The sequence below is a fragment of the Pontibacter virosus genome, from assembly GCF_003096355.1.
GTDB lineage: Bacteria > Bacteroidota > Bacteroidia > Cytophagales > Hymenobacteraceae > Pontibacter > Pontibacter virosus.
This window is the reverse complement of record NZ_QEKI01000005.1, coordinates 230,687-282,824: the sequence shown is the minus strand read 5'-3', so window position 1 is coordinate 282,824 and position 52,138 is coordinate 230,687. Positions and strand designations below refer to the sequence as shown.

The 52,138-nt window shown below is 51.1% G+C and carries 41 protein-coding genes (1 of these 41 only partly in view); 19 read left to right on the top strand and 22 right to left on the bottom strand.

Annotated elements, in window-relative coordinates; genetic code table 11:
* Positions 1-1,197, top strand: a 1,197-nt coding sequence (locus C8E01_RS21630; RefSeq protein WP_116543253.1) for a PA14 domain-containing protein, incomplete at its 5' end; no start/stop codon positions are given.
* 169 nt (positions 1,198-1,366) lie between these two features.
* On the opposite strand, the gene C8E01_RS10215 is transcribed toward C8E01_RS21630, so the two are convergent.
* Entirely contained in the window at positions 1,367-1,843 is a 477-nt protein-coding gene (locus C8E01_RS10215; protein ID WP_133242752.1) for a hypothetical protein, read from the bottom strand.
* Positions 1,844-2,192: 349 nt separating this feature from the next.
* On the bottom strand, positions 2,193-4,544 hold the full coding sequence (locus tag C8E01_RS10210; RefSeq protein WP_116543251.1) for a LamG-like jellyroll fold domain-containing protein: 2,352 nt from the start codon (positions 4,542-4,544) through the stop codon (positions 2,193-2,195).
* 604 nt (positions 4,545-5,148) lie between these two features.
* Here C8E01_RS10210 and C8E01_RS10205 point away from each other — a divergent pair.
* From C8E01_RS10205 to C8E01_RS10195, 3 genes are all read left to right on the top strand, one after another.
* Positions 5,149-6,627, top strand: a complete 1,479-nt coding sequence (locus C8E01_RS10205) for an MBOAT family O-acyltransferase (protein WP_116543250.1) — start codon at positions 5,149-5,151, stop codon at positions 6,625-6,627.
* Complete coding sequence (locus C8E01_RS10200) at positions 6,628-7,752, top strand: alginate O-acetyltransferase AlgX-related protein (RefSeq protein WP_116543249.1); 1,125 nt, start codon at positions 6,628-6,630, stop codon at positions 7,750-7,752.
* A 61-nt stretch (positions 7,753-7,813) separates the two neighbouring features.
* Positions 7,814-9,061 carry a glycosyltransferase family 61 protein gene (locus C8E01_RS10195; RefSeq protein WP_116543248.1) on the top strand — a complete coding sequence of 416 codons (1,248 nt, stop codon included), beginning with the start codon at positions 7,814-7,816 and terminating at the stop codon, positions 9,059-9,061.
* A 10-nt stretch (positions 9,062-9,071) separates the two neighbouring features.
* Here the strand turns inward: C8E01_RS10195 and C8E01_RS10190 are convergent, their stop codons facing one another.
* From C8E01_RS10190 to C8E01_RS10160, 7 genes are all read right to left on the bottom strand, one after another.
* Positions 9,072-10,286: a glycosyltransferase family 4 protein gene (locus C8E01_RS10190; protein WP_116543247.1), complete on the bottom strand. Its 1,215-nt coding sequence runs from the start codon at positions 10,284-10,286 to the stop codon at positions 9,072-9,074.
* 95 nt (positions 10,287-10,381) lie between these two features.
* Complete coding sequence (locus C8E01_RS10185; RefSeq protein WP_116543246.1) at positions 10,382-11,728, bottom strand: NAD(P)H-dependent oxidoreductase; 1,347 nt, start codon at positions 11,726-11,728, stop codon at positions 10,382-10,384.
* 127 nt (positions 11,729-11,855) lie between these two features.
* A complete protein-coding gene (rfbC, locus tag C8E01_RS10180; RefSeq protein ID WP_116543245.1) occupies positions 11,856-12,407 on the bottom strand; it encodes a dTDP-4-dehydrorhamnose 3,5-epimerase in 552 nt (183 codons plus the stop codon).
* A 62-nt stretch (positions 12,408-12,469) separates the two neighbouring features.
* A complete protein-coding gene (gene rfbG / locus C8E01_RS10175) occupies positions 12,470-13,576 on the bottom strand; it encodes a CDP-glucose 4,6-dehydratase (protein ID WP_116543244.1) in 1,107 nt (368 codons plus the stop codon).
* A gap of 79 nt (positions 13,577-13,655) precedes the next feature.
* Positions 13,656-14,456 (bottom strand): glucose-1-phosphate cytidylyltransferase, encoded by an 801-nt coding sequence (gene rfbF, locus C8E01_RS10170; protein WP_116543243.1) that lies wholly within the window; start codon positions 14,454-14,456, stop codon positions 13,656-13,658.
* Positions 14,457-14,754: 298 nt separating this feature from the next.
* Complete coding sequence (locus C8E01_RS10165; RefSeq protein ID WP_243409521.1) at positions 14,755-15,573, bottom strand: WecB/TagA/CpsF family glycosyltransferase; 819 nt, start codon at positions 15,571-15,573, stop codon at positions 14,755-14,757.
* Between the two features lie 7 nt (positions 15,574-15,580).
* A complete protein-coding gene (locus C8E01_RS10160; protein ID WP_116543241.1) occupies positions 15,581-16,912 on the bottom strand; it encodes an undecaprenyl-phosphate glucose phosphotransferase in 1,332 nt (443 codons plus the stop codon).
* A gap of 1,039 nt (positions 16,913-17,951) precedes the next feature.
* Between C8E01_RS10160 and C8E01_RS10155 the strand changes: the two genes are divergently transcribed.
* The 3 genes from C8E01_RS10155 (at position 17,952) to C8E01_RS10145 (ending at position 26,038) form a co-directional block, all read left to right on the top strand.
* Positions 17,952-24,488, top strand: a complete 6,537-nt coding sequence (locus C8E01_RS10155) for an Ig-like domain-containing protein (RefSeq protein ID WP_116543240.1) — start codon at positions 17,952-17,954, stop codon at positions 24,486-24,488.
* Between the two features lie 6 nt (positions 24,489-24,494).
* Positions 24,495-25,511, top strand: a complete 1,017-nt coding sequence (locus C8E01_RS10150) for a PorP/SprF family type IX secretion system membrane protein (protein ID WP_116543239.1) — start codon at positions 24,495-24,497, stop codon at positions 25,509-25,511.
* A gap of 134 nt (positions 25,512-25,645) precedes the next feature.
* On the top strand, positions 25,646-26,038 hold the full coding sequence (locus C8E01_RS10145; protein ID WP_116543238.1) for a hypothetical protein: 393 nt from the start codon (positions 25,646-25,648) through the stop codon (positions 26,036-26,038).
* A 51-nt stretch (positions 26,039-26,089) separates the two neighbouring features.
* On the opposite strand, the gene C8E01_RS10140 is transcribed toward C8E01_RS10145, so the two are convergent.
* Together C8E01_RS10140 and C8E01_RS10135 are read right to left on the bottom strand one after the other, a co-directional pair.
* Positions 26,090-26,299, bottom strand: coding sequence for a heavy-metal-associated domain-containing protein (locus C8E01_RS10140; RefSeq protein WP_116543237.1), 210 nt, complete (start codon positions 26,297-26,299; stop codon positions 26,090-26,092).
* A 37-nt stretch (positions 26,300-26,336) separates the two neighbouring features.
* Positions 26,337-28,571 (bottom strand): heavy metal translocating P-type ATPase, encoded by a 2,235-nt coding sequence (locus C8E01_RS10135; protein WP_116543236.1) that lies wholly within the window; start codon positions 28,569-28,571, stop codon positions 26,337-26,339.
* Positions 28,572-28,866: 295 nt separating this feature from the next.
* Here C8E01_RS10135 and C8E01_RS10130 point away from each other — a divergent pair, with 295 nt between their 5' ends.
* Both C8E01_RS10130 and C8E01_RS10125 read left to right on the top strand, forming a co-directional pair.
* Positions 28,867-32,214 (top strand): PAS domain S-box protein, encoded by a 3,348-nt coding sequence (locus C8E01_RS10130; RefSeq protein ID WP_116543235.1) that lies wholly within the window; start codon positions 28,867-28,869, stop codon positions 32,212-32,214.
* 2 nt (positions 32,215-32,216) lie between these two features.
* Positions 32,217-32,633, top strand: a complete 417-nt coding sequence (locus C8E01_RS10125) for a response regulator (protein ID WP_116543234.1) — start codon at positions 32,217-32,219, stop codon at positions 32,631-32,633.
* A gap of 98 nt (positions 32,634-32,731) precedes the next feature.
* Here C8E01_RS10125 and C8E01_RS10120 read toward each other — a convergent pair whose 3' ends face one another.
* On the bottom strand, positions 32,732-33,184 hold the full coding sequence (locus tag C8E01_RS10120) for a DUF305 domain-containing protein (RefSeq protein ID WP_243409520.1): 453 nt from the start codon (positions 33,182-33,184) through the stop codon (positions 32,732-32,734).
* 8 nt (positions 33,185-33,192) lie between these two features.
* Entirely contained in the window at positions 33,193-33,771 is a 579-nt protein-coding gene (locus C8E01_RS10115) for a helix-turn-helix domain-containing protein (RefSeq protein ID WP_116543233.1), read from the bottom strand.
* 297 nt (positions 33,772-34,068) lie between these two features.
* Here C8E01_RS10115 and C8E01_RS10110 point away from each other — a divergent pair, with 297 nt between their 5' ends.
* Complete coding sequence (locus C8E01_RS10110) at positions 34,069-35,469, top strand: DEAD/DEAH box helicase (RefSeq protein WP_116543232.1); 1,401 nt, start codon at positions 34,069-34,071, stop codon at positions 35,467-35,469.
* An 81-nt stretch (positions 35,470-35,550) separates the two neighbouring features.
* Here C8E01_RS10110 and C8E01_RS10105 read toward each other — a convergent pair whose 3' ends face one another.
* Positions 35,551-35,922 (bottom strand): hypothetical protein, encoded by a 372-nt coding sequence (locus C8E01_RS10105; RefSeq protein ID WP_116543231.1) that lies wholly within the window; start codon positions 35,920-35,922, stop codon positions 35,551-35,553.
* A gap of 203 nt (positions 35,923-36,125) precedes the next feature.
* Here C8E01_RS10105 and C8E01_RS10100 point away from each other — a divergent pair, with 203 nt between their 5' ends.
* A complete protein-coding gene (locus C8E01_RS10100; RefSeq protein ID WP_116543337.1) occupies positions 36,126-36,353 on the top strand; it encodes a hypothetical protein in 228 nt (75 codons plus the stop codon).
* Between the two features lie 22 nt (positions 36,354-36,375).
* Here C8E01_RS10100 and C8E01_RS10095 read toward each other — a convergent pair whose 3' ends face one another.
* On the bottom strand, positions 36,376-37,371 hold the full coding sequence (locus tag C8E01_RS10095; RefSeq protein ID WP_116543230.1) for an alpha/beta fold hydrolase: 996 nt from the start codon (positions 37,369-37,371) through the stop codon (positions 36,376-36,378).
* A 128-nt stretch (positions 37,372-37,499) separates the two neighbouring features.
* Positions 37,500-38,594 (bottom strand): T9SS type A sorting domain-containing protein, encoded by a 1,095-nt coding sequence (locus C8E01_RS10090; RefSeq protein WP_116543229.1) that lies wholly within the window; start codon positions 38,592-38,594, stop codon positions 37,500-37,502.
* A 141-nt stretch (positions 38,595-38,735) separates the two neighbouring features.
* On the opposite strand from C8E01_RS10090, the gene C8E01_RS10085 reads away from it, so the two are divergent.
* Complete coding sequence (locus C8E01_RS10085; RefSeq protein ID WP_116543228.1) at positions 38,736-40,937, top strand: sensor histidine kinase; 2,202 nt, start codon at positions 38,736-38,738, stop codon at positions 40,935-40,937.
* Between the two features lie 73 nt (positions 40,938-41,010).
* Positions 41,011-41,727 carry a response regulator transcription factor gene (locus tag C8E01_RS10080; RefSeq protein WP_116543227.1) on the top strand — a complete coding sequence of 239 codons (717 nt, stop codon included), beginning with the start codon at positions 41,011-41,013 and terminating at the stop codon, positions 41,725-41,727.
* A gap of 77 nt (positions 41,728-41,804) precedes the next feature.
* On the opposite strand, the gene C8E01_RS10075 is transcribed toward C8E01_RS10080, so the two are convergent.
* Positions 41,805-42,485 (bottom strand): porin family protein, encoded by a 681-nt coding sequence (locus C8E01_RS10075; RefSeq protein ID WP_116543226.1) that lies wholly within the window; start codon positions 42,483-42,485, stop codon positions 41,805-41,807.
* A 286-nt stretch (positions 42,486-42,771) separates the two neighbouring features.
* On the opposite strand from C8E01_RS10075, the gene C8E01_RS10070 reads away from it, so the two are divergent.
* Positions 42,772-43,821 carry a nucleoid-associated protein gene (locus C8E01_RS10070; protein WP_116543225.1) on the top strand — a complete coding sequence of 350 codons (1,050 nt, stop codon included), beginning with the start codon at positions 42,772-42,774 and terminating at the stop codon, positions 43,819-43,821.
* Between the two features lie 129 nt (positions 43,822-43,950).
* Positions 43,951-44,382: a hypothetical protein gene (locus tag C8E01_RS10065; protein ID WP_243409519.1), complete on the top strand. Its 432-nt coding sequence runs from the start codon at positions 43,951-43,953 to the stop codon at positions 44,380-44,382.
* Between the two features lie 52 nt (positions 44,383-44,434).
* Here the strand turns inward: C8E01_RS10065 and C8E01_RS10060 are convergent, their stop codons facing one another.
* Complete coding sequence (locus C8E01_RS10060; RefSeq protein WP_116543223.1) at positions 44,435-45,436, bottom strand: sterol desaturase family protein; 1,002 nt, start codon at positions 45,434-45,436, stop codon at positions 44,435-44,437.
* Positions 45,437-45,632: 196 nt separating this feature from the next.
* Between C8E01_RS10060 and C8E01_RS10055 the strand changes: the two genes are divergently transcribed.
* A complete protein-coding gene (locus C8E01_RS10055) occupies positions 45,633-45,824 on the top strand; it encodes a hypothetical protein (RefSeq protein ID WP_116543222.1) in 192 nt (63 codons plus the stop codon).
* 57 nt (positions 45,825-45,881) lie between these two features.
* Here C8E01_RS10055 and C8E01_RS10050 read toward each other — a convergent pair whose 3' ends face one another.
* From C8E01_RS10050 to C8E01_RS10035, 4 genes are all read right to left on the bottom strand, one after another.
* Positions 45,882-46,445: an HD domain-containing protein gene (locus tag C8E01_RS10050; protein ID WP_116543221.1), complete on the bottom strand. Its 564-nt coding sequence runs from the start codon at positions 46,443-46,445 to the stop codon at positions 45,882-45,884.
* A 64-nt stretch (positions 46,446-46,509) separates the two neighbouring features.
* Positions 46,510-47,022 (bottom strand): RlpA-like double-psi beta-barrel domain-containing protein, encoded by a 513-nt coding sequence (locus C8E01_RS10045; protein ID WP_116543336.1) that lies wholly within the window; start codon positions 47,020-47,022, stop codon positions 46,510-46,512.
* A gap of 399 nt (positions 47,023-47,421) precedes the next feature.
* On the bottom strand, positions 47,422-48,144 hold the full coding sequence (locus tag C8E01_RS10040; protein ID WP_116543220.1) for a TVP38/TMEM64 family protein: 723 nt from the start codon (positions 48,142-48,144) through the stop codon (positions 47,422-47,424).
* A 43-nt stretch (positions 48,145-48,187) separates the two neighbouring features.
* On the bottom strand, positions 48,188-48,970 hold the full coding sequence (locus C8E01_RS10035) for a rhomboid family intramembrane serine protease (RefSeq protein ID WP_116543219.1): 783 nt from the start codon (positions 48,968-48,970) through the stop codon (positions 48,188-48,190).
* A 227-nt stretch (positions 48,971-49,197) separates the two neighbouring features.
* Between C8E01_RS10035 and C8E01_RS10030 the strand changes: the two genes are divergently transcribed.
* The 3 genes from C8E01_RS10030 to msrA all read left to right on the top strand — a co-directional run.
* Positions 49,198-51,090, top strand: a complete 1,893-nt coding sequence (locus tag C8E01_RS10030) for a glycoside hydrolase family 3 protein (protein WP_243409518.1) — start codon at positions 49,198-49,200, stop codon at positions 51,088-51,090.
* An 85-nt stretch (positions 51,091-51,175) separates the two neighbouring features.
* Positions 51,176-51,874, top strand: coding sequence for a hypothetical protein (locus C8E01_RS10025; RefSeq protein ID WP_116543218.1), 699 nt, complete (start codon positions 51,176-51,178; stop codon positions 51,872-51,874).
* A 101-nt stretch (positions 51,875-51,975) separates the two neighbouring features.
* Positions 51,976-52,138, top strand: the start of a protein-coding gene (gene msrA, locus C8E01_RS10020; protein ID WP_116543217.1) for a peptide-methionine (S)-S-oxide reductase MsrA. It continues 380 nt past the right edge of the window; the window shows 163 of its 543 coding nt (coding positions 1-163); its start codon is at positions 51,976-51,978; its stop codon lies off the right edge, out of view.

Sequence of the window (52,138 nt, the reverse complement as noted above, 5' to 3'; positions counted from 1 at the left end):
GGCCAGGGCAACAACTACGGCCAGCGCATCCGCGGCTACGTGACCGCCCCTGCCTCAGGCCAGTACACCTTCTGGATCGCGGCCGACGACGTGGCCGAGCTGTACCTGAGCTCTTCGGAGGACCCTGCCAAGAAGACGCGCATCGCCCTTTCTAGCAGCTGGACCAACCCGCGCGAGTGGACCAAGAACGCCAGCCAGCAGTCTGCCAAGATCACCCTGGAGGCCGGCAAGCGCTACTACATCGAGGCGCTGATGCTGCAGGGCGGCGGCGGCGACAACCTGGCCGTGGGCTGGCAATTGCCGGATGGCTCCATGGAGCGTCCGATCGCTGGAAACAGACTGTCTGAACTAGGAAGCACTGCTCCTGTTGCTACTGCTACTACCACTACTACGACAACTTCAACGCCAGTAGGTAAGATCACACGTGATTTCTGGTCTAACGTACACGGTACAACAGTAAGCGTGATACCTGTGAACACGAAGCCAGCTTCTACTTCTGAACTGAATTCATTTGAAGCACCAACAGGCCAGGGCAACAACTACGGCCAGCGCATCCGCGGCTACGTGACCGCCCCTGCCTCAGGCCAGTACACCTTCTGGATCGCGGCCGACGACGTGGCCGAGCTGTACCTGAGCTCTTCGGAGGACCCTGCCAAGAAGACGCGCATCGCCCTTTCTAGCAGCTGGACCAACCCGCGCGAGTGGACCAAGAACGCCAGCCAGCAGTCTGCCAAGATCACCCTGGAGGCCGGCAAGCGCTACTACATCGAGGCGCTGATGCTGCAGGGCGGCGGCGGCGACAACCTGGCCGTGGGCTGGCAATTGCCGGATGGCTCCATGGAGCGTCCGATCGCTGGAAACAGATTGTCACCTATCGAGTCACTTACTGCTTCTTCTTCGTCAGCACTTACTGCTGAGACAACTGATACTAACATCAGCTTCGAGAAAGTAAGCGCTTATCCTAACCCTTTCAACGACGTGGTAACACTCGACCTGGGTAAAGAAGAGATCAAGCTGCAGGAAGTTGTTATCCTGGACCAGGCTGGTACAGTGGTATACAAAGAAGAGAACCTGAAGGTAGAGAACAACAAGCTGGTGATGAACCTGGCTGCTAGCGGACTTAGAGCGGGACTGTACTTCCTGAAGTACACAGACAACGCCGGTAAGAGCGCTACAATCAAGTTGATCAAAGAGTAAGTGTCAATAAAAGATTTCTCTCCCAGTATTTTAATTGAGGGACAGAAATAATAGGATCCAAGGATTGGCCAACGCCAACCGGATATAAAAAAAGCGGTGCAGGAGTTTCCTGCACCGCTTTTTTGTTTTCTGTCAGCACTGCCGGAGCAGGCTGAGAATGGCGTCTATACTACCTCTTACGAACGAATTTCCAGGTGTACACACCTTTCTGAGAGGTTGTTTTTTCATTATCTGGTGCTTCTTCTGGGAAACCGGCATATTGCTTTTCTTCTACCCAGGTCATATCTGAATCTGAAATTGAACTAACAGTATACTTTCCCCTATCAGCACCCCGCTGCAACTCAATTACAGTAGAATCGTCAGGGTCTGGAAAACTGTAATTCATTACTTCTGGATTACTTCCTGGCGCTGTAACGGTCAACTGTTTGCCGTTAAAGCTAAAGGTTGTCTGATACTGAACTGAGTCTGTGTACATGACTTCATTTTGATCTGAATAGTACACTCTTTTAATCTGTGTGTTTGTCCAGTCGCCACGCATCTTTGCATCAATTTCTGAAACCGGTGGCTCTAGCTTTTCATCTTCGTCATCACCACAAGAAGTGAGAACGAGGGCAAAAAAAAGTGGTAATAGGAGTAACTTTTTCATAAAGAAATAAGATTTAGATAAGTAAAGGCAAATTAATTTAGGTAATCGAATATTAGTATATTGTAGAATTTTTGATGCATTTTCAGACATAGTACGAACTATGTATTGTAGGGTTTATCAAAAATTTCACAAATGCAATACTAGTTTTTGAAGTCACTGTTATTCATTACGTTACGAAAATTTTAAAAGTTTAACCAAGGCTGTATACCTTCTATTATCTTTAAGCGCCTGGACTGCAAGGCAGCGCACCAGTTTTATAATGATCATACAGTATTCATATCTGAGTACTAGAGAAACACCAATGGCCTGGTTCAGGCTATACCTCTTTTGTGCTACCGGATCAATTGAATTAACGGGCAACCACCAGCTTACGGTTGAGTGTTTTGTTACTGCCAGCTACTGTCAGATTATAGATACCGGGTTTTAAAGATACTCCTACTGGCAGGGTCAGGTATAGCTCACCAAACTCATCGGTACGTACCTGCTGGCGAAGCACCTGCCTGCCGGAAGCGTCCGTTACCATAAATGTCACTTCCTCGCTCTCTTTCAAATTGGCAACTTCGATGGTTACCTCATCCCCCCCTGCAGCCGGATTCGGATATACTCTAAAAGAGGATGCGGAAGGAGAGCCGTCTTGTACTAATATGACATTTGAGTAGGTAGCGGTACCATCCAGGCGAACCAACCGAAGTCTATAATAACCCTGTTCCTTGAGTGGTGTATCATCCGTGAAAGTATAGTCGATGGCGGCTGTTGTGGTGCCAGAAGCTTTTACCTGTCCAATGGCTGCGAAATTCTCGCCATCTTCGGATCGCTCTATCTCGAAGAAGTCTGTATCAAGCTCGTAAAGCGTTCTCCAATCTAGAACTACGACTTTCTGGTTGAAGCCTTCCCCGTTTACATAGCGTCCTTTAAAACTCACGATCTCTGTCAGGCTATTGTATACCACGGTGAAGCGCTCTCTAATCTCTTCTGGTGAAAGAGCTCTTCCAAAGAGCTTCACTTCGTCCATGTCACCCTCGTAGTGGTAACTGTTAAGCATGCTCGCATCAAAGTAACCAATGTTGACGGGCGACCTGCTGCTAAACCCAAATTCATGAGCGAAGCTGCCGGATGCAATCTCCACACCATCCACATACAGCCTGGTAGCCCCGGAACCACCGTCCCGCACCGCCACGAGCTGATGCCAGGCTCCGTCGTTAAGCTTAGGTCCGGCGGAACCTACGAAATTGCCCTTAAACTCGATGTCAGGCAGGTAAAAAGCTGCTTTTCGGTCTTTGTCGAGTCCCAGCCACCACTGCGACGGCGAGTCTGTGGCATGGCGCCCTATCAACACCTGGTTCTGAGCCTCGCTGCTGCCATCTTTGGTTTCGGTGCGGAGCCAAAGCTCAATTGTAAACGTCTCTTTCGCTTTCCAATCGAAGTTCGGGCTGCCGATTACGTCAAGACCCGTGTCCCGTCCATTGAATCGTTGTCCTCCTCCTACGGCTCCTTTCACAGAAGCAGGGCGGCTTCTGGCCTCTGCAACGGCATCTATCGGCGTATACACGTCCCGATAATTGGACCCTGAGGTCTCGTTGAGCATCCAGTGATGCAATATGCCTATACCCTCTTCCGTGGCGGCTCTCACATTGACCTGAAAGCGTTGTGGGGCGCTCTCCCCCTGGCTATTGGTTGCTTTTACCTCTACCGCAAAATTTCCGGCAGCCTGCGGCACCCAGGAGATGAGACCCGTACCTGCGTTAATCGTCATGCCCGGAGGACCTGATATCAGAAGGTAACGGGGGGCAGGTTTGCCTGCCGCATTCACATCGTACTTGTATTGTTGGTTGACTGTGCCAAACGTAATAGGTTCTGACACAATCTCAGGCTTGATCTCTTCAGGCCCGCAGTAACTGCCTGCCCCGTGGTTATAACGGTCGCGAGCTTCCTGTTCCGACAAATTGTTGTTGTATACCAGTAATTCGTCAATTGTTCCATCAAAATAATATTTTGAGTCGATGTCAATATACCCGATGGTGACTGGACTGGAAGACTCCATGCTTCCGCGGTATTCCCTTGTTTCAGTCCTCCGGTCGTCTACCCGAAACCCATCCACATACAGTTTGGTGATCTGTGGGCCTCCCTCCCGGACTACCGCCAGGTGGTGCCACTTGCCATCAAACAGGTTGACAGCTTTAAGGTAATCCGTCATGGTGTGTGGATCACCGTAATTATCCTGCATATCAAAGACAGCGTAACCCTCTGGGTTTACGCCAAGCCACCACGCCGTTAAACCGTCACTGGATTTGCGTCCGACAATTACCTGATTAGAAGACTTGCGATTTACCTGCACCCATACCTCGATTGTGAAATTGCTGTTGGGTCCCCACTGGAAGTTTTTTATCTCACCGAATTGCAGCCCAGTGCCTGATCCGGTGAAGCGCTGCGCTCCTCCAAAGCGACTGGCGGTGGGTTCGGGACAGGCTGTACAAGTGGCGCTAGCTCCAGTCACGAAATCGGTATAACTGCCGGCCACTTTTTCGTCTAACCCGAAGTGATGCACCAAGCCGGGAGGGCAGGCAGTCTGGGCTAGTGCCCCTCCCTGGCTCGCTAAGCTAAGTAGTACGCCAAGTGCGGTAACAAAGGCCGCTTTGCGCTTGTGGCCGATTAGGTATATATTGAGGTATCTGGTAATGTACCTGAAGGTGGTTGCTATCATATAAACTCACTAAGTATCTGTATCACGGCATTTGATCAATGCTCGCTACGTTCTATAGGGTTGTATCGTGGTATATATATTAGAGCTGAACAGCTGCTGTCCTAAGCAAAGTGCTAGTTCACAACATCGCCTGTCCTTTACGAAGAGTATAGGGTTACTGTTGTATTAGAGTACAATAATATTACGCCGCAGCGGCTCAGATGTTCGACTTTGTGGCATACTTAAATTGTGCACAAAACCGCTGCCCCGAAAGGAGCTGGCAGAGCGGGATTTAGTGGCCGAGCCATTGCCAGCGCACATCCGGTAACACAACATACCTGTGGCATCATCGGGCGCGCATCTTACAGATAGACCGGACAGGTGCAATTTCTTCAGATTAGAAACAGCCAATTCGGATTAGATACGTATAGAGAGCAGCACAATAATACCGGTGTACCTATACAACTAGAAAAATATATACTGAATTCCTAAACCTTTTGGCCTTACTCTTAATATAATAAAGAAAACGGCTCCCGGTTTTGCCCTGGCGCAGGATGTGACCAGACGAAATTTACCATATGGCATGGGACTCTACGCTTCTCTCGATCAATAACAGCGTCTGCATATGCTTTTCAACTCTACTGAATTTTTCATATTCTTCCCGGTAGTAGTTACGCTCTACTTTTTAACGCCCCCGAACCGCAGATGGCTTATTCTGCTGCTGGCCAGCTATTACTTTTATGCCTCGTGGAAGCCGGCCTATACCTTGATCCTGGTTGGGTCTACACTGGTTGACTATTTCTGCGGCCGTGCCATGGGCAGGTATAGCGACGAGGAAAAACACAAACGCAAGCCTTATCTCTGGCTTTCACTGTTTTCTAACCTGAGCATACTCGGCCTATTCAAGTATTACAATTTCTTTAACGAAAGCGCACGGGATGCAGCATCGGTCCTGAACATGGATTATGCTGTGCCGGCTTTTGAACTGCTGCTACCGATGGGTATTTCCTTCTATACCTTCCAGACTATGAGCTACTCGATTGACGTGTACCATGGACGCATCAGGGCGGAACGGCACCTGGGCGTGTTTGCGCTGTTCGTAACTTTTTTCCCGCAGCTGGTAGCGGGACCGATCGAACGGGCGGGCAACCTGTTGGGGCAGCTCAAGGCCCATCACGAGTTTAGCTACGAGCGCATCGTGGGCGGTTTGCGTCGCATGGGCTGGGGTTTTTTCAAGAAGATCATGATCGCGGATAACCTGGCCCTGATGGTCAACCAGGTATACAACAACCCGACTGACTACGAGGGCATTACGCTGATCATCGCCACCATCTTTTTCGCCTTCCAGATCTACTGCGACTTCTCGGGCTACTCGGATATTGCCATCGGGGCGGCGCAGGTGATGGGCTTCCGGCTGATGGAGAACTTCCGCAGGCCGTATTACTCCAAGAGCATTTCCGAGTTCTGGAGCCGCTGGCATATATCGCTCTCGTCCTGGTTCCGCGACTACCTCTACATTCCGCTGGGCGGCAACCGGGTGGTAAAGTGGCGCTGGTACTACAATTTGTTCATTACGTTTCTGGTGAGCGGCCTGTGGCACGGTGCTAACTGGACGTTTGTGGTATGGGGTGCGCTGCACGGCTTTTACCTGGTGTTTGCAATCGTCACCACCAGGCAGCGCGACGGCATTGCCAAATTGCTTGGCCTCAGCAGCCGTCCGCTGTTGTACAAGTGGGTGCAGGTGCTGAGCGTGTTTGCGCTGGTGCTTTTCTCCTGGGTGTTTTTCAGGGCAAACTCCATCGGGGAGGCTTTTTACATCCTGCAGAGCAGCGTGACAGGTATAGGTAACATCCGGCTGCTACTGGCGGGTATAGACCTGCAGCATATTCTGTTCATGGACCAGGGCTTTAAAGTATTTGCCGTGTCTGTTATCTCGATCCTGATCATGGAGACGGTCCACCTCATACAGCGCCATGGAAGTGTATCGCAGCTAATTAGCCAAAAACCTGCCGTGGTGCGTTGGGGACTGTATTACGCAGCCATTGTTGCGGTACTGCTCTTCGGACAGTTTGGCCACCAGGAGTTCATTTATTTTCAGTTCTAAATGAAACAGAAAACGAAAACCAAAGAGGTGAAAAGGCTCTTCAGGAAACTGACGCTGCTTGTAATGCCCTTTGTGCTTTGGCCCTTTGTTGAAGCCGTTGTGTTACCCATGAACTTCTTTACCTTCAGGATCTGGGAGACCATCTCAGTGAACAGCGTACGTCTGCTGTCGGGGCCCTTTTACCCGAACATGCACCTGCGCATGGAGGAGGAAGGCGAACTGGCTCCCCGTACCCTCTATGCCGAGAAAAAGCAGGTGGAATGGTACACAGATCCCTATGGCTACCGCAACCGTGATACCAAGGCCGAGGTGCTGCTGATTGGAGACTCCAATATTACAGGCGCCAAACTATCGCAGGAAGAAACGCTGGCCGAAGTGCTGGAAAAACAGCTGGGTAAAGAGGTATATTCCTTTGCCCCCGCCACGGTCAACCGTTTTCTGGGCACCAGGCGCTTTGAGGAGCATCCGCCAGAGGTCGTGGTGGTATCTAGTATTGAGCGCCGTATACCTGAACTACCTGCCGTGGGCGCCACAGGTATAGGCAACAAGCTCCGCGACCGGACAGGCGCCATCATCAACTCTTCCAAAATGCTGACCTGGCTGGCCGTGACGGCAGACCGCATTTCGAAATTCGCGTTCTACCACCGTACGCTGGCGAACATCGAACGGAAGTTTGGCAAAAAAGAATACATCAATTACCAAAGTGAATTTTTTATGGAAGGCGAGTATGCCAACCGAACCTTCAGCGACCAAGAAATAGACCAGATAGCCGATGTGTTGGAAGGTTACAAACACGCGTTGGCAGAACGAGGCATCCCCTTTGTGTTCATGCCCATACCTAACAAAGAAAATATTTACCACCAGCTGTTACCCTCGGGACGTAAACCGGACTTTCTACCCCGTCTGCTGGCTGCGCTTGAAAAAAGAGGTGTAAAGGTGGTAGATACGCAGAAAACATTCGAACACTTATACCTTCATGAAAAAAAGAAACTCTATCCTGCCGATGACGGGCACTGGAATAACACGGCGGTAGCTGCCGCTGCCCAACTACTGGCGCAACATTTGCATCAAGTAGAGGATAGCACAGAAAATAACACCCGGCATCTGGTAAAACAGCTGGATTGATGGTGTAACACAGCCAAATTTGAATAACAAACGTATAGCAATTATTACCCACCAGATATATATGAAACCAAAGGTATTTTACGATAAATCTACCAATCGTCTGAAAAAGATACTTGGGCGTATCATCCCCCATAACACCCGTTTCAGACCTAGCGGCGTATGCCACATCAATACCAAAACCAATAACGAAACTGTCTGTGCCCAATCCGAAGTGAGGGTGCACAGCATATACCCAAACCTGACCACCCCGCTTGAGATATCAGAGGACCTCTACATAGCCTGCTCCGATTATTGGAAGCCCATGCGAAGCGTAACCACCGACTATGTGGTGGTAGAGGTGCCAAATGGCCGTGTCTATACCGATAATGAGAGCAGTGTGGCGATCATGTCGCAGCAGAACCGCATCATCGAGAACGTATCGCTTAGCTTAACGGAGGGAAAAGCCACCAGCGCGGACCAGAACAATATTTTTAACCAGAGTTATTTCCAGGCCCCGACCCGCTTCCAGGGCACCGTGTTCAGCATGCTGACCGGTGGTGCAGGACTCAACAACATTGGCCACTGGTTTCTGGATGTGCTGCCCCGCCTTCACCTGCTCCGCGAAAGTGGCCTGTACAACGAAGTAGATTGGTTTCTGGTGCCCAACACACGCTACAGCTATCAAACCGAAACTCTTGAGTTACTGGGTATACCTGCTGAGAAGATCATCACCTCAGTTGAGTACCATCACCTCACCGCCGACCGCATTATCGCCTCCACCGCACCACGCGGCAATCATACCCTGGTACCACGCTGGCTGGGCCAGTATATTCGTAATTCCTTCCTGCCCCTGGTGCAACATGAAGTTTTGCCGGCATCTGAGCGCGTACCCTACTTATACATCAGTCGCAGCGATTCGGCTATGCGCAACGTGCTGAACGAAAAGGAATTGCTGGAGGCCCTGGAAGCTTATAAGTTCAAGTCGATCGTTTCCAGTAAATACAGCATTCTGGAGAAAATCAGGATGTTCTCACAAGCCAAAGTGGTTGTATCAGCCACAGGTGCCGGATTGATCAGCATGCTCTTCTGCAAGCCGGGCACCAAGATCATCGAGATCTTTCACGAAGGATTTGTCATCGAACCATTCTATGATATTGCCACTAAAATTGACCTGGACTACGACTACATCATCTGCAAAGGCGAAAAACCGGTGCACAATGCGGATGAAGGCCAGCGCCAGCACTTATTCGTTGATACCGACCAGGTGGTGGAGATACTTGAGAAAATGCGAAAGAATACTGGAAAAAAGAGTAGCGTGGAAGCAGTTTAGCGCCTGCTTCCTATGAAAGATTTGCCTCTGTGACTTGAGTTGCAGGGGCAATTTTGTTTTTGGACCGGATGGTATCTTCGTAAATGGAAAGCAGCATGCGGTAATTGGCCTCGGGCGTATACCTGACCTCGTAGCTTTGTCGGGCAGCGGTGCCCATTTGGCGGGCCATATGGGGGTGTTGGGTGAGGGTATGTACCCGCTCTGCCAACTCCGCCGCATTGCCGGGACTATAGTGCAGCCCATTTACGCCATCGTCTACAAGCTGTGCTGCCCCACCAATTTTCGCAGCGATTACAGGTGTACCCGTCGAGAAGGCCTCAATGATGGTCATGCCGAATGTTTCCATCCACTCCGAAGGAAATATAAGCGCTTTGGCGGTTTTCAACTCCTGCTCTACCCTGTCCAGCTTTTGGTAACCTAAATATGTTACATTCGGATGTGTTGCGGCATGTCGCTCCACCTCTTCCCGCATAGACCCATCTCCTATTATTTTAAGTTTGAAGGGATAGAGTTCTGTCGCTTTTAAGAGCGTGCTTATACCTTTTTCCGGAGACAGTCTGCCAACAAAAAGAAAGTGATCGCCTCTTTCCGCTTCACCAAGGCCAAGGTCAGTTGTAAAATTCGGCTTCACGACCAACTGCTCTCGCCTGGGTTTGAGCGAAGAGTTAAAAAACAGATCGCTGCCTCCTTGTGTGAGGGTGATGAATCGGTCCACTTTCTGCTGCCAGGTCCCCAATAGCTTGTGCACACCTGTAGCCAACACCACTGATGCCGTCTGGAACATGGAGTTGCGGTAGGCCTTGTCTAAGATGGCGCGTAGCGGGAAAGTCTTGTGCACGTTTTCCATATGCGTGCGGCCATTGTAGTGCAGGTATGCACTTGGGCAGATCAGCCGGTAATTGTGCAGCGTCATCACAGTAGGCACACCCAGTTTGTGGGCGACGTCAAACACAGCAGGCGAGATCAACGGGAAAAAATTGTGCACATGGATGATGTCAGGCTGAAAAGCTTTGATTTTCTCTTCGATCATACGGGCACTTCTGGTATTGTACACTACCCCTAGCGCAGCTCCCAGCTTTTCACTAATTGAGTTTACATCCTCGTTTGACAGCGTGAATTTATCTACTGTATGCCCATGACTTTCGAGTAGCGCTGCCTCTGCATAGAAAACGGTGTCTTCGCCAGCGGATATTTTATAATGATTGTGAACCTGGAGAATGCGCATGTACAAGGGGTCTTAAATCAGCTAAAATCCCACCTGGGCCATATCTGGCCTAGGCGGGACTCTGCCTGATGCTGTATTTTTGAATCAGAATTTTATTATGCGAAGGCGGTTTTACTTGGTGCCTGCTCATTCGCCTCAGCGAAGGCAGCGGCAAAATACTGGCGCTGCTCCTCGCGCAGTTTGTCGATTGTACGGCCTTCCGGTAAAATCACGTCGTCGTAGGTGAGCACCTGGTCTTTCGGGATGTCGCGCTTCAGCACGCAACCTTCGGCCACACCGATCGGCAGAAGGTTCTCCCGCTCGGTCACGTCGGCGTTCTCGCACAGGCCATAAGTCATGTAATGCCCGATACCGTCGATGGTCTCACCGGCTTTCAGGTCTATTTTGGCGGCTGTCACTACTTCCACATACGGACGGTCCAGTGGTGTGAGCGCAGCGTCGTTAAACAGCACAGCTCTGGCAATAGTCAGCGGCACCTCGAGGTGGCATAGGTGGTACGGGGTGTAGAAACAGTACAGCGGTCCCTCTCCCATCTTGTAGTAGTTGAGGTAATGCTGTTGCGTCGGATTGTCCTGTGTAGCCAGCACAAATACGCCACCAGCCGGTTCGGCTATACCTACCACGTAGTCCACAATACCCGGACCGTTCGTGAGTTCTTCCAGCGGGAACAAATTTACGGACTCCCGGATATTGGCTCCCTGTGGTGCGTAAGGCCCCAGCATGCCGCGTTTGGCCACGCGCATACCTGTTCCATTTGCCACAATGGCCTGTTCGAAGGAGATTTTGGTGCCGTCGGCAAAGGAAGTCACCATGGCGGGGTCTTGTCCCCAACGCTTGGCAAAGCCCTCTTGTGTAGTCGGGTTGCGATAAGGATCATGCAGGCCTTTGATGTTGCCGCAGAGCACCGGCTTCATGCCGATGGATTTCACGTAACGGTACAGGTTCATAATCACGCCCGGTTGGTCACCGTCCACGTTCGTGAACACGACGCCCGCTTTGTCGGCGTATACCTTCAGGATCGGACCAACGGTGCCATCCACTTCGGCGTCCATCATGATCGTATGCTTGCCGTTTTGGATAGCCTCCAAGGCCACCTGCGCACCAAATTCCACGGCGCCGGTTACCTCCAGAATGGCATCAATCCCTTCTGCCCGGCACAGCAGCATCGGGTCGTTGGTAATGCTATACCTGCCGTTTCGGATATTTCCCTGCAAAGCTTCAACGGAATCAACCTCCTCTACCTCTGCTATACCTGCTTCGTTGTACGTTTCGCGGGCACGGTTAATGGTTCGGTTTGAAATGGCCACCAGTTCCATACCTGGCACGTGGTTCTTGATTTGCAGCGCCACGCCTTTGGCCATAAATCCGGCTCCCACCATACCTACTCGGACAGGGCGTCCTTCAGCTTCTCTTTTGGCTAATGCGGTATCTATAATGATCATAATTCTTCTTTTAAAATGCGCTTTTGTTAAAACGACTTCATTCGGTTTCGGACAAGATCCAACTCAGCTCGAGGTATAGAATTCTGTCTGTCTTATGTCAAGTGCCCAATCCCTGTAATTCACTCATTTACAAGGTCGATTGCTCAGGTATAGCTTCCAGCAACGGATGGTTCTGGTCTTTCTCCGAGATGATCTGCGGCTCCATTGGCCACTGAATATTGAAAGCCGGGTCGTTCCAGCGGTGGCCGCGCTCCGCTGCCGCCGCATAAAAGGCCGTTACCTGATACATCACGTCGGAGTTGTCCTTCAGCGTCAGGTAGCCGTGCGCGAAGCCTTCCGGCACATAGAGCATGCGGTAGTTATCAGCAGTCAGCTCCACGCCGATCCATTGCTTATACGTCTCCGAGTCAGGACGCAGATCCACGATCACGTCGTAGATGGCCCCACGGGTGCAGCGCACCAGTTTGGTCTCGGCGTGCGGAGCCAGTTGCATGTGCATGCCACGCAGGGTGCCTTTTTTGTAGTTGTAGCTCACATTGGCCTGCACCAGGTTAGTGTTCAGTCCGTACTGTTCGAACTCTTGCTGGCAGTAAGCCCGGCCGAAAAAGCCACGCTCGTCCTCCAGCTTTTTGATGTCGATAATGTAGGCGCCTTTTAGTTTGGTCTCTGTAAAGATCATGTATGTTGATGCATTTAAAAAACACCTGCAAAGGGTTGCCTTGCAGGTGTCTGTCGTTCAGATTAAGAAGGCAGGTATACGGGTTGCTCGTCTTCCAGGTATTCCGAAATCTGCCCCATCGTAAATTCCTTGATGTCGGTTATACCCTCGTGATAGTTTTTGTACCAGCCGATGGTGCGCTCGATCGCCTGTGACGAGTTGTACTTCGGTGTCCAGCCCAGTTCTACCAGCGCTTTGCTGATGTCAAGTTTGAGCAGACCCGCTTCGTGGGGTTGATTCTTGAGCTCAGGTTTATCGTAGCTACCCGATCCCCATACCTGCAGGGCCTTCTGTACCAAATCCTCCACCGGACTGTTGTCGCCGGCCTGCGGACCGAAGTTCCAGGCGCCACCAAAGTTTTTCGGATCTTCTGTCATTTTAGCGCCGAGCAAAAGGTAACCGCCCAGCGGCTCCAGCACATGCTGCCATGGACGCACTGCATTCGGGTTGCGTACTGTTACTGGCTCTCCTACCCTTAGTGCCCGCACAATATCCGGTATAATGCGGTCTTTGGCCCAGTCGCCACCGCCGATTACGTTGCCCGCGCGGGTGCTGGCAATCGCTTTCTGATGCTTGCTGTAGTCCTCCGGATGGAAGAACGAGCGGGTATAAGACGAGATCACGAGCTCCGCACAGGCTTTACTAGCGCTATACGGGTCGTAGCCGCCTAGTTGGTCGCTTTCGCGGTAGGGGTATACCCATTCCTTGTTTTCGTATACCTTGTCTGTCGTGATCAGCACGACGGTACAAGGCTTCTCCAGTTTGCGCACTGCATCCAGCACATGGGCCGTACCTACAGCGTTCACCGCAAAGGTCTCAGAGGGAAACTCGTAAGACAGGCGCACCAAGGGCTGGGCGGCCAGATGGAAGATAAAGTCCGGCTGAAAACGCAACACGGCCTTTTCTACGGCATCTTTATCCCGGATATCCGCTATCACAGAATCGCACAGACTGTCGCCGTCGATCAGGTGATACATGTCCTCTTCGGTTTCAGGGGCAAGGGCGTAGCCCATCACTTCAGCACCAAGGGAGTGCAGCATTTGCAACATCCAGGAGCCTTTGAAACCGGTATGGCCCGTCAGAAATACTTTTTTGTTTTGATAGGTTTGCTGCAGAAATTCTCTCTTCATCAGCTTATGTTTCGCTAAATGGTCAGGTATAGGATATGTTATACGCAAGCCGCAAACATTCTGCTATACCTTGTGCCCTTTAGGCATTTACAGGTTGGTTTTGAATTACTTTATACCACGGCGCCTTGCCCTGCTGGATCAGTTCTTCCAGATAATTCTTATCACGGAGGGTGTCCATTGGCTGCCAGAAACCAGTGTGCTTAAAGGCAGACATCTCGCCTTCGCGGGCCAGACGCTCCATTGGCTCGCGCTCCCAGGTGGTGTGGTCGCCGTCTATGTAATCAATCACCGAGGGCTCCAGCACAAAGAAGCCACCATTAATCCAGGGCTGCTCGCCGCCTTCGGGCTTTTCCTGGAAGTGGCGCACATGGGTGTCTTCACCGGAAAGCGTAAAGACGCCAAAACGGCCAGGCTGCTGTACTGCAGTAAGCGTAGCCTTGGTGCCCTGCTGTCTGTGGAACGCAATCGAGGCGCTAACATCGATGTCACTCACACCGTCGCCATAAGTCAGGCAGAAGGTTTCGTCGCCAATGTAATCGCGAACGCGCTTCAGGCGGCCGCCCGTTAGCGTTCCCTCGCCGGTGTCAACCAGCGTCACTTTCCAGGATTCGGTTTTGTTCCGGTGCACCTCCATGCTGTTGTTGCTCATGTCGAAGGTCACATCGGAGTTATACAGGAAGTAGTTGGCGAAATACTCTTTGATCATGTGGCCTTTGTAACCGCAGCAGATCACAAAATCGTTGATGCCATGGGCTGAGTATATTTTCATGATATGCCAGAGGATTGGCTTTCCGCCGATTTCCACCATGGGTTTCGGCCTGATACCACTTTCCTCACTGATGCGGGTTCCGTATCCGCCTGCCAGTATTACAGCTTTCATTGATTCTAAAGGGTTTGGGGTGAATTTCTATTTAAATCGGTCTTCTATACGACAATTACTATATTTTGATTTTGATAATGCAGATTTTCCAGCGATATAAAAGTATCAACCTGATTATCAATACTTCACGGATCACATTATTCCTCAGCCAGTAACCATCAAGTTCTTATACCTGTGTTGGGCTGATAAGTTGAGCTGTTGCGCTTTATCCGCTGGAAAGTACCGTTATGAAAATCGAAAGATCGGATAAAAAAATGCGCTGCGGGCTTCTAAACCTGCACAGCGCATTTTTTGATGGCTAGCCTACCGTAACAGTGGTGGCTTTGTTATGTTTATCTTTAGGCCAAAACATGTCTTTCAGGGTCAGGTATACGAAAGTGCTATTCGTAACCAAATAGCGCTTCCAGAGTCGCTTCGGCTCCTGGTACAATCGGTAAGTCCACTCGAGCGAAAGATCGCGCGCCCACTTTGGCAAGCGCTTCTCCAAGCCGGCATACGTCATATAGGCCTGGCCAACCCCGAGCATACACGCTTTCACGCGGCCTTTGTGCTCCGCCATCCAACGCTCCTGCTTCGGGCAACCCAAGGCTACAAAAACAAGGTCGGCTCCCGCATCGTTGATCATATCCACAATCGACTGGTCTTCGTCCTCTGTTAGCTGACGGAACGGCGGGGAATAATGACCTGCCACACGCAGTGCAGGATGCTTTGCCTTTGCAGTAGCGACCACGGCTTCCAGTACATCGTCCGTAGAACCGTAGAAGAAAACCGACTTACCTCGGACAGCGGCCTCCTCAATCAGACGTGGCATCAGGTCCATCCCTGGCACGCGATCCTGCTGGTGGCCATACTTCAGCTTCATCAGTTTAGAAAGCGGACCACCGTCCGGCGAAGCCACATCTGCCTCGTTGAGTATCTGGTTAAAGTTCGGGTCCTGGTAGGCTTCCACAAGCATGTGCACATTGGCAAAGCACACATAAGAGGAGTCTCGGTTATCTGTCATCCAGAAGACTTGCTCCACAAATTCGTTGAAACTGCCAGTGGTAATATAGGAATTCAGTAAGCGACGCTTTTGCTGCAGGGGTGCCGCTGTTCTGCGTAGGGTGCTTGGTTCCATTAAATCGTTAGTATGCATTTTTCTCGCCTTTCACCATGTTCCATACTGTCAGGAAGATGATTTTCATGTCCATCATGAAGCTCCAGTTTTCCATGTACTTCACATCGTACTCCACACGCTTCTCCATCAGGTGCACTTCTTTGGTTTCGCCGCGGTAGCCGCTTACCTGTGCATAGCCTGTAATACCCGGTGTTACGAAGTGACGCATCTTGTACTTGTTGATCACTTTAGAGTAATGATCCAGCTGCGACACCAGGTTCGGACGTGGTCCTACTACGGACATATCGCCTAGCAGTACGTTAAAGAACTGTGGCAGTTCGTCCAGGTTCGTCTTGCGCAGGAAAGCACCTACTCTTGTCACACGCGGGTCGTCTTTTGTGGCCTGAAGCTCTGTGTTGTTGTTGACACGCATGGTTCTGAACTTGTAGCACACAAACAGGCGGTTCTTTTTACCAGGACGCAGCTGCTTGAAGAAGATCGGGCCAGGCGAGCTGATTTTGATAGCCAGCGCGATAATCGGCATCACGATCGGGAACAGAAGCAGGATAACGGCAGATGAGAAGGCGATGTCGAATACGCGCTTCGCAACACGGTTGGTCACTTGCTCCAGTGGCTCTTTGCGCACACTGATCATCGGGATGTTCTGGTAGAAGTACATGTTCACTTCGCGCTGCACAATGGCGCTGAAATCAGGCACAATACGGAAGTAGATGAAGTTCTCGTCAGCAAACTCAGTCAGTTCGTCGATGTGCTCTTTGTCGTTTACTGGCAAGGTATAGTATACCTCGTCGATGTTGTTCTGGAGGCAGAACTCCTGCAGGTCAGACACATTGCCTTTCACCATGCTGCTATGCTTGCTCAATTCGTCTGCTTTGTCCGAAAAGAAGCCCATGAACTTGCGGCCTGGTGCTTCGTCGTTGCTGAAGGTCTGGTGCAGGTTGATAGCGGCTGGTCCCATACCTACGATCACGTAGCGGCTGTAGGCCATGTCTGATTTTGAGAAGTAGCGCTGGGCCAGGAAAAGAACCACACGGCTAACACCAATCAGCAGGGCTGTAAACAGATAGGTATAGAGAAGCAACAGACGAGACAGATGCTCCAGGTTGAAGATCACAATACAGCTGGTAAGAATCACGGCGTGTATTGCAAAGGCATTCAACAGGTTGCCAGTCTTTCTACCTACCGGCAGGAAACCGTCGACTCTGAAAACAAAGTTCTTGAACCCTGACACGATCCACCACACGAGCGCAAATAGTACAAAGAAAATACTGTACTGGTGTGTGAGCTCTAAGTCGCCGTATCTGAAAAGGTTTGAAAGCTTAAACGCGAAAGCTATCAACGTAATGTCTAGTATTAATAAGATTATTCTATTAAAACTATTATAGTGTCTGTATTTATGCATAACCTGAAATTGTACTTATTGAATCATAATTCCCTTTTTCCCTAAATTGACCTTCTTGCGACACTCGTCTTCAATCACTTTGTCAATCCCCACGTTGCTCCGGGACCAATGACAACCTTAATGTCTATATTCACCTTTAGTTTTTAATTTTCTTCTATTTTATAACTGTTTGAATTCTCTGCGCAGTTAACAATCAGAATTTAGACTGAAATACGACTGCATTTATATTAAGGTTTATTAATTTATCGATAATTCATTAATAAAATTAAACGCCCAGATATTAACATATTTATATTTTTAAATAGATATTAGTTAAAATTATAACATATACCTTTATTATATAAATATTCATATAATTTATACTTTTTGGCTTGCTATTTCTGGTAAGGTTTCAGTTTGGGGCCAGATTATTTTTTATAAAAAAATTATTGATCCGCCCTAAACCTTTGAAAGGATTGTCGATAATAAATCAGGCAAACTAAAAAGGATTAATTTATTTGAAAGGACACAAGAATATACTTGTCATATATACCCAAACAGGGTTTAATATCATATTGAAATAATTCAAATACTTCTCTTCTTCTGCTTCCTCTCATCTCATAAAGTGACCCATAGGGGTAAAATAGCTGGCTCTGGAGCTAATCTAGGATAGTATCCGGGAATAATGCTCGCTATACTTTGATAATCCTTGAATTCTGATTCATAAAAAATTTACAATTATTTGAACCAAGTAAGTCCAAAAAACATTTTGCACAATACGGACAGACCATGAAAATGTTCAGCCAAAGATGATAAAAGTTTCAAGGCCTCAGAAATCATTTTCCTGACACCTTGCTAACTAACTGAATGACAAAAGGGAGAGTAGATAGAGCTACTTTTCCTTTCAAATTATCCTCTGAAACTGAATTGAATTTTCCGGCCATCGCCATTTTCATAAAAAAGCATTCATCTATAGCAAACTTATACAAAATACCCTATGCAACCGGTACAAAAGAGCCTCACATTTGTAGTGCTCACCTTGCTTTATGTGCTATGTTTTGGTACAAAAACCGCAGCAGAAAGTTGCACTCCTATTATAACTATTTCGGGTCCCTCCTCGCTGTGTACTGAAGACGAAACGATCCTTACTGCCACAGAGGCAGCCAGTTACAAGTGGTCGAACGGCGCTACCACCCAGCGTATTACCGTCAATTCAGCAGCCACCTACACAGTTACCACCACCTCGGAGAGCGGCTGTACGGCTACTTCTGCTCCTGTCTTCATCAGCGATAGGCCTGATGCCACCATTAAAGATCCGCTGTACGACTTTACCTATTGCAGCTACACCGGCAGCGCCAACTCATTTAAGTTAGAGGTAGAGAACGCCTCCAAGACAGCTGCCACTAACACGGGCTATACCATAAATTGGGGCGATGGCAAGAGCAGCACCCTTGGCGCCGAGTTTGAGCGAACGAGCCATACCTACACTGCTCCCGGTCTGTACTCCATTACAGTAACCGCCACCGACGCCAACGGCTGTGAGGGCACTTTTACGGAGAAACTGTTCATAGGAAGCAACCCGGGCCTCGGCATCACCAGCGATGGCAACAACATCGACTGTGCCCCTGTATCCTACGGCTTCCGGATCACAGGTGTGGAAGGCAACTCCCCGCACACCGTCTATACCTTCCAGTTCGACGATGGCACGCCAGCCTATGTTTTCAAGCATAACGAACTGCCCGCCGACCGTATTTTACGTCACGAGTTTCTGGAGTCATCCAAAGACAAGCCAAACGGATTTACCCTGAAAGGCACCGCCACCAACCAGTGTAACGTGTCGATCGCCACCTTTACCGGTATTCGCATCTCCAAAGGTCCTATCGCTGATTTTGCCATTGGCAACGTGTGTTTGAACGAGCCTGTCCGCTTTCAGGACAAAACCAAAAACGGCTATGATGCCTCCGCCAGAACTGACCGCTACCGTGTGCAGTGGGAGATCTTCCCGGCAACAGGCTGGCAATTCACTTCCGGCAACGGCACGACCCTCTCCCCGAATGTAGTCTTCAACGAACTGGGCGAGTACATGGTACGCCTGACCGCCTATCCACTCGACCCGAACTCTACTTGTTTGCCAACGGTGATGGAGCAGATGATTGTGGTGAACGATGTGCCCAAAGCAGCTTTCGACCTGACACCCGACGGTGGTGTTTGCGCCCCTTCCATTTTCAGAGCCCAAAATAAATCGACCGGCGCGGACCTGAAATATACCTGGACTGTTTCTGCCAAAGAAGGCTGGAGCTTTGCTGAGGGCACGGATGCCAACTCAGAAAATCCGGTGTTCAGCTTCGATAAGTCAGGCTCATATACTGTATCCCTGTTGGCCAGCAGCTTCTGTTCTGCGGTGAGCAAGCAGGAAACTGAGATCATCGTCATTCACAAACCGATTACTACGCTGCCAGCGGCGCAGACCTACTGTGGTCCGCAGACCATTGCCTTTTCAGAAATCAATGGCGCGCACAAACCAACGTATGATGCCCAGTCCGGCACGATCAGCGCCTACCGTTGGGAAGTGAGTGGTCCTGCCAGTGTGACTTTTGAAGAAGGAACCCATGCAGGCGCTGCCTATCCTATCGTTCGTTTTGCTGAGCCCGGTACTTACAACGTGAAAGTAACAGCTACCAACGAATGCGGTGACTCAGAGGAAGCCACCCAGCAAATTACCATCGATGCTATACCTGCGCTTGAGTTAAGCGCTCCGAAGGAAGCTGTCTGTTTGAACAGCGGCATCATGCAGCTGCAGGCTTCGCACGAGGGCGGCAGTTGGAGTGGTTCTGAATTTGTAACCGCTGATGGCCGGTTCAACCCGGCTGCTGTTGGCGCCTATACCTTAACTTATACCTATCGCGCCGATGTGTGTGAAGTTTCCGAGGCCATTACAATAACAGTAAACGACCTGCCAGTTGCTCCAACCGTGCAGCCGGTGGCGACACTTTGCCCGGGCAGCAACGTAGTGCTACAAGTGCTGCAGGCCGAAGGCAGCGTGCAGTGGTACGACCAGCCCAGCGGTGGGCAATTGCTGCACGAAGGCAGCAACTTCCAGACAGCCGCTTTAGATAAGACAACAACATTTTATGCCCAAACGACAGTAGAGGGCGGTTGCTCGAGTGTACGCACCCCACTCAAAGTAGAGGTATACCCGGCCACACCGGCTCCAGTGGTAGCTCCTGTTACCCTCTGCGGGGCAGGCAGCAGCGCCACCTTTGTAGCCGAGGGCAATGCCGGCGCTTATGAATGGTTTACTGATGCAGCTGCCACGCAGCTACTAGAGACAGGCAGAAGCTTTACCGCTCATAACCTGCCGGAAGGCACCAGCACGTTTTATGTGCGGGGTGTTACCAATGGCTGCTCCAGCCCTGTTGTTGCGGCAACTGCCACTATTTTACCAGCACTTGACCGCAACACCCTAAATGAAGTAGCGGTGGTCTGTGCAGGCCAGTCACCTGCCCTGCTCACTGGCACTTCCCCGGTTGGCGGCAACGGCAGCTATACCTACCGCTGGGAAGCCAGTGTAACAAACGCTGGCGAAGGTTTTGAAGTGATCAATGGCGCTACTGCCGCCTCTTTCCAGCCGGGCACACTCAACCGCACCACCTGGTTCAGAAGAACAGTATTGTCGGCAGGTTGCTCCCATACCTCTGCTCCTATCGCTGTTACGGTAACTCCTGTAATCGATCAAAACACGATCACAACCAGTGCTCCAATCTGCGAAGGTGCGGAAGCTCCAGCTTTAGTTGGCAGCGAACCGACAGGCGGCACTGGCAGCTATACCTATACCTGGGAATACAGCACAACAGGCACTAACGGCAGCTTTAAAACGGCTAAAGGCAATAACCTGGAGCGGCATTACAATCCGGGTGTGTTGAACGAAACAACCTGGTTCCGCCGCAAGGTCACTTCCGGAGCCTGCCAGGAGCACATCAGCGAAGCCGTGAAGGTGACGGTGGTGAAGCCGATCACGATGAACTTTGTGTCTGTGCAGCAAAATACTATATGTAGTGGCAGCGCACCTTCTGTTATCATTGGCAGTATGCCGCAGGGTGGCACGGGGCAGAAGACCTACCGCTGGGAGATGCGCACCGAAGAAGGGTCGTTTGAGCCAGCGCTCGGCACCAACACCGGTCTGAACTATACGCCGCAGATCAAAGACAAGACCATGTTCTACCGACGTGTGGTGGCAGGTGGCCCTTGCGGTGAGAATTTCAGTAACGAGATCCAAATACTGGTGCAGCCAGCCATCGCAGCAAATACCATCCAGATCGCCGGGCAGCCGGTAATCTGCGAAGGCACTGCTGCAGCCACTCTAACAGGCGCACAGCCTACCGGCGGAAACGGTAGCTATACCTATCGCTGGCTATACAACACAGCCGGACCGCATGCTACGTTTAGCCCAGCTCCAGGCAACAACACCGGCCTGCACTACGCCAGCCCGGCTACCCTTACCCAGACAACCTGGTATATCCGCGAAGTGATTTCTGGCGAGTGTATCAGCAATTCGGATGTGGTGGAGGTGACGGTTGTGGGTTTACCGGCAGCGCCGGAAGTGGCTCCTCTTACGATCTGCGAAGGCAGCTCGGCTACTCTGACCGTGAACAGCCATACCACTAACACCTTCCGCTGGTACGCCAACGCAACAGCGCAGGAATACCTATTCGAGGGCTACAGCTTTGAAACGGAGGTACTGCAGCAAACCACTACTTTCTTTGTAGAGGCGGTGAATGTGAACGGCTGCGGCAGCAGTGAGCGCCTTCCTGTAACGGTAACAGTCAACAAACGCATCGACAGCAACAGCCTGACGGCTCCAAGTGCCTCTATCTGTGCTGGTCAGCGCCCGAGTGTGCTAACAGGCACGACGCCTACAGGTGGAAACGGCAGCTATACCTACCAGTGGGAAAGCAGCGTAACCGGTGCTAATACGGGCTTCGGCCCAATAGCTGGTGCCACAGACGCTACTTACCAGCCAGAGACGCTGGATAAAACGACCTGGTTCAGAAGAGTGGTATTGTCTGGTCCATGCGAGGCGCACATTAGTCCTGCTGTAAAAGTAGATGTACTGCCGGCGATTAGCAACAACACGATTACTGTAGAAAAGAGTACCATCTGCGCAGGCGATGTGCTGCAGCTGCTAAAAGGCGCTGCTCCAACCGGTGGTAATGGCACCTATACCTACCTATGGGAAAGCAGCCGCGATGGTCAGCACTTTACCGCCGCAGCAGGCACCAACAACCAGCCCGACTACCAGGCCCCTGCCCCACTGACCGAGCGCATGTGGTACAGAAGAGTGGTGTTCTCGGGTCCTTGCCAGCAATCGGTGAGTCCAGCACTGCAGATCGTGGTGCAGCCGGTGATTGCGAACAACACCATCACGACACAATCGCATGCGGTGTGTGCGGGCGACACACCAGGCGAACTGAAAGGTACCCGTCCAACTGGTGGCAACGAGCAGCCGGTATACCTATGGGAAAGCCGAACTGAGGGCACTGAATTTGCTCCAGCTGCAGGCAACAACACCGGTATGAACTACCAGCCGGGGCAACTGGCTGAAACAACCTGGTTCCGTCGCAAAGTGGTGGCCGGTGAGTGTTTCAACACATCAGCTGAAGTTCGCATTCTGGTGAATGCCGTGATCGCGAACAACACGATCTCTACGGACCAGGTGATCTGTACAGGCACTGCTCCGGCTAAGTTAACGGGCTCACAGCCAAGTGGTGGTACTGGCAGCTATACCTTCTACTGGGAAGCCGCAGGCAACGATGGCATGTTCCGCAAAGTGAACAGCAGTGCCTCAGCCGACCTGACGGTAGGCATCCTAACGACCACAACCTCTTTCCGCCGTGTGGTGGAGTCGGGCCCGTGCCAGCATGTGTCGAATGTGGTGACTATTACGGTTTCGCCTGTCATCAGCAACAACACCATAGGTCTGAACCAGAGCATTTTCCGGGGCCAGACACCGGCTCCGCTTTCGGGCACCAACCCAAGCGGCGGTGCTGGAGCAGGCACCTATACCTACCTGTGGGAAAGCAGCTTCAGCCAGCAGGGCGGCTACCAGTCAGCCGCAGGTATAAACAACGGCCGCCACTATACCCCGGAGGCACTGCACGAATCGACCTGGTTCCGTCGCCGTGTGCTCTCGGGTGGCTGCGAGACGGTATCCGATCCGGTGCTGATCGAAGTGCACAAGGGCGTCACAAACAACAACATCTACAGCGATCAGGTGATCTGCGCGGGCAATAAACCAGCTGCGCTCAACGGCTCTGTGCCTGTGGGTGGCGACGGACAGTTCCTATACCTGTGGCTGGCCAGTACGAAGGGCGCCAAAACCGGCTTTATGACGGCTACCGGACAGAGTACGGGCAAGGATTACAGCCCGGCAGCGCTCACGCAGTCTACCTGGTTCCGTCGTGTGGTGCTCTCCGGCCCTAAGCCAGATACTAGTGCGGCGGTGTTCATCAACGTGCGTCCGCCAATGGCCAACAACCGCATCAGCACAAGCCAGACTATTTGCTATGGCACCGCGCCATCACTTTTGGTAGGCACCTTGCCAACCGGTGGCAGTGGCAACTATAACTATACCTGGGAAAGCAGCACCAGCGGTCCGGACAATGGCTATACCACGGCAGTTGGGAGCAACAGTGGTAAAGATATCCAGTCGGCAGTCCTTACACAGACCACTTGGTTCAGGAGAATTGTCACTTCTGAATCGTGCGAGCGACTGGTGAGCGAGGCGATAAAAGTAACCGTGACACCACTGCCAGAAATGCCATCCGCAAGTAGTCAGACCATCTGTCACAGCACCAAAACCACGCTGACCGCTACAGGCAAGGGTGGCAGGCTCGAGTGGTACGACCGTGCAACCGGGGGCAATCCGATACAAGTCGGCAATAACTTCACGACACCGGTACTGACAAGCACCACCACATACTATGTACAGGAAGTGGCTTCGTCATGTGCCAGTGAGCGCCGTGCCGTTACGGTAACAGTGCCTGCCCCAAGTGCCAACGCCGGTATGGACCAAACCCTGATGCTGGGCAGAACGGTGCAGTTGCAGGCAAGTGGCGGTACAACCTATAGCTGGTCACCGGCTGAGGGTCTGAGCAACCCGAACATTGCCAACCCATACGCCAAGCCGGAGAAAACCACGACCTATACCGTGACTGTGACCAACGAAGCGGGCTGTGTATCTACGGACGAGGTGACCGTTACGGTGCAGCAATTGGTGTATGTGCCAAACACCTTTACTCCTAACCAAGACGGTGTGAACGATGTGTGGGAGATCCTCAACATTGAGCAGTACCCGAACTGCAAAGTGCAGGTGTTCAACCAGTGGGGCAACACGGTATTCAGTTCAGAGGGCTATAAGTTGCCGTGGGACGGACGCCAGAACGGCAAAGAATTGCCGATCGCCACTTATTATTACCTCATTCAGCTTGACAACCAGGAAAAACCGCTTTCAGGAAGTGTGACAATTGTTAAATAACCGTCTATGAACAAACTTTTAGCTTTAGGATTTGTGCTTCTGCTGGCTACTCAGGCCATGGCGCAGCAGAAGCCGCAGTACAGCCAGTACACGCTCAACAACTACCTGCTGAACCCAGCCATCGCAGGGATAGAGGACTATGCTGACGTGAAGATCGGAACCCGGCAGCAGTGGTCAGGTTTAGAGGGCGCCCCCGTGTCGTACTATGCCACGATTCATGCGCCGATTATGAAAGAGCCAACTCCCGTGACAGCGGCTCAACGTAACAGTTCGCCTGCCAAAGAGGCCACTACCAAAAAGCCGACCTCTTACCGTCGCATCCGGCCGCACCATGGTTTGGGCGCCATGGCTATGACGACGGCTACCGGCCCGCTCAAGCGCAGCAGCTTTAACGTGAGTTATGCTTATCACCAGCCTCTCTCCCGTACCTTGCGCGTGGCTGCCGGTGTCGCTCCTGGCCTGATCCAATACAGCCTGGACCCTACGGCCGTGCGTGTGATCAACCCGAATGACAGGGCTATCAACGACGGGCGGATTAATGAGATGAAGTTTGACTTGAACATGGGCTTGTGGCTCTACTCATATAATTATTATGTAGGTATAGCTGGTGCGCAGCTTGTGCCCAGCAAGCGCGAGCACCTGACTAGCGCCACTGCCACCGATAACAGCGGACGACTCCAGAAGCATTATTTCCTGACAGGCGGTTATCGCCTGGATGTGTCGCCTGACCTGGCGCTTATACCTTCGGTGATGGTGAAAATGGCACAGCCAAGCCCGGTGTCGGTGGATGCCACGCTCAAGGCCATGTACAGTAATCGCATCTGGGCGGCAGCCTCTTACCGTCACAAAGAGTCAGTAGCTGTGATGGCTGGTGTTAACATCAGCTACCTGATGGACCTGAGCTATTCTTATGACGCCAGCGTTTCGCCCTTGGGCAGCACCAACTCGGGAAGCCACGAGGTAGTATTAGGTTTAAAACTTCGTAATACTGCTAAAGTTATTTGCCCCCAGTGGGCCTGGTAAGCGATCTATACCTTACATCACTGAACTGAAAATAATAGCGGCCAAAAGCCGCTATTATTGTTAAAACACTTTCAAACTTTGTAAAACTTTTATAATTTATTGCAGTATCTTATTAGACAATAGAAATTACTGAGATGTCTTTCAAACAGCTGACTGCATTTGTGTCCGGCTTGTGTTTCGTGGTGTTGGCAGCTTTACAATACCAGGGGCCTGATGCCGCTATCTGGATCGCTATATTCCTGGCCGCTGCTGTATTTAGCTTTACGACAGCCTTGGAGCGCATTAATCGTGTTATACTGTGGGTGGCTTTTGCTGCATATGCGGTGGCAGCCTATTATTTTTGGCCAGGCGAAACTGCCTTGTCGCAAGGTGTAACGATCGTGAATGGGACACTCCGGTTCTGGGCACTGGTTTTTGCATCCCTTGTCATGCTGCTCTTAGCCCTCACCAGTAGACGAAATGCCAGTTTGCATCCGCCACACGTGCCGGGCCACGTAACTACCAAAATAAAAAAATGGGCAAACTAATATTTAAGTCTGCCCATTTCCTTCTCATCAAGCTTCAATTCAAGCGGTACGCTATACCTGCTCTGCCTTAAAACCGGCTTTTTCTACTGTGCTCTTAATCGCTTGCGCATCCAGGCTGTCAGTGCTCACTTCCAGAATTTTGTCCGGATTATCTGTATCCACTTTCCAGTCCTGTACTCCTTCCAGTTTATTCAGATGAGGCGTTACAGCTCTTACACAGCTTCCACAATTAATGGTCGTTTTAAACTTATAGGTCTTCATATTTAACATAATTTACAAACTGATTAAAAATAATTCTTTACAATTTCTTCCCGCGCAGACGCAGACTGTTACTCACCACCGAAACAGAGCTGAGGGCCATGGCAGCCCCTGCCACCATTGGGTTAAGCAGGAAACCGGTGAACGGGAACAGCAGGCCGGCTGCCACAGGTATACAGATCACGTTGTAGATAAAGGCCCAGAACAGGTTCTGGCGAATCGTACGCACCGTTGCCCGAGAAAGGTTGATGGCCGCGGCCACCTGCACCAGATCAGAGCGCATCAACGTGATACCGGCCACATCCATGGCCACATCAGTACCGTGCCCCATCGCGATGCTCACGTCAGCAGTAGCTAAGGCTTGCGCATCGTTTATACCATCTCCCACCATCGCTACGACCTTGCCCTGCTCCTGCAGTTTCTTCACAAAATCGGCCTTGTCGCCGGGTAGCAGCTCTGCTTCGTAATGGGTTATACCTACCTGTCGGGATACGGCCGCCGCTGTCTGGGCATTGTCGCCGGTGAGCATGTAAACCTCCAGACCAGCCTCTTTCATGCGGGCTATACCTTCGGCGGCAGCGGGTTTTATCGGGTCACTCACCGCAAATACGCCCAGCGCCTTTTGTCCGTTGGCAAAGTATACGGCCGTCTTCGCGTTTTCCTGCAACTGACGGGCGGCATTCTCCAACTGGTTCTCAATGCTTATACCTTCCTGGCGCAACAGCTTTTTGTTGCCGGCAAAGAATTTCTCTCCGCTAAAAGCCGCCTCTACTCCCATACCAGTGACACTGTTAAAGTAGTCCGGCTCCAGGCTTGCTATACCTTGCTCTTTGTAATAGGTATAGATAGCCTGCGCAATCGGGTGCTCTGACTTTGCCTCGATCGAATAGAAAAGCTGCTCCAATCGCTCCTGTCCTTCTACGCCCTTGGCCCACACCACATCAGTAACAGAGGGCTTGCCCAGTGTGATGGTGCCCGTCTTATCCAACAGGATAACGTTCGCTTTGTAGGCATCCTCCAGACTCTGCGCGTCTTTGATCAGGATGCCGTTTTCAGCGCCTTTGCCCACACCCACCATGATGGCAGTAGGCGTCGCCAGACCCAGTGCACAAGGACAGGCGATTACCAGCACCGAGATCATCGACACCAGCGCCTGCGACAAGTACGCCTCACCGCCAAACACTATCCAGGCTACGAAGGTCAGGACCGCGATCAGCAGCACGACGGGCACAAAGATACCTGCGATCTTGTCGACCAGTTTTTGTACCGGTGCCTTGCTACCCTGCGCCTCCTGCACCATTTTGATGATATGGGCCAGCATCGTTTCTCCTCCGGTTTTGCGGGCAACAAGCTGCAGACTGCCTTTCTGGTTGATCGTACCGGCAAAAAGCATGTCGCCTACCTGTTTCTGCACCGGCAAAGGCTCCCCGCTCAGCATACTCTCATCTACATAAGAACCACCTGACAGCACCTCGCCATCCACCGGTACCCGATCGCCTGGCAAAAGCAGGACATGATCTCCTATCCGCACCTCTTCAATGCGAATTTCAGCTTCCACCCCATCGCGCAGTACGCGCACTGTCTTCGGCTGAAGCCCCATCAGTTTCTTAATGGCTGCCGAGCTTCGGCTCTTGGCGCCTTCCTCCAGGTATTTTCCCAGCAAAATAAAGGCAATGATAACGGCTACGGCTTCGTAGTACACGTGCGGTTCCAGTCCGCGGCTCAGGAAAAACTCTGGGTATACGGTATTGAACAAACTGAAAGCGAAGGCTATACCTGTACTCAGGGCCACCAGGGTATCCATGTTGGCGCGCAGGTGTCTGGCCTGCCCCCAGGCATTCACGAAAAAGTGACGGCCGGCCCAGAACAGAATCGGGGTGGTAAAGGCCAGCATGACCCAGTTACCCCAACTGAAGGCGTTGTGAAAGAACATACCCAGCACAAATACCGGGAATGCCAGTACGGCCGCGGCAATAGTTTTGGTCTTGAGCACAGCCAATGCCTTTTCCTGTCGCTCTTCCAGTTCCTCCTCCGTGTGCTGACCGATCAGCAATTCGAAGCCAATCTCGTGCAGTGTATCGCGCAACTGGTCAGGCTTTACCTGATTCGGGGCATAGGCTACCTGCACTGTCTTGCCAGCGAAGTTCACATTGGCCTCCTGCACGCCATCCACTGTGCGCAGCATGCTCTCGATGCTGGAAGCACACGAGGCGCAGGTCATCCCCTCTACCGGAAAAGTATCTTTTTTATAGGCTGTTTTTGTTAATGTTTCCATACCATGCTATTGGTTTATCTTCCAATCAATACAAAGGTACGCCCGTTCACAGCCCCAGGTGTTACAGTTTCCTCGAAAAGGTTTACATATTTTGGGCGACTGAAGCCATTGTTATACCTTTGATTTAAATCCGGCTCTCCTGTAAATCAGATACATGGAACTTATTGGGCCCGGTAATTTTGTTTTTAATACTACAATTGTTTATGTTCGGGAATAAACACTGATAAAAATCAGTGCAAAATTCGCTTCCCAAACATTTGCGCTGTAAAATTCAGTTCGCACCTGTGCCTTACCTATGTTGAAAACAAACCAGCCCACGCATCTGCATGCAGCATCGCGCACGACCTATCTTGTGCTGTTTGCGTTCGCAGGTTTACTAATCACACTGCTTGTTCTTACATCCTATACCTTCCTGCAAGCCCGCCAGGTACAACTTAGCCACGATGCGTATGTAATGCTGGCACTGCAGGAGCTCGAACTGATTGATGACCTGCAGGCCAATGACGAAGCTGTACACAAGGCAGTACTCCTGCACCTGACCACAGCCAGCGATGCCGAGAAGGCCGAATACGAACAGGATATTGAGGCTACCCAAGCCCACAGTAAGGCCATTATCACCCAGTTAATGGCCATGATCGAGAATGAGCAGCGCAAAAGCATACTTCGCAACTTTGAAAATGAGGCAGCCGCCCATGACACCCTGGTCAAGCACCTCTTACAACTCAGCCGCAGCGGGAACATAGCGGAGGCGCTGACCTATAACCGCCTGGTGATCACCCCCGAGTACCGGCAGCACCAAAACCATCTGAAAGAACTGAGCGAGAGTATACGCCAGGCCACCCGCCAAAGTGGACAGCGGGCATCTGAGTCTATCTCTTCGTTTATAGACAACCATAAGCTCATCCTGGGCATTCTCGTACTGATCAGCCTGACGGCGCTGCTACTGCTGCGGAGTGTCATCCAGCGGCTCCGGCACGACAACCAGTTGCTCAATGCGGAAGGGCAGAAACGGCAGGAACTGCAAAAAGCCCTGCTCGACAGTCAGGTCCAGTACAAAATGCTGTTTGACCTGAACCCGATGCCAATGTGGGTGTATGATCGGCTCACCATGCAGTTTCTGGATGTAAACAAGACCGCTCTACGCGAGTACGGTTATAGCAAAGAGGCTTTTTTAGCGCTTAACATATTTGATATCAGGCCGGAGGATGACGTGCCCTTGCTAAAACTCAGGCTGGACCAGGTGGACAAGTTGCAGTCGCAGCAGAGCAGCGTGCGTCACAAACGAAGCGATGGCTCCACGTTTGAGGTCGAAGTGATTTCTCATGCCCTGCCCCGCATTGGCGAGACTATGCCACGGCTGGTGGTTGCCATGAACGTGGACGAGCGCCTAGGAATGATCGAAAAGCTGCAGACAAGCGAAAAACAGCTGCGGGAAATAAGCTCCAGCATACCTGGCGCCGTTTTTCAGCTGGAGATGAAAAATCCATCCCATTATGCCTTCACCTTTTTAAGCGAAGGTATCCGTAATCTGTTTCAGATAAGTCCCGAAGAAGTTTATAGCAGCACCACAGCCCTATACCGACACATCGAGCCGGAGGATGTCGCACAGGTGCGGCAGGCCATCAGCGACTCTTACCAGTACCTGTCCCCCCTGGTGGTAAGCTTCCGGATCAGGCAGCCCCAGGACGGCAAATGGAAATGGGTGCAGACCCATGGGCTCCCGACCTGTAAAGGGTCAGGCCATGTGATCTGGAATGGCACCCTGATCGATATAACAGACCAGATCATAGCGCAGGACAGACTAGTGGCCAGCGAGGCAAACCTGAAAGCCTTGCTCGACAGCTCTCCCCAGGCCATCTACCTGCTCGATAAGTCCATGCGCCTGATGATGTGTAATGCTGTGGCCAGGAGAGACGTGCAAAACTCACTGATAACGGAACTGAAAGCCGGTATGAACTTTCTGGATCTGGTAAGCGAGGAAAAGGTGCAGCAATTCCGGGAACAGCACAAACGGGCCATGAACGGCGAGACGATAATGTGTGAATACGGCCACGGCAATTACTGGCATGAGGTATCATTCCGCCCTGTACTTGATTCTGACAACCGCGTGCTGGCCGTTGCCCTGAGCGTGCTTAATATTTCGGAGCGCAAACTGGCCCTGGAGACCATCAAACGCAATGAGGAGCAATTGGCCCGGGCACAAAAACTGGCGCTGCTGGGTAACTGGGAGTTTGACATGGAAAACGACGTCATCACGTGGTCTGACAGCGTGTATGATATTTACGGCGTTGACAGGATGTCCTTTATCCCATCAAGACTCAACTTCATACATTTTGTACCGCAGGAGGAACACGAACTCATATTAGGGGCCATAAAAGACGCTTCCGAAAACAACAAAATCCTATCGGTAGAGCATACCATTGTGCGGCCTGATGGCCAGAAGCGCACGGTTTATGAAATCGGGGAGCCGGAATACGATGCACAAGGCAGGCTTGTACGATTCCACGGTTCGGTCCAGGATATTACCGACCGCAAACGAACCGAACAGGAAGCCCTGAAAGCGAAAAACCTGTTGCAATCTACTTTGGAGAACATCCCGGAAATGATCTTCTCCGCCGATCCGACTCTCAAGATGCTCTATGTGAGTCCGCAGTGTCTCGAACTGACAGGCCATACCGAAGATGAGTTTACGAGCCAGACTGTGCTAGGGTATAGCATCATTCACCCTGAAGATCGGGAATACCTGGACCAGCAGATCCTGCCAGCCTTGAAAAGAGGAGAGCGACAGCACTACGAAATGCGCATCATAACAAAGGATGGGCAGTGCCGGTGGCTGATGTTCTGCGTTTCGCCCAGAAAAGATGAAAATGGACTCGTTTACCGCATCGATGGCTCTGCTTCGGATATGACATCCTACAAAGAGGCGCAGCAAAAACGCGACGAGCTGACCGACCAGTTACTCAAGCAGAACCAGAACCTGCAGCAATTTGCCTACATCGTGTCGCACAACCTCAGGGCCCCTATTGCTAACATACTGGGCCTGACCACCATTTACAACAAACACAAGCCGGACTCGCCCATGAACCCCCGGGTGATTGAGAACCTGTTCAAGTCCGCTAAACTCCTCGACACCACGATACGCGACCTGAATGACCTGCTCACGATCCGGAGTGAGCTCAACAGTGTGCGGGAAAAGATTAAGTTCGAAGACGTGTTCAAAGAAATACATGGTAGCCTACCGACAGAATTGCTGGATGAGCACATCCGGCTTGATTGCGACTTCGAAGAGGCGCCCGTCATAGATGGTGTCCGGAGCTACGTGCACAGTATAATGCACAATCTCATCACAAATGCTTTGAAATACCGATCACCTGACAGAAATTTGCATCTGCGACTTAAAACTTTCACTATTCCTAACTATATTTGTCTCAGTGTATCAGATAATGGTCTTGGGATCGATCTAAGCAAGGAGAAAGAAAAAGTCTTTGGTCTGTACAAGCGGTTCCATTCTCACGGAGAAGGGCGGGGTTTGGGGTTACACCTTGTCAAAACCCAGGCTGAGCTGCTTGGCGGCAAAGTGGAAGTAGAGAGCCAGGTGAACGTGGGCACTACCTTTAATATTTATTTTAGACACACCCTGTAGTAATGAATACATTGAAAAAAGTAGTTTTGATTGATGATGATGAAGTGAATAATTTCGTTTGCGAAAGCATCATTCGAACTGAAAACTTTGCTGAAGACGTTTACAGTTTTCAGGGAGCAGAGGAGGCACTTGAATTTCTGAAGTCTTCCGTGGAGCCGTCGGGGAAGAAATTCCCGGATCTGATCTTCCTGGATATCAATATGCCGGGAATGGACGGCTGGAATTTTATTGAGGAGTACCGTAAATTACCGGAATACGCTACCCAGAAGTGTAGCCTGTTTATGCTTTCCTCGGCCGTGGACCGCAAGGACATTCAGTGTGCCCGCAGCCACAAAGAAGTAAAAGAGTTTTTCTCGAAGCCGCTTTCCCCTGAGATCCTCGAGTTCATAAAAGAAGAGTTTCTGATGCGGGTGGAGTAATCTTCTTTCATCAAAACCAAGAGCGCATGCCTCGTCCATACTGACGCAGCATGCGCTCTTGGTTTTTAAAGACTTTTTTACGCAGACTGCTTGGCTGTTTAGTCAATCCGCTTGCGTATCCGCTCCATCTGGGCTATCTCTTCCTTCTGCGTCCGGATGATCTCTTCGGCTAGTTTCTTCAACTCCGGATCATTGATTCTGGCTTCTTCGCTTACAAGTATAGCCGATGAGTGATGTGGAATCATAGAATGGATGAATGCTTTGTCGCCGACATAGGCCTGATTGCGCAGTGCGATAAAGGCACCAAGGGTTGCTACGATGCTCATAACAGTAATGATAGTGTTTAGCTTTTTATCGCTGTACATGGAGCGCATCACCCACAGCATAATCAACGCCATGGGAGCAACCATCAGGATGGTCATATAAAGCCGGTTAAGGTTCAAAGAAATGTGACTTACTTCGGCTACATTGCTAAACATCACCGCGTACATCACCAGAAAGGAAAGTCCCAGCATCAGCATAAACTTCCCGTAGTTTCCTTTCTCCATCATCTCCTGACTTAATTTACGTTATCGAGCGGCTTCCGCGATGGAGCTGCAGCTTTTTTATACTCTGAAGGCGACATTCCGGTTACCTGCTTGAACTGTGCTGACAGGTGTGCTACACTGCTATACCCCAGTTGAAAGCTGATCTGGCTCAGGCTCAGCTCGTTGTAGGCCAGCAACTCTTTGACCCGCTCCACTTTCTGCAGCACCACATAGCGGGCAATCGTAAGCCCTTCCTCAGCCGAAAAGAGCGTACTCAGGTAATGGTAGTCTCGCCCGAGCGCCTGCGCCAGGTAGTCCGACACGTTGATGCTCAGGTTCTCCACCTCTCCCGAGCGGATCAGGTCGATGATGGCGATCTTGATCTTTTCGACAAGCTCAGCCTTCTTGTCTTCTATCAGTTCAAACCCGTTCTCCTGCAAGGACTCCTGCAGCTTTTGCAGTTGCTCTGCCGAAGGCTCATGCTCGAGCTTCACTTCACCCAGTTGTAAGGCCAGTGGCTGCAAGTTAAGTTTGTCCAATTCCTGGTTCACCACCTTCAGGCAGCGTGGGCATACCATGTTGCGGATGTGCAATGTATGTGCTTGTTTCATTTTAGCTTCTGTTGAGGTCTGTAAAGGACGGCGATGCACAGAATAGAATTTTATCCTGAGCGCATACCTGTCTATACCTGTACAAATCTAACAAAACTTTTTACCCAAATGCTCCCGTCGCCTGTTACAGCACAACTCGCCCTATGCAGCGAGCTTTGAATTATTACGATGCCCTTCCTGTTGTACCCATAATCAGCCTTCCTATACCTGCTGCGAAGCAGTACAGGGGTTATAAATAAAAAAAGAGCAAGCCCAAATAATAGACTTACCTTTGTAGCTTGCAATAATCAAAGATACATGACATTTAGCGAATTAAATTTAATAGAACCGATCCTGAAGGCGCTTCAGGCAGAGGGCTATACGCAGCCTACGCCTATACAGGAACGTGCTATACCTCACCTTTTGGCGGGCACCGACGTGCTTGGCTGCGCTCAGACGGGCACAGGCAAGACGGCTGCTTTTGCCATACCTGTGCTGCAAATGCTGCACAACCAGAAAAACAGAGCACCTAAAACGATCAAGACGCTTATCCTGACTCCTACCCGGGAGCTGGCTATACAGATAAATGAAAGTTTTGCCTCCTACGGCAAAAACACCGATGTGCGCCATACCGTTATTTTTGGCGGCGTGTCGCAGCATGCGCAAGTACAGGAACTGAAGCGTGGCATTGATGTGCTGATCGCTACCCCAGGCCGCCTGCTCGACCTGATCGGTCAGGGCTTTATCTCGTTGAAGCATGTGGAGTTCTTCGTGCTGGATGAGGCGGACCGCATGCTGGACATGGGCTTTATCCATGACATCAAGCGCATCATACCGATGCTACCGAAGCAGCGCCAGTCGCTCTTTTTCTCTGCCACCATGCCTCCTGTTATTCAGGCGCTGGCCGATACCATTCTGGTCAACCCAGTGAAGGTGGAGGTGACTCCAGTGTCGTCTACAGCTGAGAAAGTGGGCCAGGCGGTATACTTTGTAGAGAAGAACGACAAACGCGACCTGTTGCGTCACCTGCTCTCCGATCAGGAAATAGAACGCGTGCTGGTGTTCACCAGAACCAAGCACGGTGCCGATCGGGTAGTGAAGGACCTCAACAAAGCAAACATCCAGGCGGAAGCCATCCATGGTAATAAGTCACAGAATGCGCGTCAGCGTGCGTTGAGTAATTTTAAGGCAGGCGCTACACGTGTGCTGGTTGCCACAGACATTGCCGCTCGTGGCATTGATGTAGAGGAACTATCGCACGTGATCAACTATGAATTGCCGAACGAGCCTGAAACATACGTGCACCGCATCGGTCGTACAGGTCGTGCCGGCAACGCAGGTATAGCCCTGTCGTTTTGCGATGAAGAAGAACGCTATTACCTGCGCGATATCCAGAAGCTGATCAACAAGCAGATCAAGGTAGATGCAAACCACCCGTTTGCTTTGCCTGAGCACCTGTCAGTTAACCTGGAGAATGCCAAGAAGCCGAAAGGCCCTGCCGGCAGAGAGCCCCGCAACAATGGCAACCGCGCTGCTGCAGGTGGCAACAGGCCATCCGGAAACCGCGAGGGCAACAGCCGCCCAGCTAGAAACGAAGGCGATAATCGTGCTGCGGCAAGTGCTGGCACTTCTGGCCGCTCAACAGGCGGTAACAGCAGAAACTGGCGCGACAAAAAGGGAAGCAGTCAAAGCAGGCCCTCTGTGAAGCGCGGAGCTTAAAAGCTAGCCATACCTAAAAAAAGCCCTGCCACTTTAAAAAGTGGCAGGGCTTTTTGCTTCAAGTCAGGTATAGGCTATACCTTACACTCTGCTTTGGTCACTGTCATTCGGCTCAGTGTCGTCTCCTCCAAAAGGCTGCTGACGGCTGCGAATGCCGTTTACATCGTCGTCCATGGCGGTATCGCTGCCCTCGTATTCAAAACCGGGTCCCTGTGCAAACTCTTCTGTGCTTTTAGGGTTGTTGGCGCCATAGCCAGTTGTTTCGTTTCCCTGAATGTGCAGGTTTTTGAGGCTGTCTTTCTGGTCATCGCGCTCCAGTGCTCCCCCTTGCCCTACATTGCGTTTGGCAGACGGGTCGGGTTTGTTGCCCATGGTCTGGCCTTTGCGATGCTCATCATTCACATTCTTTGGCCTGTTAGGCGTGTTCTGTATATCTTCATCTCTATTTGCCATAGTTCAATTCATTTGGTTACCTGTGTATACGCTCCCTTAAAAGATCAGTTAGGTATAGACCATCATACTTAACATAATTTATCAACCAAACACTTTTATACATCTCCCATATCTTTCAATTATCTTTGAGCGAAATTAATTTAGGCAATGGCACGTATGGCACCCCGATTGCGTTACAGAAAGAACCGGCAGCAAAGAAGCATATGAAACTATCGAAAATATACGACCCTCGGGAGATGAACTCTTACCAGTTTGTGGCAATGACGGGTTTGGTGATGACTATTCTGGCGAACCTGATCTTACTGTTTATCGGTAAGACCGTGGAGAACTTTAATGCGCTATACCTGTGCTGGTTCGTTTTCTTTGGGGCAGGCACCATCGCCAATTTCAACAGCAAGCCCGACGATCACGATCATCACCACCATCACTAAGTCCTGCCTTCACAGGTATAACTTACTGTTTCAAAAACTCCAACAACGCTTTGTGAAACTGGTCCGGCGCTTCGATGTGCGGGATGTGCCCCACACCGGTTAGCTCCAGCAATCGTGCGTTAGGTATAGCACCTGCCGTCTGCTGCCCGAGCTGCGGATACTGGCCATACTTCTTCCGCTCCTCTTCACTTTTAAGGTAGGCCTTGCCCACTACTGTGCGGTCTTCCAGCCCAATGGCCAATAGCACGGGCATCTTCAAGTCACTGAATTCATAGACCACCGGCTGCTCATAGATCATGGCGTATGTATGTGCCGCTACTCGTGCAACTGTCGGATAGTCCGGACTGCGTAGCTGCGCGGCAGGTATACGCACCCACTCATCATAGGCTGGTTTCCATGAGGTATAGTACGTCTTATGATAATCCCGAATGCCTGCCTCCGTTCGTTTCAGCTCTTCCTGGTACAGCTCCTCCAAACTCTTGTAAGGCACCATGCGGCGGTAGTCCTCCAGCCCGATCGGATTTTCGAGCACCAGTTTAGCGGTGACTTCCGGATACATGAGCGCAAAGCGGGTGGCCAGCATGCCGCCCATGGAGTGACCCACCATCACAGCTTCGCTGATTTTAAGATAATCCAGCAGGTACCGCGTGTGCTGTGCCAGTTGGTGGAAGCTGTAATGCACCTCTGCCTTGTCCGACTTTCCGAAGCCTAGCTGATCAGGGACGATGACCCGAAAGCCCTGCCCTGCCAGGAAATGCATCGTCTGCTGCCAGTAGGCCCCCAAGAAGTTTTTCCCATGCAGGAGCACCACCGTTTGTGGATTTTTGAAACTGGTGGGCGGCGAGACATCCATGTAAGCCATCTTGTACTTCTGCCCCTCCTGCTCCACCTCCAGGTAGTTGACCGGGTAACGGTAAGCGTAGTCGCTCAGCGTGGCATTGTACGTTTGCTGTGATTGGGCCACGACAGGGACTTGTACAAGCAGGAAAAACAGAATGGAGTATAGGTAATTTTTCATCTGGCTCAGGTATAGGTACTGCTCTTTTTACTTCGTGTAGGCTGCAAGAGTTATCAAACAAAAAGCCCGGCACTGCAGGCACCGGGCTTCTCTACTGAACCAATCTGATTTACGGCATATTACTTAGCCTATTGCACCAGCACTTTTTTGGTATGATAACGGTCTCCCTGGGCTACTTGCAGGAAGTATAGGCCCCTGCCAAAAGGCGTCAGGTCTATCTCGCGCTCGTACGTTCCGGCTAGCTTTTCTACAGTGTCCACAAACACCTCCTGGCCTTTGTCATCCATTACCCGCACTACGGTGGTACCCTTATTTTTGAGGGAGAACTTTAGGTTGAAGCGTCCGTTGTTCGGATTGGGTGAGAAATTGATCTCCTCCACTTTCAGTTCTTCGCGGGATTTCATTTCCACAGGAGCGCCAGTGGCTTTCAACTGTTCTTTATCGGCTTTTGTCACATCCTCCACTTTGGCCTTGCGCATAATAAATACTGCACGCCCCCTTTTCCCTCCGTCGAAACTAAAATCGGTGTGCGGCACTTCTTCTTCCCTGCCGTCTTCGTGTATGCGGTATACCTTCTTCTGACCGTCTTTTACAATCACTTTAAAGTTCATTTGCTCATGCAGTCGCATCAGCGAGTCGATGCGTTCCTGGCTAGGCATTGCTTTCACAATAATGCGCTCTATCTCCTTCGGGTTAATGGTGATGGCTTTGCCAGCATCGCCGAAATGGACGATGGAGGAGTCTTTGAATGTGCGCACGGACACCCGTGGTCCCTCACCCATCAGCAGCGAGTCACCTTGTACTATTTTGAAGCGCTTCATCATCTCTTTGCTCAGGCTATCGGCTGACAAACTGAGCACACGCACCTCTTTCAGTGCCCGCGCCATGGCGCTGTCAGCCTTCATGCTGTGAACTCTTGCCCGGAGCACGCCGTCTCCCTCTCTGCCTAAGCTATAGGCTCTTACTTTTCCGTCCAGCAGGCGCATGTGTCCGGTATCCAGCCGTGCGGCTTTCAGGGCTTTAGCGATGGCCTCTTCCGTTTCGGCTGTAAAGGTGGTGTCAATCACCACCGTTTTGCCATCCACGGTACGTACCATCTTGATGTGCATATTACGCTTCTGCTCCCCTGCCTCCTGCGCTAGCGCATGGTATAAAGGCAAAAGGCCCATCAGTAGGGCAAGTGCCAGTCTGAGCAAGATCTGTGTGTTGAGAAAGAGGTTCATAGTGATAAGGTATAGAGGTTAGTGGATCGTTTCTACAAATGTACGCTACCACTTAGGCCCTAAGCGTTAAAGCCAGGTTAAAGTCTGTTAAGGAAAAGTTAAAGTAATGAACAAGCCAGCCGAAATACGTAAATTTGTTATGTGAGCAAGCTGACTATCATAGGTGTTATCGTGCTGATGAGCATATCGTTACTCGGTATGGTCGGTCTTCAGCTGTATTGGATATTGGACGCCATACAGGTGAAGCAGGAGCAGTTTGACCGCAGCGTGCATGAAGCCCTGGCCCGCGTGGTCGAAAAGCTGGAAACGCAGGAGGCCGTCTCAGCGGTGGCTAGTGGTATGGCTACCCTGCAGGCAGCGCCTGCTGAGGTCGATGAGCTGGAGGAATTGACGCCGCAGGCAACGCAGCCCGCTGCACAGGCGCGACTGGCCCGTGTGCAACCCGCCCCTGAGCCAGAACCTGAGTTCCCCGTGCCAGCCGCGCCAACCATCACAGGTATAGTCGCAAAAAAGAAACCCGCTAAGTCGGCTGCTGAGGTCAGCTCCAGCGTAACCATAGAGAAAACACATACAACAAGCAACCAGGGCATACCAACTGGGCACATCTTCCCTTCCGACTCGCTGATGCAGCGGTTGCTTTCCCCTACCATGCGGGAGTATAACTTTCCGGCCGATCATGCTACTATGCTCAAACAATTGAAGGTGCAGACAGAGCTTGCCGAAGCCCACGCTATTCGATTGAGCGAATTTGAAGGTGAACGGCTCCGCCATTTAGCAGAAAATGCCCTTATCCAGACCCGGCACCTGAATGGCCGTAACTTCCGCATTTCCGTCGATACGCTCCAACACATTGCCCTGCACCTGGACAGTCTGCGCCGCCACGGCTACCTGAACCACACGATCGATCCTGCCACGATCTCCGCTATAAACGTGCAGACCGACAGCGTATTTATCTTTAAAAACGGCAGGAAACAGCGGGAAAGCGTTAACGAACTCAGAAGCCACCTGGGCGGTCGTGTAATTTTCCGGAGTATAGACAAGCCACAGGAAAAGCGTACGGAAAACTCCAGGCCGACGACCCGTGTCTATGTCCGCGCATCGGAGACCCAGGATGAGTCGGCTTCTACTATGGTTGCCGGAGCTACCCCTAAACCCAAACATGCTGCCAAAGCGCAGCTTGCAGCTGCCAAACCTGCAGTTGTGCCCACTCAACCTGATCCAGCCCGAGTGGAGGCCCGCAAAGAACGTCTGAATGAAGTGGTCGAAAAGATGGTGGTGGAGTACGTGGCCAAGGATGTGCCTTTAGAACAGCGATTAAACCTGGAGGAAATTAAACCATTGCTGCAAAGCGAACTGCAGGATAAAGGCATTTGCCTGGACTTTGGTTATTGGGTGCTTACAAATCAGCAAGACACCATTACAGCAGCCCACCTGCCAACCAACAGCACACGAACCTTTGCCACTTACAAAGCCAGCCTGTTTCCAAACGACATCTTTGATAAGTCTGATTACCTTGCCGTTTACTTTCCTGACAGCCAAGCCTATGCCATCAGGTCGCTATGGATGATGCTGGCCTTCTCGGCGCTCTTCACCCTGATCATGGTAGCCACGTTTGGCACCACCATTCACATCATTTTCAGGCAAAAGAAGCTCTCCGACATGAAGAACGACTTCATCAACAACATGACGCACGAGTTCAAGACGCCGATCGCTACCATCTCGCTTGCCGCCGATGCCATTTCCAACCCCAAGGTATACGTCCGCCCGGAGAAGGTACAGTACTACACCGGCATCATCCGGCAGGAGAACAAGCGCATGAACGCGCAAGTGGAGAACGTGCTGCAGATAGCCCGTCTTGAAAAAGAGGATTACCAGATGAACCTGGTGCGGACCGACCTGCATGCGTTGGTACTCAAAGCTGTCGAGAGCGTACACCTGCAGGTAGCGGATCGTCAGGGTGCTATTACAACCGAGTTGAACGCTACTGCTCCTGACCTTGAATTGGACGAAGTACACTTTTACAACGTCATCTGCAACCTGCTGGACAACGCCAACAAATACTCGCCAGACCGCCCTGCCATCCGCATTCAGACCTACAACACAGTCGGCGGCATTCTGCTGGCCGTAGAAGACAAAGGCATGGGCATGACACGCGACGCACAGCTGCGGGTGTTTGACAAGTTTTACCGGGTGCCCACCGGAAACCTGCACAACGTGAAGGGCTTCGGGCTGGGACTCAGTTACGTAAAAGCCATAGTGAGGGCCCATAACGGCACCATAAAACTGCAAAGCGAACCAGGCAGGGGCAGTCGTTTCGAAATATTTTTACCGGCCAGCGCCTAAGCGCGCTTTGCCATGCAACCTAAGCACCCGGCACAGCATCTTTATACAAAAGCTATACCTACATCCTCCCCATATGAGCGACAAAGGACTGAACATACTGCTTGCCGAGGACGATCCTAATTTCGGCATCGTGCTGAAAGACTACCTGGAACTGCACGACTATGAAGTAACCCTGTGCTCAGACGGCTGCAAGGCGATTACGGCTTTCCGCAAGGGACATTTCGACCTGTGCATTCTGGATGTGATGATGCCCGAGAAAGACGGCTTTACGCTGGCCCGCGAAATTAAGAAGTTGCAGCCTGATATGCCGCTTATTTTCCTGACGGCCAAAGCCATGCGGGAGGATATGCTCGAGGGTTTTAAGATCGGTGCCGACGATTACATCACCAAGCCGTTTGACTCAGAAGTACTGCTTTATAAAATAAAGGCGATCATGCACCGCAAGGGTGGTAATGCAATTACGGAGAAACAGGAGGTGACGGAGTATAGCATCGGGCAGTATCGTTTTCAGTACAAACTGCGCTTGCTGCACCACAATGGCGACATTCAGAAGCTTTCGCCGAAGGAGACCGAGTTGCTGCGCCTACTCTGCCAGCACCTGAACGATGTGATGCCGCGCGAAGAGGCGTTGATTCGCATCTGGCACGAAGACAGCTACTTTACAGGCCGCAGTATGGACGTTTACATTGCCAAACTGCGCAAATACCTTCGCCACGACCCTGCTGTGGAAATCATTAACATTCACGGACAAGGGTATAGACTGTGTGCCCACAACGGGGTAATGCTCTAAAATGAAACAGGCCGCTACCAGAAGTAGCGGCCTGTGTGTTTCACCAAAACACTATTACAAACAGTTAAACTCTTTTCTTAGAAAGTAAATCCTACAGAGGCTTTGATCACCCGGTTAAAGGTGTCGAAGTTGCGGTTGGCGTCCACAGTGGTCAGGCCATAGTCGTAGCCGGCACTTAGGTTAAAGCCACTGGCAAAGCGGTAGCCTATACCTCCGGTTGCCGCCACATCCAATTCACGGAAGCCGTTATTCACATCCCATTCCCTGTTCAGGGCATTATAACCCAAGGCGCCGGCCTGTACCTGCACCTTGTTTGAGATCAGGTATGAGAATTGGGGGCCTGCAAAAATGTGGAAGCCATCTCCAATAAATATCTTCGCCAGAATCGGCATATCAATGTATTCTGCTTTGTTGGTAACCGTTACACCGGCGTTCAGGAAATCGAACTGCTCCATCGGGATTTTGCCAACCAGGCGCATACCTTTCTGAGAGTACAGGAGGCCCGGCTCAATTTCGAATCCCGGCACGATAGGTATAGATACCACACCACCCACATGGAAACCCTCGCGCATCTGGCGGTTCAGGGAGCCATTGGTCATATCCATTAGATCCTGCGCACTGTTGATGGTTTGTCCCTGCCATTCGGCCATGTTCACACCCGCTTTAATACCAATGCGCACGGGTTGTTTTTGCTGCGCGTTTGCCTGAGTTGCCGCCATTCCCAGAACGACGGCCAGTAGTAGAAATACCTTTTTCATCTCACCTATCCTTAAATTTTGAAAACTAAAACTCTAAGCTGCGCTGCTTGCTGAATGGAATGAAAGAACCGTGCCAATTTGTGATGGTGTATATTGAAAAAAGTTCACGACCAGGTATAAATAATTAATTATCAGATAAATAACTTTTAAAATTATTTTAAACGAGCACTAATTAGCTCAAAACAGGCCCAGCTAAATCACCTTACTTATTTTGCTACAGGCCTGATTGCACCTTACCTTTGCAGCCCCATGGCCCACAGTAGGGTCAGCTAAAAGGTATAGGCAGATGAATGACAAAAGACGGGTGCGGCTGAACAGGCTGGCCGTGCACCGGGTAGGCAACAAGGCAAAGGAAGAAGGCGTGATCGCATCGAAAGAACTGGTAGACCTGCGGGACGAACAATTAAGCGATTTGCTGACCAACTATTTTCTAGCCCCCTTTAAGCAAGAGGAGTTTTTCCGATTTCACCATACCTCTGATCTGGCCCTGAACGAGATGTTCGCCTACTCGGCCCTGATGTTCACGGAGCCGCAGAAGTTTCTGGAGTACTCGGTGCATGTGCTCAATCACCTCTACGAACAGTCGGACCACCCCAAAGTGAAAAGCGGTGAGCTCTACGTGGTGCATTTGTCGGGCTGCCTGATGGAGGACGATATCGTAGACGCGATCGGCATTTTCAAGTCGGAAAACAAAGACACTTTCCTAACCTTTCAGGAAGACGACGATGACCTGAGCATGAACTACCACTTCGGGGTGAACATCAAAAGCGTGGACAAGGGCTGCCTGATCTTCAACACCGAGGCCGAAGATGGTTTCCGGGTGAAGATCGTGGACGCCAACAGCACAGACGCCGTGTTCTGGAAAGAGGACTTCCTGCACGTAACCGAACTAAAGGACACGAATTTCAACACCAAAACAGCACTCAACCTCTGCAAGGATTTCTCAGAGGAAGTGTTTGCCCAGACCGAAAGTAAAAAAGCGCAGGTAGACTTCATCAGCCGCTCCGTGGACTATTTCTCGAAGAGCGAGACGTTTGATCTGGAGGAGTTCACAAGCAGCGTGATCGACGAACCAGAGACGGCGGAGCGCTTCAAGAACTACACGCAGGCCTTTGCCGAAGAGCGCGATATCGAGGGCTTCACTGATTTTGCCATTAACAAGAACACGGTGAAGAACATGAAGCGCAAGTTCCGCAATTTTATCAAACTCGACACCCAGATTGAGATCAAGTTCAGCGGCTATAACCCGGAACAGAGTGAGCAGTACGTGGAGCGCGGCTTCGACCAGGAGCGCGGCATGCATTTCTACAAGGTATACTTCCACTCCGAGTCTTAGCGTTATCTGCTCAGCAAGCAGGTATAGAAACTATACCTGAGCGGGCCGTGTTGCAAAGAGACCTGCACCAAAATATCGGAACAGTATTTGATAGAGAAGAAAGCACCTATGATCAGCTTTAAAAGAGATATGAAAAAATCAGTTCTTGCCACCTTACTTTTTGCCTTTGCCGCAACCGCTGTGGTCGCGCAGGCGCCTGCCCAAAAGGCCGGTACCACCCAGAGTGCCCCCAAAACAGTGGAACAGCGTGCCGATGATATAACGGCTGGCATGGTGAAGAACCTGCGCCTCAGCCCAAAACAGGCCGCCGAGCTAAAGGACATAAACCGCAGCAGCATGAAGTTTGCGGAAGCAGCCCGCAAAAAATACCGTGAGAATCCTCCTAAACTGGCTCAGCAAATGGACATGATCAGCCAGACTAGACTTTCCCAGATCAAAGACATTCTCACCGAGCAGCAGTTTGCCCAGTACCAGTCGCGCCGCGAAGAGAAGATGGGTGTGCCCCGCGAAGCCAGAAGCAACCCCAGCCAGGGTCCGGGCCAACAGTACGACAACTACTAAAACTTTACGATAAGGAGCAGAAAAGCATGGCAGCCGCCATGCTTTTTTATTTTCACCCGACCTGCCGGTTCTCAGGCTGGCTCAACTGCTCTTCCAGCTCCAGGTCGTCAGGTATAGCAGAGGCTACCTGCAGAATTGGTGCCGCTTCGGTCGACTCCGCTTCCTCATTAGCCAATGCCGCATGTTCGCGCTGGTGGGCTGTAACAATAGTACCTGGCGGTTTGAACAGGATATCCCACACCTCCTGAAATGATCGGGCATACCGTAGGTCTTTGCATATATCCACCCACTCATGAAATACCAGGTAGAAAGGATTGTAGGATGTGACCGGCGTTGTGAGGCCGTAGGTTGGCCGCTCTTCTTCCTTCTGAAAAGTACCGAACATCCTGTCCCATATTATGAAAGTGGATCCGTAGTTCTTATCAATGTACTTGGGATTAGAGCCATGGTGGACGCGGTGATGCGAAGGGGTAACAAAAATATACTCAAACGGCGCGGGCAGCTTACGGATTAGTTCGGTATGCACCCAGAACTGGTATAGCACGGCCAGTTGATGACATACAAAGAATGTGAACGGATCAAAACCCATAAATGGCACGGGCAGGAAAAACAGGAACTTGACGGGCGATGTCCAGCTGGTGCGGAGGGAGATCGCAAAGTTCATTCTCTCGGATGAATGGTGCGTTACATGCGTCGCCCACCAGAGCCGCTGCTCGTGCGAGATACGGTGTGCCCAGTACCTGAAAAAGTCAACTGCTACAAACCCGACCAAAAAACCCCACCATGACCTGGGAATTGCCCACGGTACGGCATTGTATATCATCATGGAGGCGGTGAAAAGCACGATCTTTACACTTGCTCCCACGATGGCGTTGCCCGCACCGATCCAGAGCGCAGCCATAAAGTCTTTCTTTTCATAATAGTTCTGCTTCTTCTTTACGCCCACATACCATTCAATCAGGACGGAGGCCACAATGATGGGCGCTGCCAGGTGCATGATCGTCAGGTTATCCAACTCAGCGATTTGATCTATTGTAAAGATTTCCTTCTCCATAAGCTATCAGTTCGTACAGAGGTATAGCCTTTAGTAACGGAGGCTTTCGCAAAGGGTTAGACAAGAAAATACCCCCAATATCCTATCTTATGCTCTAAATGGTCTAAGTATTGGCCCTACAGCCTGATTTCTTAAGCCGGCTCCACCATTGATTTTATGGAAAACCCTGCGTAATCTTGCCAAAAGGTTAAGCTACATGAACATCCGTAAGAAAGTAAGAATGAACGTACCTGCCGGCATCGACCGCTATGCCGCCATCGACCTATTTGTGAAAGCCGCTGAGAAGGAGAACTGGAGCGAACAGGAGATTCAGTTTGTGATCGACGAGGTGGTAGAGGCCGAGGACAATGCCAAAGGCCTGGAGGCACTTCAGTACTATCTGGCGTAAAAAAGTCGTGCCGGTACAGTAACTGCACCGGCACGACTTATAGCGTATCTACGTAATCTAGTCTTGGTTTTGCTCAGTCGGCTCGAGTTGCAGCTCAGCCTGGTGCTTTTGCAGCACGCTGATGATGAATTCGATGTGCTCTCTGAGGTCCACACCGAAAAGCTCAGCGCCTATACGCACTTCTTCGCGGTCGACGGAAGCGGCAAACCCGCTGGTCTTTAACTTCTTTATAACCGACTTTGCCCCTAAGCCCTCCAGCCGCTGAGGCCGCACCTGCGCACAGGCTACGATAAATCCGGTTAGTTCGTCGCAGGCAATCAGGGCTTTGTCGAGGGTAGTCTCGTAGGGCACGCCCCAGTGGGTATAGTGCGCTGAGATGGCATGGGCGATGCGCTCCTCGCCTTTCTCGCGCAATAAGTCCACGATCACGTTCGGGTGTTTATCCGGATAAGCTTGGTAGTCGGCGTCGTGCAGGAGGCCGGCTGTGGCCCATTCATCGGCGTTCTCCCCTAACTTGTTGGCATAGGCCTCCATTACCAGTTCCACGGTGCGTGCGTGGCGCAGCAGGCTTTCACTGGTCGTCATTTGCTCCAGTATGGTGCAGGCTTCTTGTCTTGTCATAGATCGGCAGCTTTTACAAGCCGGAAGTTAGTAAATTCGGCTTATACCTGCGCATCAGACAAACTTAATTCCTCATCGCAAAGCCAAAGTTGCTCGGCTGGAACTCAAATTCACTTTCATCCGGGAATTCGGATTTGGCAATTTTGACATTCTCCCACTTGCCATAGATGTTGTCCTTGCGGCCCACTAAAATATCAATGCGGTTACGGAAGCGGCGGTTCATGGTGTCTCGGACAATGTACTGTCCGTCCAGGTCTTCTGAAATGCCACTCACCCACACGGTGTCGCCGTAATGAATATTGCCACCCCATCGCGTCAGCATGTCGCGTGAGAGGGCAATCCAGCGATGTTTTTTAGGGTTTTTGGGGTTGATGCGGGAGCCGTCGGCTGTGATGAGGGGGTTTCCGTCGGTTTGGCCTCTCTCAGGATAGTAGACCGTAGCCGTTACGTTAAAAGTCTCAGGGTATTCGGGGTAATCAGGGTATTCTTGTACTTTTTCTATGAGGCGGGGTGATATCAGTTCTTGCTCTTTTACCTCGCTCGGAGGGTTTGAATCTTCAGATTCCAGGATAGCCATTTCGTCGAAAAAAGTTACAAAAATGGAAATCACTACTGCGAGTATTTTGACCCTAAACATATTCAGTCCATTTCGTGAAACATCATTTCTATAATAATAAACCGCTTAAACGGCAGGTATAGAAATTAGGTTTTAGATGATGGAAGGTTATAGGATCGTTAAAGCATGTGGTCTTAAATCTAAAAAAGCAAGTTATACAGGCAATTCAGTCAAAATTCAGAGATATGAGCGGAAAGATTACCCAAAACAAAAAAACAATATTATCACTAAAAATTCATAATAAAAATTCAAAACATATCATTGCTGTGTTATAGAAATTATGAATTTAGAGCAGTTCAAGAGCATATAAATTGTAATTTACAAAGCCGGTTTGGCTGGGTAAAATTGATAGAACGCTGCTTAGTTTTGGCGATGCTTATTCTTAAAGTACTTGTCGTAGATCACGTAGCCAATAAAGAGCGCAAGGCTCACACCTCCCACCCAAATCAGACCGTTCATCAGGCGGTCGTTATCTTCGCCGAGCCAGGCCAGCAAAATAGTGAGCGGCGTAATACCTGCCAGGGTGGCGCCTATAAATTTAATATACCCCATCTTCGTAAGTCCAGCCACGAAACTAACCGCGTCGTTAGACAGGAAGGGAGAAATACGCGCGATGATCACAGCCCAAATGCCATAATCCGATACGAATCCGCAGACTTTATCTTCGGCCTTTTGCCCAATGATCTTGCGTACGCCTGCCTCACCCAGTCCACGGCCAATCAGGTAACCGATGGTAGAGGCGACCAGCACCGCAGCCACTGCAATCAGTGAACCCCAGATCGGCCCATAGGCAATGATGGCCACTAACATCAACGCCACGACATTTACTACCAGCAGAAACATCTGCGCAACCATTGCCAGAATAATAAAGAACGGCCCCCAAAAGCCAAACTGCTCTACCCATTTGGAAATTCGCTCCTCCTCCCCACTCGTCAGCACGTCCCAGCCTTCTCTGATATTCGCCTGAAAATCGGGGAATATAAAATAAGACAGCACCAGCAACGCGATAATCCCTGCTGTTACGGCCAAAGGCCATTTGCTTTGTTTTACATCTTTTTGCGCTGTTGCTGTATTTTGCGACATAGGTGTTTGTTTCAGTGTTTAGACGTAGGTTAAACCATCTAGGTTAGGATTCCAGCATACCTGTTTTGATGTTGAGCCGGGCTTTCTGATCATACTTTTTAGTTGGCTCCTCGCTGGCCAGGGTATAGCGCCAGGTATACTGCGCCGTGTTAAGCGTGCTACTCTGGTGACGTTGCTGCGCTGACAGCTCACGCTGGCTGAGCGGTGGTTCTGCAGGTATAGCTGCCTTCTTCTTGTCGACATGATCCCCATAAACAATGGCCGCTACCATACCTGCCAGCAGTCCACCCAGATGCCCCTCCCACGAGATGCGCTCCTCAGAAGGAAACAAGCCGTAGAACAAGCCGCTGTACAGAAAGAGGATAGCTAATGAAACGGCCAGACCGGCCCTGTCGCGGCGCACAATGCCGTTGAACAGCAGAAAGCCGGCCAGGCCATATACCACGCCGCTGGCCCCCACATGGTAAGCTTCCCGGCCGATAAACCAGGTGAACAAACCGCTTAGCACATAGACCAGCACAAACACACGCAGCGCAACCGACCGATGCAAGAACAGGATGAAGCCCGAAAGTAGCACCAGCGGGAACGAATTGGAAAGCAGGTGAATGAGTCCCGAGTGTATGAGCGGCCCCAGGAGCACTCCGATCAGGCCCAGAAAGTCGCGCGGATGAATGCCCAGCCAGGCCAGGTTCACATTGTTAAGGTATGAGAGCAGCGCCACGAGCCAGATGAGCCCCACAAACAAAGTACCCGGCAGAAAACTGTAGGCAAACCGCTCGTTCTCGGCTTTCAGATCCTGGCTCTGTAAAGGAGTCGTTTGCATCATAGGGCTGTGTCTGTGAAAGGTATAATGGCTCCTTTAGTTGTGGTCAGGCTATACGTACGTGGCTACAGTCAGGTGATGGGGAAATAACACTTCACAGCAGCAAGATACGGGCTGTCCGTCAGAATTCGTATGCGATATCCGTACTTTTCACGTTCTATACCGTATCAGTTCCATTTCGGCCATGACCTAAAGCGTATAAGGCCTATAGTCTTAAACCAAATCCAATATTGAGAAGTAATAAAGGTGATTTCATCACGAGTACCATGCAAGCTAAGCCCCTTCACCCGATAACCAACCGCCTCCCAGCACTATATTTTAGCCTCCTGTGCTGCCTCCTGCTGCTGGGCTCCTGCGAGAGCACTGATACCAGCAGGGCGGCCTATGCGCGTGATGAAGAAGGGCAGCGTGAGTTTTTCCCGGAGGAAGTCCCCTACACACGACCAGGTTCCCTGATAGAGGCGATCGAGAATCCCTCTCCCTGGGTAGACTCTGTCTTCAAGACACTGAGTCCGGAAGAGCGCATCGCACAGCTAATCATCATCGAGGCGTTTTCAAACAAAGGCCCCAAGTACGAGGCTGATGTGATGAACCTGGTAAAAAGGTATAAGGTGGGCGGCATCATCTACTTCCAGGGCGGGCCCGTGCGGCAGGCCGTCCTGAACAACCGCTTGCAAGCTGCCTCCAAAGTGCCGCTCCTTATCTCGATGGACGCTGAAACCGGGGTGGGCATGCGACTGGACAGCACGGTACAGTATCCTTTCCAGATGATGATGGGCGCTATAGAGGATAACGGACTCATTTACCGCATGGGCGCTGAGGTGGCAGAGGAGTTTAAACGACTGGGTATGCACGTGAACTTCGCCCCGGTAGCCGATATCAACAACAACCCGCAGAACCCTATCATCAGCTACCGAGCCTTTGGGGAGGACAAGCTGGACGTGACAGCCAAGAGCCTGGCCTACATGCGTGGCATGCAGGAAAACGGCATCATTGCAGTGGCCAAGCACTTTCCCGGCCACGGTGACACGGATGTGGACTCCCATTACGACCTGCCCGTGATTCCACATGACCGCGCCCGCCTCGACTCGCTGGAGTTATACCCTTTCCGTGAGTTGATCAAGCATGGCATCGGGGGCATTATGGTGGCGCACATGCACATGGAGCAGCTCGACACAACCCTGAACCTGCCTTCCACCCTCTCTAAGCCCATTGTAACCAACCTGCTCAAAAACCAGCTGGAGTTCAAGGGACTGGTTTTCACGGATGCCATGGTAATGAAAGGCGTCACCAAGTACTTCCCCCCTGGCGAGGCAGAAGCACGTGCTTTGATAGCGGGCAATGATGTGCTGGAGCGCCTTAACAGCGTACCTAAAGCCATTCAGGCCATACAGCTGGCTGTTGCCCAGGGTGACATTTCACAGGAGGAGATTGACCGCCGCTGTAAAAAAATGCTGGCTGCCAAAGCATGGGTGGGCCTGGACAGGTATAAGCCCATTGAACTTGAGAACCTGTACGAAGACCTAAACCCAGGTATAGCCGATAGCACGAACCATGCGCTGGCCGAAGCCGCCATGACGCTGCTCAACAACCGCAAGAACTTTCTGCCTATCCGACAGAAAAAGCGGCAGCGCATCGCCACGCTCTCTTTTGGTGTGGTGCGTCCCAGTATTTTCCAGCGTGAAGTAAACAAGTATGCCCGCATCGAGTCCGACTTTGTGCTCTCGCGGAAGGCCAATGCCAAAGAAGTAAAGCAAATGAAGCAGAAGTTGAAGGGCTACGACCTGGTGCTGGTAGGGCTTTACGGGCCGAGTGTCGCGCCGAGTAACCGATTGGGCTACTCCAAAGAGGCAATCGAATTTGTGACGGACTTGGCCCGCTCCAACCGGTCCATCATGACGCTGTTTGACAACCCCTATACCTTGAACCAATTCCCGGACATTCACAAAAGCCGGGTGCTCATACTGGCTTACCAGGCCCACATGCATGCGCAGGTAGCGGCGGCTAAACTCCTGTTCGGCAAAATACCTGCACGAGGCAAGCTCCCTGTTACCGTAAACGGACATTACCAATATGGGCATGGCATCAGCAAAGACAAGCCGCTGCTGGCTGTCAGCCCCTGATAAGTATCTTGTAAGCATGCTTTGCGTATTATGGCAAGTATAGGCACCGCCTTACAAACACCAACCCTAAAACTTTGAAAAAGAAATGCTTAACATTAGAACATCATACCTAGTTGGCTTACTGACAGCCCTGCTCCTCTGGAGCTGCGAAGGAAACAGAACCGCACAGGAAACAGAAGAAATAACCGTAGACGTGCCTGCTGACACCGCCCGCGTGGAGCGCACAGGCCGCACTGTAGGAGAGCGTCTGGAGTCACTGCGCGGCTGGATGAACGAGAAAGTGGAGCGTGGCGACACGGCCATCCAACGCGAAATGCCGGGAATCAAAGAAGACTTCCGGGTACGGTCTGCTGAGATTGAGGAAAACCTGGATAGTCTTTCCGCCGACTCCAAAGCAGAGTACGCCCGCCTGAAGGAGCGTTACGAACGCTGGGAGAACAGACAGGAAAGACGCCTGAACACACCCCTCGACCGCGCTGAGCTGGACCAGTGGGAAGAGCAGTTGCTCCGCGAATTCAAGGAAATCGAAAACATAGCGCCACAGGACATGCGAGAGGCCTACCTCACGTTTATGGGGGTGATCCGGGCCAAGCGCCGCAACTGGACGCAGCACGACTGGGACTACGTGGACAATGTGTACGGGCAGCTGAACCAGCGCCGCGGCCAGGTGGAAAACCAGATTTCGAACAATGACAAGCTTAAGATCAGGGCTTTGCAGGCCGAATACCTGACATTGGAGGGCGCCGCAGATGCCCAAAGTACTATGCGCAACATGCGAAATTAAAAACTATTCGAGGGCTTTTCGGTTTAGGCCCTATACCTTTGCACAGGTATAGCCAATAGTCTTTGGCATGATTGCCTATACCTATATTTAAAGCGAAAAAGATGGAAAAAGCGACATTTGGAGGAGGATGCTTCTGGTGTACGGAAGCAGTGTTTCAGGACCTGGGAGGCGTACAGAAAGTAGAGTCGGGCTACGCAGGCGGGCACATGGAAAACCCAACCTACAAGCAAGTTACCTCGGGCACTACCGGCCACGCCGAAGTGC

Coding starts and splice junctions, on each gene's coding strand:
- C8E01_RS10215 (WP_133242752.1), bottom strand. CDS start 1,843: ATGAAAAAGTTACTCCTATTACCACTTTTTTTTGCCCTCGTTCTCACT.
- C8E01_RS10210 (WP_116543251.1), bottom strand. CDS start 4,544: ATGATAGCAACCACCTTCAGGTACATTACCAGATACCTCAATATATAC.
- C8E01_RS10205 (WP_116543250.1), top strand. CDS start 5,149: ATGCTTTTCAACTCTACTGAATTTTTCATATTCTTCCCGGTAGTAGTT.
- C8E01_RS10200 (WP_116543249.1), top strand. CDS start 6,628: ATGAAACAGAAAACGAAAACCAAAGAGGTGAAAAGGCTCTTCAGGAAA.
- C8E01_RS10195 (WP_116543248.1), top strand. CDS start 7,814: ATGAAACCAAAGGTATTTTACGATAAATCTACCAATCGTCTGAAAAAG.
- C8E01_RS10190 (WP_116543247.1), bottom strand. CDS start 10,286: ATGCGCATTCTCCAGGTTCACAATCATTATAAAATATCCGCTGGCGAA.
- C8E01_RS10185 (WP_116543246.1), bottom strand. CDS start 11,728: ATGATCATTATAGATACCGCATTAGCCAAAAGAGAAGCTGAAGGACGC.
- rfbC (WP_116543245.1), bottom strand. CDS start 12,407: ATGATCTTTACAGAGACCAAACTAAAAGGCGCCTACATTATCGACATC.
- rfbG (WP_116543244.1), bottom strand. CDS start 13,576: ATGAAGAGAGAATTTCTGCAGCAAACCTATCAAAACAAAAAAGTATTT.
- rfbF (WP_116543243.1), bottom strand. CDS start 14,456: ATGAAAGCTGTAATACTGGCAGGCGGATACGGAACCCGCATCAGTGAG.
- C8E01_RS10165 (WP_243409521.1), bottom strand. CDS start 15,573: ATGGAACCAAGCACCCTACGCAGAACAGCGGCACCCCTGCAGCAAAAG.
- C8E01_RS10155 (WP_116543240.1), top strand. CDS start 17,952: ATGCAACCGGTACAAAAGAGCCTCACATTTGTAGTGCTCACCTTGCTT.
- C8E01_RS10150 (WP_116543239.1), top strand. CDS start 24,495: ATGAACAAACTTTTAGCTTTAGGATTTGTGCTTCTGCTGGCTACTCAG.
- C8E01_RS10145 (WP_116543238.1), top strand. CDS start 25,646: ATGTCTTTCAAACAGCTGACTGCATTTGTGTCCGGCTTGTGTTTCGTG.
- C8E01_RS10140 (WP_116543237.1), bottom strand. CDS start 26,299: ATGAAGACCTATAAGTTTAAAACGACCATTAATTGTGGAAGCTGTGTA.
- C8E01_RS10135 (WP_116543236.1), bottom strand. CDS start 28,571: ATGGAAACATTAACAAAAACAGCCTATAAAAAAGATACTTTTCCGGTA.
- C8E01_RS10130 (WP_116543235.1), top strand. CDS start 28,867: ATGTTGAAAACAAACCAGCCCACGCATCTGCATGCAGCATCGCGCACG.
- C8E01_RS10125 (WP_116543234.1), top strand. CDS start 32,217: ATGAATACATTGAAAAAAGTAGTTTTGATTGATGATGATGAAGTGAAT.
- C8E01_RS10120 (WP_243409520.1), bottom strand. CDS start 33,184: ATGATGGAGAAAGGAAACTACGGGAAGTTTATGCTGATGCTGGGACTT.
- C8E01_RS10115 (WP_116543233.1), bottom strand. CDS start 33,771: ATGAAACAAGCACATACATTGCACATCCGCAACATGGTATGCCCACGC.
- C8E01_RS10110 (WP_116543232.1), top strand. CDS start 34,069: ATGACATTTAGCGAATTAAATTTAATAGAACCGATCCTGAAGGCGCTT.
- C8E01_RS10105 (WP_116543231.1), bottom strand. CDS start 35,922: ATGGCAAATAGAGATGAAGATATACAGAACACGCCTAACAGGCCAAAG.
- C8E01_RS10100 (WP_116543337.1), top strand. CDS start 36,126: ATGAAACTATCGAAAATATACGACCCTCGGGAGATGAACTCTTACCAG.
- C8E01_RS10095 (WP_116543230.1), bottom strand. CDS start 37,371: ATGAAAAATTACCTATACTCCATTCTGTTTTTCCTGCTTGTACAAGTC.
- C8E01_RS10090 (WP_116543229.1), bottom strand. CDS start 38,594: ATGAACCTCTTTCTCAACACACAGATCTTGCTCAGACTGGCACTTGCC.
- C8E01_RS10080 (WP_116543227.1), top strand. CDS start 41,011: ATGAGCGACAAAGGACTGAACATACTGCTTGCCGAGGACGATCCTAAT.
- C8E01_RS10075 (WP_116543226.1), bottom strand. CDS start 42,485: ATGAAAAAGGTATTTCTACTACTGGCCGTCGTTCTGGGAATGGCGGCA.
- C8E01_RS10070 (WP_116543225.1), top strand. CDS start 42,772: ATGAATGACAAAAGACGGGTGCGGCTGAACAGGCTGGCCGTGCACCGG.
- C8E01_RS10065 (WP_243409519.1), top strand. CDS start 43,951: ATGAAAAAATCAGTTCTTGCCACCTTACTTTTTGCCTTTGCCGCAACC.
- C8E01_RS10060 (WP_116543223.1), bottom strand. CDS start 45,436: ATGGAGAAGGAAATCTTTACAATAGATCAAATCGCTGAGTTGGATAAC.
- C8E01_RS10055 (WP_116543222.1), top strand. CDS start 45,633: ATGAACATCCGTAAGAAAGTAAGAATGAACGTACCTGCCGGCATCGAC.
- C8E01_RS10050 (WP_116543221.1), bottom strand. CDS start 46,445: ATGACAAGACAAGAAGCCTGCACCATACTGGAGCAAATGACGACCAGT.
- C8E01_RS10045 (WP_116543336.1), bottom strand. CDS start 47,022: ATGGCTATCCTGGAATCTGAAGATTCAAACCCTCCGAGCGAGGTAAAA.
- C8E01_RS10040 (WP_116543220.1), bottom strand. CDS start 48,144: ATGTCGCAAAATACAGCAACAGCGCAAAAAGATGTAAAACAAAGCAAA.
- C8E01_RS10035 (WP_116543219.1), bottom strand. CDS start 48,970: ATGATGCAAACGACTCCTTTACAGAGCCAGGATCTGAAAGCCGAGAAC.
- C8E01_RS10025 (WP_116543218.1), top strand. CDS start 51,176: ATGCTTAACATTAGAACATCATACCTAGTTGGCTTACTGACAGCCCTG.